The 57,671-nt window shown below is 37.9% G+C and carries 48 protein-coding genes (2 of these 48 only partly in view); 36 read left to right on the forward strand and 12 right to left on the reverse strand.

The window, feature by feature from the left end:
• The 7 genes from NYE61_RS18275 to solA form a co-directional block, all read left to right on the forward strand.
• Positions 1 to 194, forward strand: partial view of a GntR family transcriptional regulator gene (locus tag NYE61_RS18275; RefSeq protein ID WP_339316261.1) — the final stretch only. It extends 529 nt beyond the left edge of the window; only the last 194 of its 723 coding nucleotides appear in the window; its start codon lies beyond the left edge, outside the window; the stop codon is at positions 192 to 194.
• 186 nt (positions 195 to 380) lie between these two features.
• Positions 381 to 704, forward strand: a complete 324-nt coding sequence (locus NYE61_RS18280; RefSeq protein ID WP_339316263.1) for a (2Fe-2S)-binding protein — start codon at positions 381 to 383, stop codon at positions 702 to 704.
• Entirely contained in the window at positions 694 to 1,806 is a 1,113-nt protein-coding gene (locus tag NYE61_RS18285) for an FAD-dependent oxidoreductase (RefSeq protein WP_339316265.1), read from the forward strand. Before NYE61_RS18280 ends, NYE61_RS18285 begins: the two co-directional genes overlap by 11 nt.
• The gene (locus NYE61_RS18290) at positions 1,799 to 2,128 is read left to right on the forward strand and encodes a (2Fe-2S)-binding protein (protein ID WP_303448770.1); all 330 of its coding nucleotides are present in this window, start codon (positions 1,799 to 1,801) and stop codon (positions 2,126 to 2,128) included. Before NYE61_RS18285 ends, NYE61_RS18290 begins: the two co-directional genes overlap by 8 nt.
• Positions 2,121 to 3,200, forward strand: coding sequence for an FAD-binding oxidoreductase (locus NYE61_RS18295; protein ID WP_303448768.1), 1,080 nt, complete (start codon positions 2,121 to 2,123; stop codon positions 3,198 to 3,200). The genes NYE61_RS18290 and NYE61_RS18295 overlap by 8 nt, the downstream gene beginning before the upstream one ends.
• 55 nt (positions 3,201 to 3,255) lie before the next feature.
• On the forward strand, positions 3,256 to 4,674 hold the full coding sequence (locus NYE61_RS18300; RefSeq protein ID WP_251661201.1) for a sodium:solute symporter family protein: 1,419 nt from the start codon (positions 3,256 to 3,258) through the stop codon (positions 4,672 to 4,674).
• Positions 4,675 to 4,789: 115 nt separating this feature from the next.
• Positions 4,790 to 5,929 carry an N-methyl-L-tryptophan oxidase gene (solA, locus tag NYE61_RS18305; protein ID WP_339316269.1) on the forward strand — a complete coding sequence of 380 codons (1,140 nt, stop codon included), beginning with the start codon at positions 4,790 to 4,792 and terminating at the stop codon, positions 5,927 to 5,929.
• Between the two features lie 558 nt (positions 5,930 to 6,487).
• Here the strand turns inward: solA and NYE61_RS18310 are convergent.
• Positions 6,488 to 8,167: a sigma 54-interacting transcriptional regulator gene (locus tag NYE61_RS18310; protein WP_339316271.1), complete on the reverse strand. Its 1,680-nt coding sequence runs from the start codon at positions 8,165 to 8,167 to the stop codon at positions 6,488 to 6,490.
• Between the two features lie 175 nt (positions 8,168 to 8,342).
• Here NYE61_RS18310 and iadA point away from each other — a divergent pair, with 175 nt between their 5' ends.
• Together iadA and nhaC are read left to right on the forward strand one after the other, a co-directional pair.
• Positions 8,343 to 9,488, forward strand: a complete 1,146-nt coding sequence (gene iadA / locus NYE61_RS18315; protein ID WP_339316273.1) for a beta-aspartyl-peptidase — start codon at positions 8,343 to 8,345, stop codon at positions 9,486 to 9,488.
• A 20-nt stretch (positions 9,489 to 9,508) separates the two neighbouring features.
• Positions 9,509 to 10,942 (forward strand): Na+/H+ antiporter NhaC, encoded by a 1,434-nt coding sequence (gene nhaC / locus NYE61_RS18320; RefSeq protein WP_303448760.1) that lies wholly within the window; start codon positions 9,509 to 9,511, stop codon positions 10,940 to 10,942.
• A 476-nt stretch (positions 10,943 to 11,418) separates the two neighbouring features.
• Here nhaC and NYE61_RS18325 read toward each other — a convergent pair whose 3' ends face one another.
• The 8 genes from NYE61_RS18325 to NYE61_RS18360 form a co-directional block, all read right to left on the reverse strand.
• On the reverse strand, positions 11,419 to 12,522 hold the full coding sequence (locus tag NYE61_RS18325) for a Xaa-Pro peptidase family protein (RefSeq protein WP_303448758.1): 1,104 nt from the start codon (positions 12,520 to 12,522) through the stop codon (positions 11,419 to 11,421).
• Between the two features lie 181 nt (positions 12,523 to 12,703).
• A complete protein-coding gene (locus NYE61_RS18330; RefSeq protein WP_251661209.1) occupies positions 12,704 to 14,035 on the reverse strand; it encodes a cytosine permease in 1,332 nt (443 codons plus the stop codon).
• 110 nt (positions 14,036 to 14,145) lie between these two features.
• On the reverse strand, positions 14,146 to 15,888 hold the full coding sequence (locus NYE61_RS18335) for a hydantoinase B/oxoprolinase family protein (RefSeq protein WP_303448756.1): 1,743 nt from the start codon (positions 15,886 to 15,888) through the stop codon (positions 14,146 to 14,148).
• On the reverse strand, positions 15,881 to 17,920 hold the full coding sequence (locus NYE61_RS18340; RefSeq protein ID WP_303448754.1) for a hydantoinase/oxoprolinase family protein: 2,040 nt from the start codon (positions 17,918 to 17,920) through the stop codon (positions 15,881 to 15,883). Before NYE61_RS18340 ends, NYE61_RS18335 begins: the two co-directional genes overlap by 8 nt.
• Positions 17,921 to 18,153: 233 nt before the next feature.
• A complete protein-coding gene (locus tag NYE61_RS18345; RefSeq protein WP_303448752.1) occupies positions 18,154 to 19,377 on the reverse strand; it encodes an NAD(P)/FAD-dependent oxidoreductase in 1,224 nt (407 codons plus the stop codon).
• On the reverse strand, positions 19,370 to 19,708 hold the full coding sequence (locus NYE61_RS18350) for a (2Fe-2S)-binding protein (RefSeq protein ID WP_118890222.1): 339 nt from the start codon (positions 19,706 to 19,708) through the stop codon (positions 19,370 to 19,372). Before NYE61_RS18350 ends, NYE61_RS18345 begins: the two co-directional genes overlap by 8 nt.
• Positions 19,705 to 19,977 carry a (2Fe-2S)-binding protein gene (locus NYE61_RS18355; RefSeq protein WP_118890221.1) on the reverse strand — a complete coding sequence of 91 codons (273 nt, stop codon included), beginning with the start codon at positions 19,975 to 19,977 and terminating at the stop codon, positions 19,705 to 19,707. Before NYE61_RS18355 ends, NYE61_RS18350 begins: the two co-directional genes overlap by 4 nt.
• Positions 19,978 to 20,048: 71 nt before the next feature.
• Positions 20,049 to 21,761, reverse strand: coding sequence for a sigma 54-interacting transcriptional regulator (locus NYE61_RS18360; protein WP_303448748.1), 1,713 nt, complete (start codon positions 21,759 to 21,761; stop codon positions 20,049 to 20,051).
• Between the two features lie 159 nt (positions 21,762 to 21,920).
• On the opposite strand from NYE61_RS18360, the gene NYE61_RS18365 reads away from it, so the two are divergent.
• From NYE61_RS18365 to NYE61_RS18390, 6 genes are all read left to right on the forward strand, one after another.
• Positions 21,921 to 23,102, forward strand: a complete 1,182-nt coding sequence (locus NYE61_RS18365) for an FAD-dependent oxidoreductase (RefSeq protein WP_303448746.1) — start codon at positions 21,921 to 21,923, stop codon at positions 23,100 to 23,102.
• The gene (locus tag NYE61_RS18370) at positions 23,103 to 24,140 is read left to right on the forward strand and encodes a proline racemase family protein (protein ID WP_303448744.1); all 1,038 of its coding nucleotides are present in this window, start codon (positions 23,103 to 23,105) and stop codon (positions 24,138 to 24,140) included.
• The gene (locus tag NYE61_RS18375) at positions 24,137 to 25,093 is read left to right on the forward strand and encodes a proline racemase family protein (RefSeq protein WP_303448742.1); all 957 of its coding nucleotides are present in this window, start codon (positions 24,137 to 24,139) and stop codon (positions 25,091 to 25,093) included. The genes NYE61_RS18370 and NYE61_RS18375 overlap by 4 nt, the downstream gene beginning before the upstream one ends.
• Before the next feature lie 28 nt (positions 25,094 to 25,121).
• Entirely contained in the window at positions 25,122 to 26,015 is an 894-nt protein-coding gene (gene dapA, locus NYE61_RS18380) for a 4-hydroxy-tetrahydrodipicolinate synthase (protein WP_303448741.1), read from the forward strand.
• 22 nt (positions 26,016 to 26,037) lie between these two features.
• A complete protein-coding gene (locus NYE61_RS18385; protein ID WP_303448739.1) occupies positions 26,038 to 27,534 on the forward strand; it encodes an aldehyde dehydrogenase family protein in 1,497 nt (498 codons plus the stop codon).
• A 153-nt stretch (positions 27,535 to 27,687) separates the two neighbouring features.
• Positions 27,688 to 29,154 carry an alanine/glycine:cation symporter family protein gene (locus NYE61_RS18390; RefSeq protein ID WP_251661225.1) on the forward strand — a complete coding sequence of 489 codons (1,467 nt, stop codon included), beginning with the start codon at positions 27,688 to 27,690 and terminating at the stop codon, positions 29,152 to 29,154.
• 293 nt (positions 29,155 to 29,447) lie between these two features.
• Here the strand turns inward: NYE61_RS18390 and NYE61_RS18395 are convergent, their stop codons facing one another.
• Entirely contained in the window at positions 29,448 to 30,638 is a 1,191-nt protein-coding gene (locus NYE61_RS18395; RefSeq protein WP_251661227.1) for an endonuclease, read from the reverse strand.
• Between the two features lie 615 nt (positions 30,639 to 31,253).
• On the opposite strand from NYE61_RS18395, the gene NYE61_RS18400 reads away from it, so the two are divergent.
• The 5 genes from NYE61_RS18400 (at position 31,254) to NYE61_RS18420 (ending at position 37,068) form a co-directional block, all read left to right on the forward strand.
• Positions 31,254 to 31,844: a CalY family protein gene (locus tag NYE61_RS18400; RefSeq protein ID WP_303448734.1), complete on the forward strand. Its 591-nt coding sequence runs from the start codon at positions 31,254 to 31,256 to the stop codon at positions 31,842 to 31,844.
• Between the two features lie 125 nt (positions 31,845 to 31,969).
• Positions 31,970 to 35,389: a phosphodiester glycosidase family protein gene (locus tag NYE61_RS18405; protein ID WP_339316279.1), complete on the forward strand. Its 3,420-nt coding sequence runs from the start codon at positions 31,970 to 31,972 to the stop codon at positions 35,387 to 35,389.
• A 124-nt stretch (positions 35,390 to 35,513) separates the two neighbouring features.
• The gene (locus NYE61_RS18410; protein ID WP_303448729.1) at positions 35,514 to 36,080 is read left to right on the forward strand and encodes a TasA family protein; all 567 of its coding nucleotides are present in this window, start codon (positions 35,514 to 35,516) and stop codon (positions 36,078 to 36,080) included.
• Between the two features lie 98 nt (positions 36,081 to 36,178).
• Entirely contained in the window at positions 36,179 to 36,502 is a 324-nt protein-coding gene (locus NYE61_RS18415) for a hypothetical protein (protein ID WP_095313868.1), read from the forward strand.
• Complete coding sequence (locus tag NYE61_RS18420; RefSeq protein WP_339316281.1) at positions 36,502 to 37,068, forward strand: signal peptidase I; 567 nt, start codon at positions 36,502 to 36,504, stop codon at positions 37,066 to 37,068. The genes NYE61_RS18415 and NYE61_RS18420 overlap by 1 nt, the downstream gene beginning before the upstream one ends.
• Positions 37,069 to 37,201: 133 nt before the next feature.
• Here NYE61_RS18420 and NYE61_RS18425 read toward each other — a convergent pair whose 3' ends face one another.
• A complete protein-coding gene (locus tag NYE61_RS18425) occupies positions 37,202 to 37,597 on the reverse strand; it encodes a hypothetical protein (RefSeq protein ID WP_303448725.1) in 396 nt (131 codons plus the stop codon).
• Positions 37,598 to 38,096: 499 nt separating this feature from the next.
• Between NYE61_RS18425 and NYE61_RS18430 the strand changes: the two genes are divergently transcribed.
• Positions 38,097 to 38,996 carry a glycine betaine ABC transporter substrate-binding protein gene (locus tag NYE61_RS18430; RefSeq protein WP_118890208.1) on the forward strand — a complete coding sequence of 300 codons (900 nt, stop codon included), beginning with the start codon at positions 38,097 to 38,099 and terminating at the stop codon, positions 38,994 to 38,996.
• Between the two features lie 244 nt (positions 38,997 to 39,240).
• Here NYE61_RS18430 and NYE61_RS18435 read toward each other — a convergent pair whose 3' ends face one another.
• On the reverse strand, positions 39,241 to 39,408 hold the full coding sequence (locus NYE61_RS18435; protein WP_158586299.1) for a hypothetical protein: 168 nt from the start codon (positions 39,406 to 39,408) through the stop codon (positions 39,241 to 39,243).
• A gap of 296 nt (positions 39,409 to 39,704) precedes the next feature.
• On the opposite strand from NYE61_RS18435, the gene NYE61_RS18440 reads away from it, so the two are divergent.
• The 15 genes from NYE61_RS18440 to NYE61_RS18510 form a co-directional block, all read left to right on the forward strand.
• Positions 39,705 to 40,220, forward strand: coding sequence for a tripartite tricarboxylate transporter TctB family protein (locus tag NYE61_RS18440; RefSeq protein WP_303448721.1), 516 nt, complete (start codon positions 39,705 to 39,707; stop codon positions 40,218 to 40,220).
• 21 nt (positions 40,221 to 40,241) lie between these two features.
• Positions 40,242 to 41,747 (forward strand): tripartite tricarboxylate transporter permease, encoded by a 1,506-nt coding sequence (locus NYE61_RS18445; RefSeq protein WP_316246668.1) that lies wholly within the window; start codon positions 40,242 to 40,244, stop codon positions 41,745 to 41,747.
• A 54-nt stretch (positions 41,748 to 41,801) separates the two neighbouring features.
• Complete coding sequence (locus NYE61_RS18450; RefSeq protein ID WP_095313876.1) at positions 41,802 to 42,809, forward strand: tripartite tricarboxylate transporter substrate binding protein; 1,008 nt, start codon at positions 41,802 to 41,804, stop codon at positions 42,807 to 42,809.
• A 164-nt stretch (positions 42,810 to 42,973) separates the two neighbouring features.
• Entirely contained in the window at positions 42,974 to 43,990 is a 1,017-nt protein-coding gene (locus NYE61_RS18455) for a mannonate dehydratase (protein WP_339316286.1), read from the forward strand.
• Positions 43,991 to 44,039: 49 nt separating this feature from the next.
• Entirely contained in the window at positions 44,040 to 45,572 is a 1,533-nt protein-coding gene (garD, locus tag NYE61_RS18460; RefSeq protein ID WP_303448714.1) for a galactarate dehydratase, read from the forward strand.
• A gap of 104 nt (positions 45,573 to 45,676) precedes the next feature.
• On the forward strand, positions 45,677 to 46,612 hold the full coding sequence (kdgD, locus tag NYE61_RS18465) for a 5-dehydro-4-deoxyglucarate dehydratase (RefSeq protein ID WP_095313880.1): 936 nt from the start codon (positions 45,677 to 45,679) through the stop codon (positions 46,610 to 46,612).
• Between the two features lie 9 nt (positions 46,613 to 46,621).
• Entirely contained in the window at positions 46,622 to 48,085 is a 1,464-nt protein-coding gene (gene gucD / locus NYE61_RS18470) for an alpha-ketoglutaric semialdehyde dehydrogenase GucD (protein ID WP_095313881.1), read from the forward strand.
• Positions 48,086 to 48,282: 197 nt separating this feature from the next.
• On the forward strand, positions 48,283 to 49,638 hold the full coding sequence (gene gudD, locus NYE61_RS18475) for a glucarate dehydratase (protein WP_303448710.1): 1,356 nt from the start codon (positions 48,283 to 48,285) through the stop codon (positions 49,636 to 49,638).
• Between the two features lie 70 nt (positions 49,639 to 49,708).
• Positions 49,709 to 50,395: a FadR/GntR family transcriptional regulator gene (locus NYE61_RS18480; protein WP_095313884.1), complete on the forward strand. Its 687-nt coding sequence runs from the start codon at positions 49,709 to 49,711 to the stop codon at positions 50,393 to 50,395.
• Between the two features lie 248 nt (positions 50,396 to 50,643).
• On the forward strand, positions 50,644 to 51,633 hold the full coding sequence (locus NYE61_RS18485) for a hydroxyacid dehydrogenase (RefSeq protein ID WP_303448707.1): 990 nt from the start codon (positions 50,644 to 50,646) through the stop codon (positions 51,631 to 51,633).
• Between the two features lie 162 nt (positions 51,634 to 51,795).
• Positions 51,796 to 53,043 carry a lactate racemase domain-containing protein gene (locus NYE61_RS18490; RefSeq protein ID WP_095313886.1) on the forward strand — a complete coding sequence of 416 codons (1,248 nt, stop codon included), beginning with the start codon at positions 51,796 to 51,798 and terminating at the stop codon, positions 53,041 to 53,043.
• A gap of 647 nt (positions 53,044 to 53,690) precedes the next feature.
• On the forward strand, positions 53,691 to 55,013 hold the full coding sequence (locus tag NYE61_RS18495; protein WP_303448704.1) for an extracellular solute-binding protein: 1,323 nt from the start codon (positions 53,691 to 53,693) through the stop codon (positions 55,011 to 55,013).
• Positions 55,014 to 55,075: 62 nt separating this feature from the next.
• The gene (locus NYE61_RS18500) at positions 55,076 to 55,978 is read left to right on the forward strand and encodes a sugar ABC transporter permease (RefSeq protein ID WP_095313890.1); all 903 of its coding nucleotides are present in this window, start codon (positions 55,076 to 55,078) and stop codon (positions 55,976 to 55,978) included.
• 302 nt (positions 55,979 to 56,280) lie between these two features.
• A complete protein-coding gene (locus NYE61_RS18505) occupies positions 56,281 to 57,105 on the forward strand; it encodes a carbohydrate ABC transporter permease (RefSeq protein WP_303448701.1) in 825 nt (274 codons plus the stop codon).
• 62 nt (positions 57,106 to 57,167) lie between these two features.
• Positions 57,168 to 57,671 carry the 5' portion of an ROK family protein gene (locus tag NYE61_RS18510; RefSeq protein WP_339316293.1) on the forward strand. It continues 1,164 nt past the right edge of the window, so the window shows 504 of its 1,668 coding nt (coding positions 1–504); the start codon lies at positions 57,168 to 57,170; the stop codon falls past the right edge of the window.

The raw sequence follows: 57,671 nt of genomic DNA on the forward strand, positions 1-57,671 counted from the left end.
TGGATACTGCAAAAGTGTTTATCTCCACAAAAACTGCAGATAAATCTGAAGCAGCGTTACTCAATATCCCCATTGGTGAACAATTATTAGTATTGGATAGGTATACGAAAGCAGAAGATGACTATATTGTAGAATATTCCCGTTTTAAGGCGGTATTTAAAGATGCAAAATATTTTCTTGAGATTAATTTATAATTAATGCTTGCTCATTAATATAACTTGCAAAATTATAATGTTATAACATTATAATTTTATCACATACAAAATACCTGTTATGAATAGATTATTGTATAACTAACTAGATTTGTATATTAAAATTTAATTTTTTTAGTCAAAATTTATCGAAAAATAAAAAATATATAACCTGAAGGAGGCTTTCTCATGCATATTAGTGAACATCCAGTTTTGAAAGAGAAATCCAATGAAAAAGTTTTTTTCTATTTTAATAATCATCGTTTAGAAGCAAAAAAAGGACAAACGGTGGCAGCTGCTCTTATGGCAAATGGTATTCGGAAATTGGGAGTGAGTCGGAAACTCTCTCAGCCTCGAGGTCTTTATTGTTCTAATGGAAGGTGTACAAGCTGCTTTGTAACGATAAATAGTCTCGATCATGTGATAAGCTGTACTACTCTTGTGGAAAACAATATGCAGGTTTTTTCCAATAATAATGATCCAGAAATAAGAGGTGAGAAATATGGAAACTGATTTACTGATTATAGGGGGTGGACCGGCAGGACTGCATGCAGCTCTTACTGCTGATAGAGCGGGGGCAAGGGTAGTAGTAGCCGATGAAACATTTTCTCTCGGTGGACAATTGAGACAACAGACTCAATGGTTTTCTAACCTTCCGGGACAGTATGGATATGGAAAGAAGCGCGGTACATGGGTGAATGAACAACTTATTAATCAAGTAGGAGCATCTAATGTACAGGTGTTAAAGAAACATACCATGATTGGTTCCTATCTTAATGGCAACATTGGTGTTTCTGATGGGGATAAGACTTTTGAAATCCAATCCCGAAAAAATATAATAGCGCCTGGAGCCCAAGAGGAAGCAAAAGTTTTTCCAGGATGGACACTTCCTGGAGTCATGACTGCTGGAGCAGCTCAAATACTAATAAACAGGGAAAAAGTATTGCCTGGTAAGCGTGCTGTTATGGTTGGTTCTAATGATTTTTCATTGGAAGTTGCAAGCCAGCTCAATTCTTGTGGAATAACAGTAGAAGCGATTGTGGAGGAAAAGAATCAAATCATCTGCTCTGATGGAGAGTTAGTGAAGACTGTGGAAAACGTTCCTGTCTATACAAACAGCACGATTGAAATAGTTACGGGTGCCGGAGAGGTGGAACACGTCGTAATTCAAACACCAGATGGGTCAAAAGAAGTTAATGCGGATCTTGTTTGTATTGCTAATGGATTCAGTCCGATACTGGAACCTTTTGAAATTATGAACTGTCATTTTGTTTATCAAAAAGAACTTGGAGGATGGCTAGCTGCGTACAATATTCATTTACAGACAACCAAACCTTCCTGCTATATTGCTGGAAATGCGGCAGGAATTACGGAACTTGGACCAATTCTATTAACGGGAGAAATTGCTGCTTTGAGTGCTTTAGAGGCGATGGGATTCATCAGCTCAGCAGAGGGAGATGAACAAAAAAGCAGATGCTGGAGAGAATTAGCTAATTTGGAAAGTGAAAAAGTACTTAAAGCAAGGACTGAAATGATAGCCGATTATCATCAGAAACATGAATTGAATCTCCCGGATTATTTCATGAAGATAAGAGGAGGGAAGATGTATGGATAAATCAACAATCGTCTGCCGTTGTGAAGAAATAAATGTTGATGAGATTGAGACAGCTATGAAGAATGGTGCTGAAACATTTGATGATATAAAGCGGCTGACTAGATGTGGGATGGGTCCTTGCCAGTCAAAGATTTGCCTTAATCCTGTAAGAGAAATTATTGCTGAATATACTGGCAAGCCTTTGACAGATATTCGGATATCAAGGATGAGAATGCCATTAAAACTTGTAAGAATGAGTGCGCTTACAAATGGTAGTGAAGGCGGTAATGTTGCATCTGTTTTTGGAGAATCAGTGGAAGATGGTGAAACGAAAAATGAATAATGTATTTGATGTTATTGTGATTGGCAGTGGGGTTATCGGGAGCAGTATTGCCTACCATCTTTCAGAAAGTAAAAATCATGAAATTCTGCTTATCGATAAGGATTTCCCTTTATCTGGCACTTCCGGTTCTACGCAAGCATGGGTTTGGGTACATAGCAAAGTACCTTCTTGGTATGGGGAATTAAGTATGTTCAGCGCAGAACTGTACCCTTTTCTAGAAAAGAAAATCGGTGATGTGGAGTATAAAAGAACTGGTGGAATAGCCCCTTTTTTCAATGAAGCTGAACGGGAAAAAGCTTGGAGACTTGTTGAACAACAGGCGGAGGTCGGAATAGATATTGAAGTTCTAACAAGAGACGAAGTACTGGAAAAAGAGCCTTCTCTCTCTTCTAATGTAGCTGGTGCTACCTTCAGTAAACTAGATGGGAATGTGAATCCATTTCGCCTCGTTGAGTTATATGTGAAAGCTGCAAAGAGGAATGGGGTCCAGTGTTCTTTTTATAATCAAGTAATCGATATAGAGAAATCTGGTGACATCTTTCGGTTGGAAACATACAAAGGAGTCTTTCGAGCGAAGAAAGTTATATTGGCAGGCGGTCCTTGGTCAAAGGATTTAGGAAGCATGTTAGGTGCAGAGATGCCGGTGAAGCAGGTACGAGGGCAAATTCTTGTTACAGAACCGCTTCAGCCGTTTCTTAAATATACTATTGGCGGTATTCGTCAGGCAGACAATGGTGAAGTATTAATTGGCTATTCGAAAGAGGAGGTGGGCTATGATAGAAGATCGACATTGGATGTTATTCAGCAAACAGCAAAAATGGCGACTGATTTCGTTCCAGCACTGGCCAAGGCAAATGTTGTTCGGACTTTTTCTGGGATCAGAGTAATGCCCAAGGACGGATTTCCAATTATCGGTGAGATCCCCAATATGGACGGTGCCTATGTGGCTGTTATGCACAGTGGAATAACATTATCACCATTAGTCGGTACATTAATGACAGAATTGCTGACAGATGGTGAAACTTCTATTGACCTTACTAGATACAGCCTTGCAAGATTTGAAGGAGTCTAAAATGGAATGTTAAAACAATATCAAAAAAAGCCAAATATATTAAGGGAGGAAAATAATGAATGCTGCTGTAGCGATAGTAATTAGCTCTATTGTAGTTTTAGGGGTAGGTGTGGCTATTTCGTTTTGGGTAGGAAAGAAGAATAAGGGAATAGAAGATTGGAATGTAGGAGGGAGATCCCTTCCAATGTATGTTGTTGCGGGCACACAGTTTGCTACTGGCATGGGGGGAGGAGTTCTTGTTGCACATGTCGGTATAGGTTACAGTGCTGGCTGGTCAGCAATAACGTATAACTTGCTATATTCTATAGGTATTGTTCTTCTTGTATTACTAGCGGGGTGGCTAAAGAAACATAATTTTTCCACCTTACCTGACATTTTCAAGAAGTTATATGGAGAGCACAAAATTATGATGAGTTCTGTTACATTACTTGCTATTGTGGTACCATTCGGCTGGTTATGTACACAGTTGGTGGCATTCGGAAACTTATTCACTGAAATAACGGGGTTATCTTTTACTTTATTGATTATTATATTTGCAGCTATCAGTTTGTTGTTCGTTTTACCTGGAGGAATGGCTTCGGTAGCATGGACTGATTTTGTTTTTGGTTGTTTTATGCTGCTACTGTCTATAGTTAGTGGAATATACATGTTAAATTATGCTGGTGGTTGGTCGGGAATTGCTTCGAATGTTCCTGAAAACCTTGTGTCGTTTCCTCAAGGGATGGGAGCGATTGGATTGACAACAATCGTATTTTGGATTTTTGCCATTTTTCCTGGTGCCCTTACAAATCAAATGTCTTATCAAAGAATCTATTCAGCTAAGGATGCCAAAACGGCAAAACAGGGTTTTATCATAGCTGCAATTGCCGGAATTATTAGTGGAACTTGGGCTTCTTTTATGGGGATTGCTATTCTTTCGCAAAATCCTGGTATGGATAATCCCGAGTTGGCTGCAGGATGGTTTCTAACTCAAATTCCTACCTGGTTTCTGGCGATTTATTCAGCTTTTATCATCGCAACTATCATGTCAACAGTCAGCAGTGCTATGCAGTCTGTAGTAGTTAATATAACAAATGATATTTATAAATCCTATATCAATCCCGAAGTAAAGGATCAAACATTGGTCAAAGCTTCGCGAATGCTATCCGTAATAATTATTGTACTTGCAATTGTTTTATCATTGTATTATCCGCAAGCTTTGGGATGGCTGCAAGCGACATACGCTTATTCAGCTGCAGGTTTGCTAGTTCCCATATTTTTTGGTATTGCCCTGCGACGAACGAAGTTACTTTCAGCAAAAGGAGCCATGGGTGGTATATTCACTGGTGTTATTGGAGCGGCAATTGCTCAATTATTAAATACAGCCATTCCATATGCTGTATATGGGGTTGTTGGTTCCTTAGTAGGTTTCCTTTTATTCAGTATGATTTATAAAGAAAAAAGAGGGCTTGATAAGAAAGTTTCTGGTCTATAAGTACAACTTGAATTTTCTGAATTTATAAATTTGCGGGAATATAATTAATTATATGATGAACGAATTAGTAATTGAAATCCTAAGCAATAGTAAGTATATGAAGGAGGAGAAAAAAATGGACGCTGATATAGGCATCATTGGAGTTGGAACAATGGGAAGCATGGCTGCATGGCAACTTGCAAAAAAGGGCGTATCTGTTATAGGTTTTGAGCAGTTTGGAATTGGAAATGACCGAACTGCTGCGGGAGGAGAATCCCGGCTTTTTCGTACAGCATACATGGAAGGACCTGAATATGTTCCCATGCTACAGGAAGCAAAAAAATTATGGAGGGAACTGGAAACAGAAAGCGGAAATTCACTGTTAACGCTAAATGGGGGGTTAATGATTGGAGAATCTAACTCTCTGGAAATTAAAACAGTTTTAAAAAGCATCGAGGATTTTAAACTGGAGCATGAAATTTTAGAGGGAGACCAGGCAGCAATACGCTATCCACAATTTAAAATATACGATGATGACCTAGTCATATTAGATAAGGAAGCAGGCTTTATTCGACCGGAACTTTCAGTTGTATCAGCTTCTTTACTGGCTATGAAGCATGGTGCGAAATTAATGAAATATACCGCAGTAGATGAAATTATTCCTGAAACTGATGGTGTACGCATTATTGCAGAAGGGAAAACGTACAAGGTAGGAAAAGTATTGATTACCACTGGTGCATGGACAGGGAAACTATTACCAGCTTTAAAAAAGCAATTGATACCGAAAAGATTATTGCTGACCTGGTTTACACCGAAAAATCTTGCTGAAACAAAAGCAAATAAGCTACCTATATTTGCTAGAATGCGCGGAGATTTCAGGCTTACAGGAGCACCTTCACTAGATGGGTCGATGGTGAAAGCTTCCTATACAAAAGATCCTTTGCCAATAGAAGATCCATCTTCATTATACCGAGACGTATATCCGGAAGAAATTGAAAAACTGCGAGAATCCGTAAAAGCCTTGCTCCCAATGCTATATCCAGACCCAGTTCGTGCGAGTGCTTATATGGATGCCTATACACCGGATAATCATGCGTTGTTGGGAGAATTACCAGGAAAGAATAATACTATCATTGCAAGTGGTTTCTCTGGTCATGGTTTCAAACTAGCACCCATCATCGGCAGGATTTCTTCTGAACTATTGATTGAAGGGAAAACAAAAAGCAATATCAATCATCTTGATCCAGGTAGATTATTATCAAAGCATTATAAGTAGTACGGTTAAAATCGACTAAAGGTGTAATTAATAAAAGAAGACTATTCTGTGCTGGATAACGATCTAAGACCAAACTGCAACCGATGGGAAATAAGGATATTCGTGTTAAGTCCACATATATTGGAGTATATGAATGCGAGAGTGTAACATATGGCTGAGGTTTTTGTTAAAAGAGAGGGTGTAATGCCCTTTCTTTTTTGTGGAGTTGGAATCTACAGGAATGGTTGAAAGCTAATTATTGTTCAAAAATATTGTTGCTGTTGGTGAGATGGTATCGAAGCTCAAACAAATGCGAAAATTTAACATGCAAGCAATCTAGGTACAATCAAGTGCAAGCCCGAAAGGAAGGGCAGAGGTAATTCAATAAGTTGAATTACCCCACTATTTTTATTTAGTATGGAAGTTTGGTATATATAATAAAGCAAATCAGCCCTATAAGCGTATACAACTATTTGGTCGTTTTTCTTTATTATAATTTCAAATACGTGGTCTAGATCCAACGTTTTTAGACTATAACAATCTATTGAAAACGGAATACTATGAAGATCTTCCAGGTATTCACTGTACTCGCAATTCGTTCTGATACACATCTAAAAACTGCTCTCCTTTTGCTGAAATAGTTGTTCCAGCTCTCCCTTTTCGAACGTTCAATAGTCCTGTTTTATTCAGCACTTCTATTCGTAATCTTAACTGCTGATCAGTAAGACTGTATTGCTCATCTGAAAGCAACTGCTTTATTCTCCTTCTACCATAAGATTCATTTTGCTTTTTTCCTTTCTGATAGATTTGCAGAAGGCTTATGCTTTCCGAAAGAAATCCATGTTTTTCAATCGTTCTTATTATTTCGTTGATACCTAAATCCTGTTCAGTGTTTTCGGTTGCATCGAATTTTTGGTTCCCTTTGAAAAATAGCGGTAATGATTCACGTCCAATCGATGTCGTATTTAAACATACACAGTATGAAATAACGTTATATAATTCCCTCACATTCCCAGGCCAATCGTAATGATAAAAGGCCTCCATTGCATCTGTAGAGAATACCAAATCTATTCTGTTGAAGTGACCCTTAAAGGCTTCAATTAATTGTGACAAATCATTCTTTCGTTCTTTGAGTGATGGCATCTGAAGTACATAAGAAGACATATAGGAATAAAGATACGTACGAATGATCCCTTTTTGAAATAACGTTGCCAAGCTTTCTAAAGAGGAGGTGATTATCCGTATTCGATTCTTCATCGGATTTAAATCATTCGATTCAATCAAGTTAAATAACTTACCTTGTAGGGCATATGGCAGTTGGTCGATATGCTTGATATATAACGTCCCACCACTTATGGCATTGATAATACCTTCTATTTTTTCGTCTTTTGAGCCAAATAATTCCTTTTCTATAAGTTGTGGCTCTTTGTCTAAACAATTATAGACGTAGAAAGGCAATGCTGCCCCAGTAGAATCATTATGAATCATTTCTGCAAGCATTTGTTTTCCTGTTCCAGTCCCACCCTCAATATGGATTGCATCAGGTGTTTTCGCTAGTTTGCTTGCTATCCTGATTGTAGACTGCAAGGAAGGGGAACTTGTCTTCAAACTATCTAATGTACGATGCTGATTTTGATCATGAATGGAGATGGGTAAGCTTTCTGTTTTTTTATCGGTTGCATAAATCATTGCCTTGATATAAAGCTGAGTTAATAATGAAACCTTCATATCCAACTGACAGTATTGTTTTATTTGTATTAGTGTTTCTAAGGAAATAATGCGTGGTCCAATATCAATCATCCGTGGAAATCCTTTTGGGATAAGGTTCGTTTCTCCAGGAGTGATAACAAAGTCTATTTTATCAGGCATTGGCTTTTCTGAAATATAAGGATAAAAGGTATGGTTTGGCAAAAAAAGTTTCAGGGATTCCAACGTTTGTATCGTGTTATTGTAATTATCGTTTACAACCAATATATTTTTTCTTTGTTTCGAAAAAATGAGTTCTTTTAGATTTCCAATATTCTCTGTTCTTTGTGCCACAATGGAAATGGCAGCCTCGGGCAGAAATGGCTTTACTAATTCTTGTATTTCCATCGCAGATAATAAAACAAGATCACTCGATAAGAGAGTGTCGGAGTTTAACTCTTTTAAAGTTAGCCCTTCGATCTGGAGGGAAGTTCCGAATATATACTCCAATTGATTTTTTAAAAATAGTAAGTTATCTTCTTGGATTCCGATAATAATTAATCTTTTTTTCATTAGTGTCACGCTCCATAGTTCCTATCATATACCCCTATTTTACATGGTAAATCGATATAATCATAGAATCCTTTTTTTATAAATGGGTTGTAATGGGTTGTATTAATTTGGATAATGATTTATAATCCTATTATTCTAATAATTTAAACAGAAAATTTAATTAAGGAGCGAAAAGATGTTTACACTGATTAAAAATGGTGAAATTTATGCACCAAATTATATGGGGAAGCAATCTATTCTAATGATTGATGAAAAAATAGTGAAAATAGGAAGTATAAATGAAGAAAAATTGCGAGCGCTTTTTGACGTTAATGTGATAGATGCTTCTGGTTTAATTGCTACTCCAGGTATGATCGATCCACACGTACATTTAATTGGTGGAGGGGGAGAAGGAGGCTTTGCTACAAGGACTCCGGAAATCCAACTGAGTACTATTATTGCTTCAGGTGTTACTACTGTTGTTGGCTGTCTAGGGACAGATGGAACAACACGACATATGACATCTTTGTTAGCAAAGGCTAGGGGATTGGAAGAAGAGGGAATTACGGCTTATATTTATTCAGGTAACTATCATATCCCTACTCCAACGATAACTTCATCGGTAAAAGACGATATTATGTTAATTGATAAAGTGATCGGAGCGGGAGAAATTGCAATATCCGATTCCAGATCAGCTCAAGCCTCTTTACATGAGGTTGCAAAATTAGTTGCAGAAGCCAGAATAGGTGGTTTGCTAAGTAAGAAAGCAGGAGTAACTCATTTTCATGTTGGTATTGGAAAAGACCGTTTGGCATTTTTACATGCGCTTTTAGAAGATTACGAAATCCCACCTGCAAATATTTATGCAACACACATTACACGAAGCAAGGAACTTGTTGATGATGCGATCCAGTTGGCGAAAAAGGGGGCATTTGTAGACATAACTGCAGATGAAGACACAGGTAAATGGATTCAGTATTATAAACAAAGTCAAGGTGACATGCATCAGCTGAGCATTTCCTCTGATGGAAATGGCAGTCTACCTAAATTTAATACGAGAGGGGAATTAATCGGATTTGGTGTTGCAACGCAGCAAACCTTGTTTGAGCAAGTTATATCCACTGTTAAAGATTATGGTTTGCCTTTAACTGAAGTATTACCTCTTGTCACTAGTAATCCTGCAAGAGCACTTCGTTTAGATGAAAAGGGTGCTCTGAAGGAAGGGTTTGATGCTGATATCCTTATGCTGGATCAAAATTCACTAGAAATTAAACATGTTTTTGCAAAAGGGCAACACATGCTTAGGGATAGGGAGATTCTTGTCAAAGGAACATTTGAATAAAGATATTAGGGGGAAATACGATGCAAAGAAAACCAACGTTATTAGAAGCATTTTTACCGATTATAGTCATGCTATTGCTATTAGCAATTGGTTACGGTGTTTACGGATTAAGTCCGGAGCCATTATTAATACTTGCATCTATCTTCGCTGGGGTTATTGCACTTAGGGTAGGTGTGAATTGGAATGAAATGATGCTTGGTATTCGCGAAAAGCTCGATATGGCAATGCCGGCCATATTAGTTTTGATATCAATAGGAATTTTAATTGGAAGTTGGATGATTTCAGGAACGATACCGATGATGATTTATTATGGTTTGGAATTAATTAATCCACAGTTTATTGTACTTATCGCGTTTATTGTCTCTGCAATCATTTCAATTGTAACAGGAACTTCCTGGGGATCTGCAGGTACAGTTGGCGTCGCTTTGATGGGGATTGCTACTGGGCTTGGCGCTTCATTGCCTGCGACAGCTGGTGCGATTGTTTCAGGTGCGTATTTTGGGGATAAATTATCTCCATTATCCGATACAACAAACCTCGCACCCATTGCAGCAGGGAGTGAGCTTTATGAACATATAAAGCATATGCTTTATACGACCGTTCCTGCAGCTATTGTTGCAATGATCGTTTACACAATTGCAGGGTTCAATTTATCGGCTAATGCTGTTGCAACACCAGAGGTAATGAATATCATGCTTCAGACATTAGCCGATATGTTTCATTGGAATATTATACTATTACTGCCCCCAGCCATTGTGCTTTATGGATCGATAACCCAAAAGCCAACATTGCCTACAATTATTTTTTCATCTTTTGTAGCTGCTATTATCGCAAAATTCTATCAAGATTTTGCAATAACTGATATATTTGCTGCTACTGTTACAGGGTTTGATGTTTCCATGATAAACAAGCCTGATTTTAATGCAGAAACGGTAATATTTGAAGTGACCAGGTTAGTTAATCAGGGTGGAATGCAGTCCATGACAAGTGTAATTATGATTGCCTTTAGTGCATTTGCATTTGCAGGAATTATTACCAAAGCAGGAGCATTGGAAGTAATTATGGATGCATTGTTAAAGATTGTGAAAAAGACTGGTGATCTTATCCTATCGACTGTTGCCTCCTGCATAACAATGGCACTTGTTACTGGAAATTCATATTTATCAATTATTGTTCCAGGAGAATTATTTAAAGAAACATATCAAAAGAAAAACCTACACGCAAAAAACTTATCAAGAACATTAGAGGATTCAGGAACTGTAATTGTTCCACTTGTGCCATGGTCCTCTGCGGGTGTATATATGGCAGGGGTTCTTGGTGTTTCAACGATTAGTTATGCGCCTTGGGCAATAGTTTGTTACTTAGGCTTTATTGTCGCGATTATATCGGGATATACAGGGTTTGGGATTGAACGGATTAAAACAAGTGATTCGAAAAAGGTTAATGCTGGGTAAGAGGAATTTTTACTACTTAGTATATGGAGGCGTTCACCTTCTAGGCTTTTTTCAAGTGCTTACTCGTTTTTAAATGGTGCTATTGAGGTAAAGTGTGGTATTTTTCATTGAACTTGAACATTGATGAAAAATACCACGTTATGTTTAGTTATTTGAATTTTGTTCTAGTCACATTAAATCCATCACACAAACTCCATTTTTTTAGAAATGTTAGTTGTAGAATCTAATACTAACTCAGCGTATTGGTCAAACTTAGATTCATCCATCCTAATTAAAAAGGAATCGTATGGTCATACTCTTAAGATTATTGGAATTTTAAACATAATGGGCAAGTCTACTGAAAATAAGTTGGAGGCATTTTAGGAGGACCATTCTTGATTGGAATAGTCCTAGTTGTGGTGAAAGAGGATAAGTTTATACTCTCTTCTCGCATTGGAATTATCTGTTCTTTACCAACCTATCTCTATTTCCCTAAATTATAAAATCTGCAATTCCTTAGGAAACGAAGTCAATACATCTGCTTTACCTTCTTCATTGATATAAACATTATCTTCAATTCGTACTCCTCCATAATTTGGAATATAGATTCCTGGCTCGATCGTAAATAAAAGACCTGGTTCTGCTATGTCTGCATTACTTTCGTGAATTGAAGGCTCCTCGTGCACTTCGATACCAAGACCGTGACCTACACGATTATTAAAATATTCTCCATATCCTTTTTCTTTAATAACATTTCTCGCAGCAATATCAAATGTTTTAAGTGGTACCCCTGCTTTTACAGCATCTAACCCCGCATTGGTAGATTGTAAGACAATGTTATAGATTTCTTTCTGTTTTTTAGAAGCTTCTCCTATTAAAAATGTTCGTGTTATATCTGAGCAATAACCATCTTTAATAACACCAAAATCTATCAATAGAAAGTCACCATTTTCAATGGTACGACTTCCTGGTGTTCCATGCGGTAGAGCTGATTTTTCCCCTGATAGAACAATAGTGGAAAAAGAAGGACCATCGGCACCAAATTTTCTCATTAAGTATTCTAATTCAGCAGTTAAATCCATTTCACTCATTCCGGTTTGAACTTTTTTGATACCTTCTGCTAAAACCCTTTCTATAATTTGGATAGGTTTTCTCATTTGTTCTATTTCAATTGGAGACTTCTTCATTCGCTCAGAACTGATGTAAGGTTGAATGTCGATATAGGAAGCCGTTGGGAAAGTTTCTTGTAAGTGTTGATACCGAAAGATATTGACAGCTTTCTTTTCTAAACCGAAAGTTAAAATGTTCGCACTCACATTAGTTTGGAGCTTGGTAAATGGGTTTTCTTCATCTGAGATGGGTACAATGGTTTGGACGGCAGAATCATTTCGAGCGATTTCTACATCTAATGCAGGCACAAACAACGTGGTTTTTTCATTTTTGTTGTCGATGACTAGTGCCATGAAACGTTCATGTGGATTGGAGAGAAAACCAGTGTAATAAAAAACATTGGCAGGATCAGTGATCATAGCGATATCAATCTTTTCGTTTTGTAAATATACTTGAATGGATTCAAGACGTTTTATGTATTCCTTTTTCATACAAATACCTCCTTGTAGTATGTTTTTATTTTAGATTAAGATTTAAACAATAGGAAATAAAATGATAACATTAGTAACTTGGCATGAATATTTCATGTACTAAGTGATTACATCATGTGTGCGTGGTTGAAATATAAGAGAAAGTCTCACCAAACGGATAAACCTTCTCTATTGCTATCAATTATATTGAAATATTTCCTTCTGCATATTTATCGTCAGAATCAATGTTTGTGTTTGTGAATTGGTCTGGTTGCACCTTCGATTTTACTCTCATTAGAATAATATATACAACTCCAGAAAATATTAATGACTGAAGAGCAGGGATGCCGATTGGAATAATATATTCTGTTAAGTAGCCAATAAATGAACCCAATAACATAGCGATAGTAGCCATCCAGTTCCAACCTTTATTATCAATCCATTGTTGTTTGCGAATAAAGAAGAAATCAGCAAACATAATAGCAGCTATAGAAGGATAAGTTACACCTAAAAGTATTAAAAATTCCTGGAAATATGTTAATATACCACCTAATGCTAATAAGACACCTAATAAAGAGCCAATTATGGTTAATATTGCTCTACCTTTATTTGAGTTAATATTAAACATATTTGCTGCAGCTAAACCGATAGAGTAACTTGCTACGATTTGACTTGTCCAAAGAGCAACATATAAAATAAGAAAACCCCAAATAGGAAAACCTAGATCCTGCATGACAACAACTATATCTGGGTTACCAACGCCTACCGACATGATGGCGCCAGTTAAGAAGAAGAGCAAACCGATAATTACAATGCCTAGAGGAATTAAAGCCTGATCTTTTATTTTTGGTTTAGAGTATCTTGTATAGTCAGAAGCAATCAACCATTGAGCAACATTTGCGCCAAGTACTAAACTAATCGCTCCATAAAAAGTGATCGACTGTTCTGGATTCCAAGAAAATATCGAATCCCACCCTGTCCCTCTTAACGCTAAGTAAACTCCACCAGAAATTAATAATATACCGGCAGGAACAGCGATATAATCTGTCCATTTCATTGAGTCATATCCTAGAACAGCTGGAAGAGAAAAAACCAAACCAGATATTAAAGTGATTAGCGCCCATAGCATCCAGCTTTCAGTGTAATCAATTCCTAATGTAACGGATAGGGCATTTCCAGCTACAGCTGTATTCAGGCCAAACCATCCAACGTTTAATATAACTAAAGCAAGGCCTACTAAAAACCGAGCCTGTAATGAACCGAAACTAGTTCTTGCAATAACAGATGCGGGACGCCCTGTCTTTGCACCAAGATAACCTTGTAATCCATTTCCTATCCACTGTATAATTACTAAACCAATTAATAATATACCAATAATTTCCAACAGACTAAAACTACCTGCTAATGTAGATCCCACCATAATGACTGGCACGGCAAACTCAAGACCTCCAAATATAGTGGCTGGAACGATCCAATGCTGCCTTTTCGATAAAGGTACAGCAGATAGAGCATTGTCTTTCTTTTTGCTTTCCATAAGCTACCTCCTTGTTTTTCAATAATTAGAAGTATCTGATAATTAATGCGCTATTATGGTCCAAGAAGGCGATAGAAACCCCCTCTTGAACCAGTATTGTATTCAATTAGTTATTTATTTCTATATTCTTTCGTTTTTTGTTGATTTACTTCTTGTAAATTGGCATCTATTACGACACCATACTCCGCCAAAGCTGTATCGATATCAATATATCCATCTAAGTAGTCTTCTAATACTAATTCTGGTAATCGTGTAAACGGATGACCAAATCCACCACCACCACCAGTTTCAACTCTCACAAAATCTCCTCTTTGAACTGGTTTTGAGTTAACTTTCAAAATCTGTTCTTGTCCTTGACTACTTTCAATAGTTACTTTTGGTGGATATCCTGCATTTCCTTCGAATAAACCCCAAGCGGGATCTAGAGAACGTTCAAACCACAAAGATAGATTGGCAGATTCTGATCTAATTTCGTATTCTCTAGTAACACCAAGACCTCCACGAGTTTTACCAGCACCACCGGAGTTTTTTCGGAGTCCATAAGAATTAACTTTAAGTGGATATTTTCCTTCTAACACTTCAATAGGTAGATTTTTAAAATCTCCATTAGAATTGTTGATTAAACCTGACTGGCCGTCATTTTCGGAAAATGCTCCCCAACCGCCAGCAGTTGGTTCAACGTATAAGAAAGAAGATTTAGTTTTGTCGTCTTGACCAGCAACGGTAATAACCATAGAGTCCCCATAGTGTGCTGCTGCACTTTGTTCTTTTAAAACTGGAGATAATGCCTTAATTATTAGGTCGATTAATAAACCGAGAGATGTGAAATACCAACCACAAGCAGCAGGTTCTTCGGCACTAAAAATCGTTCTTTTTGGAACAACAATGTCCATTGTTTTAAAGTTTCCACCAGTAACTGGTGAATTAGGTCCAATTAAATGTTTGAAAGCTACTCTGCATGCAGACACAGTCTGGGCATGGCCACAGTTGGTCATCCCTTGGCGTTGTTCGCTAGATCCAGTTAAATCAATTTTTAAGTGCTCCCCTTTAATTGTTACTGTTACTTTAACAAGTACTGGCTCATCAGTAACCCCATCATTATCAAGATACCCTACTTCCTCATAAATACCGTCAGGAATACTAGAAATTTGTTCTTTATCTAAAAGCTCTGATTGCATAAAAATGTCTTTGATAGATCTACGGAAAGTTTTAAGACCATGTTTATTGATGATATCATTTAATCGTTTTTCTCCAGTTCTGCAAGCAGCTATTTGTGCGTTTAAGTCGCCCAATGCATCTTTTGTCATTCGGCTATTAATAGTGATTAGATTGATAATATCTTTTCTAGGTTCTCCACCATCGTATATTTTAGTCGGGGGGATTCTTACACCTTCTTGATAAATTTCGGTTGCATCCATTGGATAACCAGGATCTTTGGCACCTATATCCAACCAGTGTGCTCGTGTTGCAGAGAAACCAACTAGTTCTTTTTCAAAAAAGATTGGAGAGATAACCGTAATATCATTTAGATGTGAGCCAGCCAAATATGAATCATTCATAATATATATGTCACCAGGTTTGTACTGTTTGTTCCCGCCAATGAATCTCGTTGTTTCTATAATACAGACATCTAGATTGCCTAGAAACATCGGAAGTCCAGATGATTGGCCAAGCAGTTCAGCATTTTCATTATAGATTCCGACACTACAATCCTTCATTTCATAAATGATAGGGGAGAAGGAGCTACGTGCAAGACTTTCATTCATTTCCTCTGCCGCTGAAATTAACGCATTTCGTATGATTTCGGTCGTGATTGGATTTTCTAAAAAAGTAGCTGACTTTGTATTAATCATTTTTATTCCTCCTGATAACTTCAAGATTTCCCATAGTTTCTACATGAACATGATAATTTTCTGGTACAACAATGGTAGAAGTATTTGATTCAATAATGGTTGGACCATTAATAGTTTGACCATAGGCTAAATCTTTTGTGGCGAAGACTGGTGTTTCAATCTCTATATTATTCCAAACGATATTTTTTCTTCTGATTGGTTCTGGAATTTCTACTGATTTGGTTTCAGAAAATACTTTTTCTTGTGTCTTTAAAATTCCAAAGCTGACAATTCTTAGGTTTACAACTTCCACATCGCCCTCTGGGTTATTGTGACCATATATTCTTAAGTGCGTATTATGAAATTGGTCTTTTAATTCTATTAAAGAATGAGTATTTAAACTTGATTGTAAAGGAACAGTGACAGTATACTCTTGGCCAACATAACGTAAGTCAGCTAATTTATTAAACTCAATATCTTCTCTTTTTATTTTCTGCTGTTTTAAAATTTCCTCTGCCTCTTGTTCCATAGTTTGATAGATTTCATGCATTTTTGTTTGATCCGTATTTTCTAAAAGAGAAACAAAGGTTCGAACATCATCATGACGAATATCAGTTTGTAACATTCCCCAGGCTGAAAAGGTACCAGCGAGAGTTGGAATAATAATTCGTTTAATACCCAGATTTTCAGCAATTAGCATGGAGTGCATCGGGCCGGCTCCACCAAAAGCTACAAGGGAAAAATCACGTGGGTCGATTCCCTTAGAAATAGTTAAAGTTCGTATTGCATCAGCCATTTTAGAATTAGCAATTTCACAGATTCCTTCTGCAGTTTCGATAACACTTAAACCTAGTCGGTTTGCTAGTCTTTCAATAGCATTGTATGCTGCTTGCCAATCTAGTTTCATCTTGCCACCTAAAAAACCTTCAGCATCGATTCGGCCTAAAATTAAATTAGCGTCTGTTACAGTTGCATCCGTTCCACCATTTCCATAACAAGCAGGCCCGGGAGTGGCACCAGCACTTTGTGGTCCTACACGTAATCCGCCTCCTTCAATCCAGGCAATGGATCCGCCGCCAGCGCCAATCGTATGCATATTAACCATTGCGGATAAAATAGGGAATTTTTCGACATTTGACTCGGAGGTGATGTCGGGTTCTCCGTTGATAACCATACTTACATCAAAGCTGGTTCCTCCCATATCTATACAAATTAGATTTTCTTTTTTGATGCTTTGTCCTAATTTTAGACTTCCCATGGTACCACCAACAGGACCTGATAGTAAGGTTTGAATAGGTTTTACCTTGGCGATTTCTGATGTCATAACCCCACCATTAGACTGCATAATGTAAAGATCTTTATTTAACCCTCTATGGTCAATTTCTTCTTCAAATTTTGCTAAGTACTTTTCAACGATAGGGGCAATATAACCATTAATTATTGTTGTGCTAGTTCGCTCATATTCCCGCCATTCACGAACCATTTCATGCGATAGTGATACGGAGATACTTGGCAATTTTTCCTGAATAATTTTTTTCACTTGCTTTTCATGATCTGGATTCTTATAAGAGTGCAAAAGACAAACTGATACGGAGTCATAGCCATTATTTGAGATTTCATTTATAACCTCATTTAAATTGTCGATGTTTAAAGGGTTCTCTATATCTCCGTCCACCAAAACTCGTTCATCCACTTCGAAAATATGACGACGCTTGATTAAAGGAGTAGGTTGGCGATATTGAATATTATAAATTTCGGATCGATTGGCACGTCCTATTTCGTATAAATCCCTAAATCCTTTTGTTACAAGTAAAGCCATTTTTGCACCTTTTCTCTCTAAAAATGCATTTAAGCCAGCAGTCGTCCCATGGACGAAAAAGTCAACTTCTTTAAAATCATCTACCATTCTTGTAATTCCGTTTAATACACCTTCTGATAAATTCTGTTGTGTTGTTGGTACCTTTTCTGTTCTATAGACTCCAGTATTATTATCAAATAACACTACGTCTGTGAAGGTTCCGCCGATATCTGCGGCTAATCGATATCTGGTCATTTAATTATGCCTCCCATGTTATTAATATTTTCATATAAATTAAACGCTTTCATAGATTGTACATGCAACAACTGTGCCAACTATAATTTTGTTGTAAAGTCTATAGGTTTTTATATAAAGGGATTCCATTAGTAGCATTCTTTTTATAAATATTTTTACAAAATTGTGTATACGTTTTAAAGAATTTTTACACAATGCTTGCTGATGGTTATTATTCTGTAAGTGTATAAAAATTAAAAAAACTGTACAGTATTATTTACCAAGTATTCCTCCCACTCCTCCTGAATCCTCCTTCTCCCACTATCCACCTCTGGATGAAATTGAATATAAGCATTCTTTCTCGTATCTGCTCCTTGTTGGACAGCATCTTTTAAATCTTCGTCTAACTGATGTTTCCCACTGCGTTTAGCGATTGATAACCCAGCAATTTTTCCTTGGGCAGCGGCAACTTTTGCTCCTTCTATACCTGTAATATTTCCTGCGACAAATAAACCTTCTACTGGTGTCATCATTTGTTCATTATGTAATGGTACATATCCGCCGAGTTCCTCAATATAATGAAAAGGACATCCAGTTAGTGCTGCTAGTTCTGCTAAAGGATAAAGACCGCCAGCAATACAGACAAAGTCAACAGCAATGTTTTCTTCACTTCCTTCTATAACCTCGCCTTTACTGCTAATCGAAGCGATGGTTACTCCTTCTACTTCCTGCTCTCCGTAAATTTCAATAACAGCCTTTTTTAGTTGAATGGGAATGTCCCACATCTTCACACCTTTTCTAGGATAAAATGTAACGCCTAATTCTTTCATGAAATTATTTTTCATTAATTTGCTTCCTAATTTTACAAAAGTGGAAGGGGCCATATGAGCAACGTGAAGTAATGAATCTAATACCTTCTTGGGATGTGCAGATTCATGCGTAATTTGATTGTTTTTCGGTAAGGCAAGACAAGCAATATCTACCCCTGCGAGTTTTAATTCCATGGCGATAGCGGACGATAGAACATTAATACCTATAATAAGCCCGTGGTTCCCGGGTTTTACACGATGTACATTCGTCATTACCTGAGCTGCTCCAATAGACATAACTCCAGGCAATGTCCAGCCGGGGATTGGTACTGGAGCCTCAGCAGCTCCTGTTGCTAGTAATAGATTAGTTGTTTGAAAGGTTTCTTTGTCTGTATAGACCATCCATAAACAATCTTTCTTTTCAATATTAAAGACAGATGTTTCTAAATAGAATTGAACACCAAGATTTACTGCTTGTTGGAACAACTTTTTAGATTCATTAATTCCATTCCACCAAGAACCATCTGGCTGTTCATAAAGTTGACCTAGCAAACGACCGCCTGGTTTCATGTACTCATCGATAACACTTACTTCTAATCCCTTTTGAGCACATGTAATAGCTGCTGTTAATCCAGCAGGACCGGACCCAATAATAATGACATTATTCATCAGAAGACCTCCAATCCCTTACTGGTGTTGGCAGTTTGCCATGGCTTTCCACGATCATATTCCCTTTTAATGGGGTAAGGCATGCACGAACTCCTTGCTTGCCGTTTATACTTACTCTGCATTCAAAACAATGACCGATGTTACAATAGATTCCTCGTGATGAACCACTTTCTTCGTGATGGCGAAGGGTGCGAATTTCATTTGCTAACAGTGCAGCAGCTAAAGATTCGTCTTCATAGCCTGTATATTGTTTATCATTAAAGGTAAAGGTAACTGCTTTTTTCTTTTCTAGCTTTCCGAGTATTGGGTGGTCGGTGACGCGCAATGTCATTTTCCTTCTCCTCCTAAATCCACGAAATTAACAGGTCTAATTGGTGCTTGATATTTTAATGATATATTTTTCTTGCTTTGCTCACTTCCGACTTGCTTTGCAACTTGATCTACGATGCTTCGGCAGGTTCTCCCGCCACAGTAGCCCATTCCTGCGCGTGTTCTGAGCTTTAATTCTCTTGCCGAGCAGCTATAGGTTATTGCTGTATCTAATAATTCTTGATATGTTACTTCTTCACATCTGCAAATTATCATTTCACTTTCTCTCAATTGAATCACCTCATCTTTTTCTCAACGTTATTCATGCAATAATCGTGCCAACTTTTAAAAGAGACGGGCTTTCAATTTTTTATTCCAAGTTTATTTAAACGGTTATATAGGGTAGCTCTAGTGATTTGTAACTTTCTAGCAACGGCATTCTTGTTACCACTTTCATTATCGAGTTCATGTAAAAGTATTTTCCGTTCAACCTCTTGAAGTCGGTCAGCTAATGGACGAGAATCATTTTTGTAAATAGAGGTCATCGAATTGGTTTTAATTGCTAATCCATCAATTTCAAAAGGTAAATGCTCTAATTTAACCTGACCATCTTCCGAGAAAACAATTAAGCGCTCGATAACATTTTTTAGCTCCCTGATATTACCTTGCCATTCATGGTTTAACAGGGCCTGCATTACTTCCTGGGAAATTCCATAAATTGGCCGGTTATATTTAATGGATATCTCATATAAAAAGTAATGTGTTAATTCAATGATGTCTTCTGGTCGCTTGCGTAACGGTGGAATTTCAAGACTTACCACATTTAATCGATAATAAAGGTCTTCGCGAAATTTACCTTCCTCAACTAAATCCTTTAAGATACGATTCGTTGCAGCAATCACTCTAAAATCAACTGTTTTCTCTTTCGTTCCACCAACCGCATAGAATTTCTTTTCTTGGAGTAGCCGTAAGAGTTTTACTTGCATTTCTAAAGGCATTTCTCCAATTTCATCTAGAAATAAGGTTCCCCCTTGTGCTAGTTCGACCTTTCCTTTTTTTCCTTTATTGTCCGCTCCAGAGAAAGCCCCTTTTTCATAGCCAAACATTTCACTTTCAAATAGAGAGGAAGGAATGGCGCCACAGTTGATGGCAATAAAAGGAGCTTTATTGCCTTCGCGAATTGTATGAATTGCTTTGGCAAAAAGTTCCTTTCCTACTCCGCTTTCTCCATGAATTAATATGTTTGTAGACGTACTTGCTGCCTTCTCAGCCATGGAAGTTGTTTTCTTAAGGGTTTTACTGTTACCGCGAATAAGTTTAAATGGATCTGAGGGTATGAATCGATTTGTTTCTCTTTCAAGTTCAAATAGTTTTTCTGATGCATTGTTTAATTCATTATTTAATCGTATTTGGCTTGTTATATCTATCTCAGAGACAACCGCGCCAATTATTTGGTCTTCTAAATAAACAGGAGTGGAGTTGATTAACACGACAAGGTCTTCTCTTGCTTTATGCTGTTTGTGCTGAAGGGAATCGCCGTTTTTTAAGGTGTTTAGCAGCTCGAGCCGTTCAGGTCTGAAGAAGTCTGTAATTGGCTTTCCAATGATATCTTTTTGTTTTACAGAAAACAGCTTCTCTGCCCCTTTTGTCCATACGAGTACATTCTGATTAGCATCAATAACAGTACATGACCCATCTATTGTTTCTAAAATAGCTTGATAATAAGCATTTAATTGTTTGTACTCTTTTCTAAGCAACTTAAATAAATCGAATGTACTGAGATATCCTATGTAGTTTTTCTTCTCTTTTAAGACAATGAATCGATGTTTTTCTAACAATATCATTGCTTCGTTTACATGTATATCTGCTGAAACCTCTTTGCATGGATAATAGTTTAAGTGGTCTGTATCGGGAATCAATTCAATTAAGTAGACATTTTCTTGGTTTTTAAAAAGGAGCTTTTTTGGTTTATTGGTTTGAAGTAAACTTCTAAGCTCTTTCTCATCATCTTTTCTATCTGTAATGGTAAAAAAATCTTGTTTCATAGCTAATTTAAATTCTTTTTCAAAATTCATTTGGTTAACCTCCTTGTGTATAAAAAGTTTTACAGGTTTATAAATAATTTTACATCAACATATTCAGAAAACAATGTATGTTATGAAAATAGAGTGAATATTGTTGGCATGCATTTTGCATATTAACTCGTAACAGCGTCTTGAAAGGAGGTATTAAAAATGGGAAATGCAAAGCATCGTGACATTGTAGTTATTGGTGGGGGAATTATCGGGGCAGCTATAGCCTATTATGGAGCAAAAGCAGGATTGGAGATAACGGTGTTAGAAAAGAATGAACTAGCTAGTGGAACATCTTCAAGGTGTGATGGAAACATTTTGGCTATAGACAAAGATCCAGGCTTTGATAGTCAAATGTCTTTAAAAAGTCAGCAACTGGTACATGAATTGAGTAAGGAGCTAGAGCAACCATTTGAGTATCGTAACCCAGGGAGTATTTTGGTTTGTGAGAATGATGAAGAAATGGAAGCAGCACATAAGTGGGTGCAGCAACAAAAGGGTGCTGGATTGGATTTTCGAATGCTTGATCGGTCTGATTTAAAAAATGAATCAAAGTATTTTGCGGATGATTTATATGGTGGTTTGGAATGTAAGACTGATTCGACAGTAAATCCATATATGTTTACCTTTTCTATGTTTCATCGTGCTCAAGAACTTGGAGCAATGGTACATATAAGGACAGAAGTAACAAATGTAGCCAAAAAGCCATCTGGCCAATTTGCTATTGAAACAACGAATGGCAAATTTACAGCGAACAAAGTGGTGAATGCATGTGGGGTATGGGCACCTTTTATTGGAGAAATGTTAGAAGTGACTATTCCCATTAAACCAAGAAAAGGACAGCTTATTGTAGCATCGAGACAGCAACCAATAGGATTGCGAAAGGTTATGGAATTTGGTTATCTTATCTCGAAATTTGGTGGAATAAGACAAGTGGATACCATAACGGAAAAGTATGGGGTTGCCCTAGTTTTTGAACCAACGGAAAGTCAAAATTTTCTCATTGGAAGTAGCCGGGAATTTTCAGGATTTAATACGAAGGTAAATCATGAAGTAACGAAGTATATTGCGAGAAGGGCTGTTCGCTTTTATCCGAAGATAGCGGATATGACAGTTATTCGGACCTACGCTGGTTTACGACCGTGGACAGAGGATCACCTGCCTATCGTTTCTCATGTAGAAGAAGTTCCTGGTTTTTATATTGCAGCAGGGCATGAAGGAGATGGAATTAGCTTGGCGGCTGTGACAGGAAAACTTATCGAAGAAATGTTATCAGAGAAACAAACCTGCATACCAGTTCAACCGCTTCGCCATGATCGATTTAAAGAAAGGGTGGTTCAATAGATGAAGTTTCAGCGTCTATTTTCAACAATTGATACACATACTGGTGGAAATCCAACACGGACCGTTATTAGTGGACTTCCACCGATTAAGGGAAATACGATGTCAGAAAAAATGCTTTATATGGATGAACATTACGATTGGATTCGGAAATTTTTAATGAATGAGCCTAGAGGACATGAGGTGATGTCAGGTGCTCTACTTGTAGAACCGTGCCACCCTGAGGCGGATTTCGGGGTCATTTACATCGAAACGGGCGGATATCTTCCAATGTGTGGTCATGATACTATTGGCTGCTGTACTGCGTTAATTGAGGCAGGGCTAGTTAAAGTTTCTGAACCATATACCTATCTTAAATTAGATACTCCAGCTGGCTTAATTAAAGTCACCATTAAAGTGACTAACGGCAAAGCGGAAGAAGTAACCTTTTCCAATGTTCCTTCCTTTCTATTAAAAACCATCAAAATAGATGTAGAAGGAATTGGAGAAGTAGAATGTGATATTGCTTATGGGGGCAATTTTTATGGCATTATTGATGCTAGAAAACTAGGGATTGAATTGATAAAAGCAAATGCATCCACGATTATAGAAAAAGCTACTACCATTCGCAATACAATTAATGCTGCAGAGGAGATTGTGCATCCAGAATTTCCATTTATTCAAGGATTAACACATATTGAATTTTACACAGATCCAGTTCATCCAGAAGCAGATTTGAAGAACACTGTAGTCGTCCCGCCGGGAGGGATTGATCGCTCTCCATGTGGAACGGGTACTTCTGCAAAACTAGCAGTTATGTATAGTAAAAATGAAATAAAAGAAAATGAATTGTTTGTGCATGAGAGTATTGTTGGTTCTTTATTTAAAGCGAGAATTTTAAACACAACTACTGTCAAGAATGTAGGAGCTGTTATTCCAGAGGTAACGGGGGCAGCCTGGTTAATGGGTATGCATCGGTTCTTTTATAATGAAGAAGATCCACTGCAAGAAGGGTTTTTACTCATTCCTCCAATGGAACATGAAATGGAGGATATAACATGAAGATTAAAACGACTTACACAACAACCGATGTGCATGTAGCAGGCGAAGCTTACCGAATTATGAAGGAGGCACCATTGGGTTATTATCAAAGTTTGCAGGAGGTGAATGAGCAGTTTCCAATTATCTATGAGCAAGAAATGAAACTACTTTTAAATGAGCCACGAGGATTCGCTGGGCTGAATGGCTGTTTGGTCGTTCCACCTTTTAAAAGTGGTGTGGATGCAGCTGTTGTCTTTTTCAATCATACTGGAACTGTTCCAATGCAATATGGCGGAATTGTTGCTGTCATAACTGCATTGCTGGAGTCCGGTCAGTTAAAAGCAAAACCTTCAGCTGAATATAACATTGAGACCGTAAGCGGTGTTGTTACGGTTTGGGCTACTATAAAAGACGATGAAGTGAAAGTTGTTTCATTAAAGAGCGGGCCATGTAAGGTTGTAAAAAACCATGTTCCAATCTCTTATTTAGATTTACAGACAGAGGTTACTTTTGTTCAAGCCGACCATCTCTATGCGATTTTTGATAAAGTGGGGCTGCCTTTTGATATGGAGATAGAGAACCTTCCTGAAATTAACCAATGGGGGAAAAAGGTAATCGAAGCCTTAGGAGAGGAAAGCCATGATTTTAGCCGAATCATTTTACTGGATCATTCACAATTAAGTAGTGGAAGAATCAAAACAGTAACATTCCGTCCGGATCGTTATATTGTACGCTCTCCAGGATTTGGTACTCTAGCTGCGTGTGGTAGTTACTTATTAGAAAATGGCGATATATACTCAGGTAGGCAAATTGAAAATGAAGGTATATTTAATGCGAGACTGGCAGGAGAACTTTTAAAAAAAAATGAATGCGATTACAGTTTTAGTTTTTCAGCCCGCGGATTTATTACGGGTATACAGACATATGTTTTAGATCCGACAGATCCATTATCTGAAGGGTTTTTATTAAAATAAGAAATTAATTAAACAGGAGGAAAATAGAATGACTACAATCAGAGGGGCTTATCCAGTATTAATTACGCCAATGACACAGGAACAGAAAATCGATTGGGATGGTGTAAAGAATAATGTTCATTACTTCGTGGATCAAGGTGTAGCAGGTATCGTCATCAACGGAAGTACGGGTGAATTTGTCAGTCTATCAAAAGAAGAGAAATTCCAAATGGTAGCAACTGTTATGGAGGAAGTAGGTGGCCGTATTCCTGTTATTGTTGGTACTGCTGCTGAAACAACAAAAGAAACAATTGAACATACAAAGCAGGCTGAAGCTCATGAAGCTGCTGGTGCGCTAATCATTCCACCTTACTATATGAAACCAAAGGAAAATGAAATGTACCATCATTTTAAAGAAGTATCTCGTGTTACAAATCTACCAATTATGCTTTATAACAACCCATTTACTTCTGGTGTGAATATGAGTACAGATTTAATGCTACAGATTGGTAAGGAGTGTGAAAATGTCCGTCTTATTAAGGAATCAAGCGGTGAAATTGACAAGGTAAGAGATCTTGCACGAAAAGGCAAGGGGGATTTTGAAGTATTCTGCGGCGCTGAAGAACTTGTGATGGAGTCTTACTTCGTTGGAGCAACTGGATGGATTTCTGTTGCAGGTAATATCGTGCCAAAGCTTGTTACAGACATGTATAACCATTTCCAAAAAGGTGAGTTGGAAGAAGCATGGGCAATCAATGATCGAATTTTACCGCTTTGTACGTTCCTTGAAGGATCAGGAAAGTATGTGCAAATCGTGAAGAGAGCGATGGAATTAACCGGTAATGCTGGCGGTCCTGCAAGATTCCCTCGTTTAGGTCTATCTCCAGAGGAAGATGAGAAGCTAAAGGGATTACTGGCAAATTTAGAAACCGTAAATAACTAAAAATTAGTGAAGGAGCGAGAACATGCAAGCGACAAACTATAATTTGAAACCGAAAGTACAAGAATTTTTGAAAGGAATCAAAGGATTATATATCAATGGGGAGTATGTACCAGCGATTAGTGGTAAAACGTTTTCTGTTGTTAATCCTGCTAATGAAGAGGTCATCACAGAAGTAAGTGAAGCGCAGGAGGAAGATATTAACGTGGCCGTAGCTGCAGCAAGAAAAGCATTTGATGAAGGCGAATGGACAAAAATGGAGGCAGCTGAACGCTCCCATCTAATCTATAAGTTTGCGGATCTTTTAGAAGAAAATAGAGAAGAACTTGCACAGCTGGAATCATTGGATAACGGAAAGCCCTACATGATTGCTTTGGAAGATGATATTGATGGAACGATTCAGCATTTTAGATATTATGCTGGATGGGCAACGAAGATATTTGGCAAAACCACTCAAATTTCCAAGGATTATGTAACCTATACGGTACACGAACCCGTTGGAGTGGTAGGTCAAATTATTCCTTGGAATTTCCCGCTTGCCATGGCAGGTTGGAAGCTCGGGTCTGCACTTGCTGTTGGCTGTACGGTTGTTATTAAGCCAGCAACTGAAACACCGTTATCTCTTCTCTATGTAGCACAGCTGTTTAAAAAAGCTGGATTTCCAGATGGAGTTGTGAATATTGTTCCTGGAACAGGAAGTATAGCGGGGGAAGCAATCATTATGCATAAAGACGTGGACAAGGTAGCATTCACTGGTTCAACAGCTGTCGGAAAAGAAGTCATGAAAAAAGCTGCAGACCAAATTAAAGGTATTACGCTCGAACTTGGAGGAAAATCGCCAGCGATTATTTTAGATGATGCCAATCTTGAGGAAGCAATTGAAGGGGCATTTAACGGAACGATGTACAATCATGGGCAAAACTGCAGTGCTTGTACGCGTGTATTTGTACAGCGAAATATTTATGACCGTGTTGTGGAAGCATTTGCAGAGCGGGCAAAAGCACTGAAGCTAGGTGATGGAATGAACCCTGGAACGGAAATGGGTCCACTTGTTTCAGCTAAACAGCATCAAACGGTTCTTAACTATATTGAAGAAGGTAAGAATGAAGGGGCACTTCTTGTCGCAGGCGGTGAGAAGGCATTTGAAAAAGGATACTTTGTACAGCCAACTATTTTCGCTGATGTAGAAGATGATATGGTAATTGCCCGTGAAGAGATCTTTGGCCCGGTCATGTCCATTTTCGTATTTGATTCGATTGAAGAAGTTATTAAGCGAGCTAATGATAGTGACTACGGCTTAGCAGCAAGTGTTTGGACAGAAAACATTAAAAAGGCTCATTATATTTCTGGGAAGCTTCAATCAGGTACTGTTTGGATTAATGATTTTGGTCTTGAATGGGAAACAATGCCTTTTGGCGGCTACAAACAATCAGGAATTGGCAGAGAAATGGGTGGAGAGTATGGGTTACAAAACTATACGGAAGTTAAAAGTGTATTTGTTAACATCAAGCAGAATAACTAGAATTCTAGAATAATAACCGGATACAGATCGTATGGAGGCGGTGGAGTGGGGCTGTTTCATAGTTTCATACCACCTCCTCTCTTTTTATATGAAAATGATTAATATTTTGCAGGATATAAAGAGAGAAACTATTTAATTGTGAGGAGGGATAAGATGGAGGAGTTGGTGAGTAAAGCATCGGGTATGGTTTGGAGTCTTGGTTTGGTGGCGTTTGCACTTGGTGCAGGATTGTTTTTTTCCATTTTGACGCGTTTTGTACAAGTTAGATATTTCAAGGAAATGATTAAGCTTCTTTTTGAAAAAGGTAACCCCGAATCGGGTGTGACCTCTTTTCAGGCGTTTTCTATGGCGTTAGCCGGCCGGGTCGGTATTGGAAATATTGCCGGGGTCGCCACTGCGATAGCATTTGGTGGTCCGGGAGCAGTTTTTTGGATGTGGGTCATGGCTTTATTAGGAGGCGCAAGTGCTGTTATCGAATCCACTCTTGCTCAGGTTTATAAAGTAAAAGATGGTAATCAATACCGAGGAGGAACCCCTTATTTTATTGAAAAAGGATTAAATATGAAGTGGTTCGGGGTGCTTGTTGCCATTGTTGTTACCCTGTGTTACGGAATTTTAGTTCCTGGTATTCAGGCCAACACAATTGCTGTTGGATTCGAAAACACAATTGGTCTTAATAAAAGCATCACTGGCATTGTTCTTGTTGCATTACTTGCCATCATTATTTTTGGCGGTGTTAAGCGAATTGCTACTGTTTCGGAAAAAGTTGTTCCTTTCATGGCTTTAGGGTATGTAATTATCACTTTCATTCTTTTATTTGCAAATGCGACAGAAATTCCAGCGATGCTTTGGTTGATTATTTCAAGTGCATTTGGAGCGAATGAAATGTTTGGCGGAATTATCGGTGCAGCTATTGCATGGGGCGTTAAAAGAGCAGTATTCTCTAACGTTGCTGGTGTAGGGGAAGGAACCTATAGTTCAGCCGCAGCAAATGTATCCCATCCAGCTAAACAAGGTCTTGTTCAAGGATTTTCCGTCTATATTGATACCATCATAGTTTGTACAGCTACTGCACTTATGATTCTAATCACTGGTATGTACAGCGTTACACCAGAAGGGCAGCAGCCAATTGTAGAGAATATCTCAGGTGTTGAAGCCGGACCAATGTGGACACAGGCGGCTGTTGAAAGTGTTATCCCTGGATTTGGCGGTTTGTTTATTGCGATTGCTATCTTCTTCTTTGCCTTTACAACACTGATGGCTTACTACTATATTTCTGAAACAACTCTCATTTACCTTGGTAGAAAGAGAAATCTAAAAGGGTTAAAGTTAGGCCTAATGATTATTTTCTTAGGAATGATTTACTTTGGAAGTGTTAAAAATGCATCCCTGTTATGGGCACTTGGCGACTTAGGCTTCGGTAGCATGGCCTGGCTTAACTTAGTGGCTATTTTATTTCTAACTAAGACGGCTTTAAAAGTATTTAAAGATTATGAAATACAGAAGAAGGCAGGAATTGACCCAGTCTTTGATCCAATTAAACTTGGTATTAAAGGTGCTGATTTCTGGGAAAAGAAAGTGAAAGAGAGCAATTCAAAAGGTAAGAAGGAAGTTGGGTAAGTAGTTGGAAACAGAGGAGACGATACATTTTTAAGGACAAAACTTAAAGGCTCTAGGAGAAACCCCAGAATAAATTATAATAGTAAGCGTAGTATCATTCATTAGTTTTTGGTGAAGATACCACGCTTTTTTTATTAAATATCAATGTGGACATAAAGTTATGATATTGATTTATTTAAAACACGACATTCTTTTAGCTCTATTTTAGTTGTATCTTTCCATCTACCTAGTATAAGGACACCTAACTTAGCTGAAAAGTCAACGCAATGCAGCGGTTTATCTTCCAATTATTTCTATTCCCAAATTTCCGCTACCCATTCCGGGTGATCAATAAATGGATTACGATTATGTTGATAATCGGTGTAGATAATCTCGTTTCTTCTTCTTTCCAAATCATCAACCGGGTCTTCCTCATGCCACTCCAGCAATACGGATAGCTTGCCGTGGTATGGTGCAGATCCATTATTGACCTGATTATTTAATTCCAAATCTGGTTCACCGCTATCACCTTCATAACGTACATCCATATAAAAAATCATTCGTGCTACATCACCTTTTACACTATCCCTTGGTTCCCAGGAATCGGAGTCATAATAGTTTCCAGCTGCCTCTGTATGCTCACTGCCGCCTTCATCAAAGTCAAGGTTGCTTCTGGAGCTGTTTACGGAAGCATCTGTTGGTCTTAAATGATGAAGGTCAGTGCCAGGACCCATCGATGTACCGAAATCTCCATGAGATTTTGCCCAAACATGTTCGCGATTCCAGTCATCCGCATTTCCGCCATTTTCATTTTTCCCTTGTGAACGTCCAGTATAAAGAAGGATTACATTATTCGAGTTACTTGGATCTTCATCTGTTTCACGCAGTGCTTCCCAAACATTGGAATAGGAGATTTCTGTATGATCATCAATGATGTCGTGCAGAGCAGATTTTAATTGTTCTCCTGATTTACCATTCGCAGCATCATAATAGCCGTCCGGGCTTGGAGTTTCAGGCTCTGGATATGGGTTTGATTCTGGTGGCTGTGTACCGTCCTCGTGCTGTTCAAAAGCAGTTCCGTTCTTTATTCCAGCATGAGAAAAGTAGTTTGCTAGTGTACCAGTTACTTTGATTTTTTCTCCTAATAAGGAAGGATTGGATTGCAGTCCAAATGAAGTTCGGAATGAAGATGGTATTTGAACATAAATCATTTCTTCTATGTTCGTTGCAGAAGGACTATCAGCTAATGCAAAAGCATAATTATTAGGGAAATTAAGCTTGATGACTGAAGTTGTGGAGACTGGTTGACCAACAATGTATCCCTCAACCGTTTTAGTCGAGTTATCTTGATTGGCCATAGCCTGTGTGACTGTATATGGGGACGAGACTGATCCGTCACCTGTGTTTGCATTCACGAAAGTATTGGTTACCGGTTTGATAAAGAGTAGTACAGATGCAAGCAATAAGACAGCAGCTATCAATATTCTCTTTTGATTACGTTGCAATTGATTCTCCTCCTTTTGGTTGGTTCAACTGTATTATATAACACAGTTATAAAGTTAGCTTTACTGAAGTATAAAGTTGTTGTAACAAAAAACATGAGATAGGTCGTAGTCAAAAATATGGGTTTAGTAGTTTCATCGCTACAAACAACTGTATAAAACCTAGTAAATAACATGCTGTTCCTTGCTCTTTTTTTATCATTTAATTAATGGAATGAACCAAATACGAAGAAGTAAAATTGGCGCACAGGATTACTTCTAGTTTTTATCAAATGAAAAATGATTGATATCTGAAACTTACTATTTATTTGATTCTCTTTATTGTTGGGCATATAGAATCACTACTAAAATCGTGATTTATCTTACAATTCTTTATCTTTTGATTAACGTTTAGTTAATAGTAAATGTCTAAAATTACAGAGGAATACGAAAATAGTTCTGTGCAAAAAGTCTGGTACAAAGCGAAAGCGATTACTTCAATTTGAATTGAAAGTTAGTTTATTCTCGAAGGATGTGATGCTTATAGGAATTACAGGTTGAAATTTCATTAGCTTAGTCAATGGAAGTGAGTAGTCTTTGGAAAGCCCTAATCTATTACACTATCAGGAGGAAAAGAAGATGGGAGTAAAAAAAAAATTGATAACAGGAATTTCTGCATTTGCTTTAGGTGTCGGATTAATCACTGGTGGTACTTTCGCTTATTTTAGCGATACAGATGAAACTAGCAATACTTTTGCTGCAGGTACCCTGGATTTAAGCGTTAATCCAACAACCATAATTAATGTTGAAAATATTAAGCCAGGTGATTCGTTTTATCGTAATTTTGAACTTACAAATGATGGGAGTTTAGACATAGAAAAGGTTTTACTTGAAACGTCTTATTCTGTAACGGATGCAGCGAATGACAACGGAGAAGAAGATTTTGGCGAACATATAGAAGTCGAATTTTTATACAATAACAACAACTCGGATGAGATTATTTACAAGACGACTGTTTCTGAGTTGGTTGAAATGACTCCAGAGGCTATTGATCAGCATATTATGTATCCTTGGTATGGCGAAAAAGGAATGCCTGTTGGTTCCGTACATGACTTCGGTGTCAAATTTAATTTTGTTGACAATGGTGAGGATCAGAATGTTTTTCAAGGGGATTCACTCGACTTGACATGGACATTTGAATCTTTTCAAACAGCTGGTGAAGATAGATAAGCTATCAATATGTTTTCAAAAAGCTCGGTAAAAGGATGCGAAACAAAAGTTAATAATTTTGAAATGCAGCTACCGAAGAATCGAACAAGTGGGGAATCATAATTTCAATATGAAGGGTGAAAATCATGCATTCTGTAAAAAAATTATTGGCTTTGTCGTTTGTATTTCTACTAACCTTTCAAACTATAGGAATAGTAGGATATGCTGCAAATACGGAGTCAAATAGTTCAGGAAACATAATGATAGAAAGCAAGGAAACACCGCAATCATCAAAAGAAAATGAAGCCCAGATACTGACAGAAATTGAACAAAGTGAACGAATTGAAACAAAATCTGAATCGGAGCAGATTGGTAAAGGAGTTACATTTACTACATTTGAAATGCTTGATGCTCGAGGGTGGATTAATGGTGAAATGTTAGAGATTGATCTCAAAAATGAAGCTGTTTCTCTTGATCTTTTAACAGCAGACGGAGTAGTGGCAGCATCAGAACCAATTTCTGAAGTAACCAAACGCGAAGGAGCTATTGCGAGTGTAAATGGTGACTTTTTTGATATTAATTCTACTCAAGCTCCGTTAGGGATTGAAATTAAGGATCATGAAATAATCAAAGGTCCTAATAATGGAAGAGAAATGGCTGCAGGGGTTACAACAGAAGGGATTGGAGAGATAGCTGCTATTTTTCTCGAAGGTACTTTTACATTTAATGAGCAAGAACACGAACTAGCTTCCTACAACCAGAATACAATACCAGAGAATGGCATCGGTTTATATAATGCTTTATGGGGACAAGCATCAAGGGAAGGAGCAGTTCATGGGGATCCAAATGTTTATGAAGTGATTATTGAAGAAGGGGAAGTTGTGAAAACTGGCAGTGAAATCTCAGATGATGAAATCGTAAAAAATAGGAATATATTAATTGGTAGGGGAAATGGGACAGATACTTTAAAAGAAATGCGGGTTGGAGATTCCGTAACAGTTGAATATGCACCGAAAACAAATGGGGATGGGGAGTATGCATTTGCCATTGGCGGTAATCCAACACTTGTAAAAGAGGGTGCTGTGCAAGATGTTGATGACGAAACACTTGCGCCTAGAACGGCTGTAGGATTTTCCGAAGATGGTGGGACGATGTATCTCGTATTGGTTGATGGGCGTCAAAGTTCAAGCAGAGGGATGACTTTATATGAGATGGCAGAATTCATGAAAGAAATCGGATCGTATCAAGCATTAAATCTTGATGGTGGTGGTTCCTCAACACTTACTTCAAGGATGCCCGGAGAGAATGAAGCAGAAGTGAAAAACAATCCATCTGATGGTGTGGAACGTTCGGTGCCAAATGGTATTGGTATTTTTACTGCAAAAGAAAATGGACAATTAACAGGTTTAAATGTTGATACAGTTATGCAGCATGAAAATGCTTATCGTGTTTTCCCTGAATTAACAAGGAGCTTCACAGTGAAGGGATTTGATGATGCTTATGACGCTGTGTCTGCTGAGAATATTCAATGGGAAGCTTATCCAAGTGAGTCTGGCACATTTAACGAAGAGGGAGTATTTACCGCAAGTAAGACTGGTCTTGCTGTAGCTAAAGCGAAAGAAGGTAATATTGAATCAGAAAGCAGAATTCAGGTTTTAGGAGATTTAAAGAGAATTGAAGCAACTGAATCCAGAATAAGTACAGTTCTAGAAGAACCCGATACTTTTTCAGTAATTGGTATTGATGAAAATGGTTATGCTGCACCTATTGAACCAGAGGATATTCAATTAGATTATGATGAATCTGTAATTGAGGTTACAAACAATGAAGATGCAAGCTTCACAGTAAATCCAAAACAAGATGGGGCTTCGACAACGATTACAGTAGCAGTTTTAGATAAAAAATTCTATCTGCCTGTTACCATTGGATTTCAAGAGGAAGTTGTGTCGGGTTTTGAAGATTCTTCTGATTGGAGTGTTCAAAAACACCCATCCAGTGTTGGGGCTTCTATAGAGGAAGTGGAGGGCAGAGAAGGTAATGCAATTCAATTAAACTATGATTTTAGTACGACTACTGCAACCCGCGCAGCATACTTGCAAGCAACTCCTGATCTGGAGCTTCCGGCGAACACGCAAAAAATTGGTTTATGGATTCACGGAGATGGAAACGGTGCTTGGCTTCGTGCGGTTCTCAGAGATACCAGCAACACTCAATATGTAATAAACCTAGCTGATGAAGTAGATTGGACAGGATGGAAATATGTTGAAGCTTCGTTACCAGCGGGCGTGCAACATCCAGTCAAATTGTGGAGAATATACCCTGTCGAAACGGTTCAAAGTCAGCAATATGCAGGTAGTTTGATCTTTGATGAGTTGACTGTACAGGTACCACCAGAAGTAGACATACCCGAACAAGAAAAAATAACAACAGACCCACTTGTGATTCAAAATGATGAATTTGGTGAAGATCGCTGGAAGTTTGCTGTTATTTCGGACACGCAATTCGTTGCAGCAAATCCAAACAGTGATGTATTGCAAAGAACTCGTGAAACGTTACAGCAAATAGTAGCAGCGGACCCTGAATTTTTAGTAATCAACGGTGATTTTGTAGATACAGGATACCCTGAGGATTTTCAATTGGCGAAACAAGTTTTAGAAGAAGAAGTTGGTGATCGTTTTCCGATTTATTACGTTCCAGGAAACCATGAAATGATGGGTACGGGGAATTTAACCAATTTTGAAGAAGTATTTGGAGAAACGCGTCAATCATTCGTTCATAATGGAGTGCAATTTGTGATGTTGAATTCCTCGGCAGGGAGCTATAGAGCTTCTGACTTTCAACAATTAGTTGAATTACAGGCCACGTTAAATAAGGCTGCACGTAATCCAGAAGTTCGTAACACAGTAGTTTTTTCCCACCATCCAACTAATGATCCGATGCCAACAGATGCTAGTCAATTAAGTGACAGAAAAGAAGTTGCGCTTGTAGAAAAATGGCTATCTGAATTCAGAATGACATCTGGAGGAAAAGGAGCAATTTTTATTTCTTCACATGCCTCAACTTTTAATGTGAATCGGGTCAATGGCGTACCATATTTTGTGACTGGAACAGCGGGGAAAGACCCTTATGGTACTCCTGATAATGGAGGAATCCTTGGTTGGACTATGTTTGGTGTCGAAAATGAATCCTCATTATTAAGGGGTATTCAAAGTCCTGAAGAGACAGATTGGATTAGAACAGAAGTAAATCCATTACTTGAAGAAATAACGGTTGATGCACCTGAAGAATTAGCCGTAGGTGAAACGATTGAAGTAAAAGCTACCGGACATCAACCTGGAGGGATTAACTTCCCGCTTCGATACCCAGCAAGTGTAAACTGGTCAGGAAGTGACAATGTTTTTGTAGGTAACAGTGAAGAATCTAACGAAGCGATTCGATCTGGAGAATATACTTCCGTATTTGATTATACAACAGGTAATCTTCGTGCATTACAACAAGGTGAGGTTACATTAAAAGTTCAATCCAATCAGATGGAATCTGAAGTTAAAATTCAGATTAACGAGTAAGAACATAAATGGTCAATTGCATTAGGGAAAGCTGCTTTCTAACGCGTCCGTAAGCTAGACTCCCACCTATAAATTTGAAAAGAGGTGGGAGTCTCACGGACTACCATTTTAAGGAGGGGCTGAAGTGAGTATAAAAGGCAAGCTTATCATGAGCAGCTTCTTAGCTATACTTGGTATAAGTTTAATAGCCGGAGGCACGAGTGCTTATTTTACTTCTGTTGTATCCACTAATAATACGATTACAAATGGTTCATTGGTTCTTGGGTTAAATAAACAAGAGATTTTTCATATTGAGAATCTAGTTCCAGGAGATATACAGGAAACTCAATTTAAACTTACCAATGAAGGAAGTGTGGACATGGGAGATATTACGTTACATACTTCTTATGAAATCATGGACAATGGTGAACCAAATAATGGTGATGACCTCGGAAATCACCTCATTGTTGAGCTGTTATCCAATCAGGGCAGAGAAGAGACACAAATCTTTGAAAAAACGCTCGCGGAATTAAGCCTTAGCCCACAGCAAATCACAAAGGAATTTTCGGCTGGAAGCACGGCAAAAGAATTCACAATCCGAATTACCTTTGTGGATAATGGAGAAAATCAAAATCATTTTCAGACAGATCAATTAAAATTCAATTGGGAATTTGAGGCAGTCCAGATAAGTGGTAATACAGATGCTGAATAAAGCATTGATGGAATAAGGGAATTATTTTTTAATCCAGCTTTTCCCCGTCAAGTATATTTTGTTGCCATGTAAGGCGACATGAGGAAGAGGGGATTAATATGGGATGGCTTTTTAAATATCGTGGCAAATCAAGGAACAAAGCTTCGCTAATTGTTTTAAAGGCTTTTATAAGCTTGTATGTCTTTTTCTTGTCTACAAGCTATCTAACTAGCAATACCAATTCATTCTTTCATTACTACCATAGCGTAGATGGAGAGGTAACCATAGGTGCTTGGGATAGTAGAAAAACTAATGAACATAGTGTAAAAGAAAAAATGAGCGGCATTGTGAAGACGAACTGTTCGGAGGAATCTTCTGAGGAACTACCGGTAAATGGAAATACAGAAGAGAAAAAATTATTGCAAGAAGGTGAAAAATGCTGATGCTATTAAAATGGACCAACAGGATAGTGACAGGTGTTTTATTTATTTTATTAATAGGTGTAACCATATTGGTTATTCCTGCTAAAATAACTGGAGAGCAGCCGGAAATATTCGGCTATCAATTGAAATCTGTTTTGTCGGGATCTATGGAGCCTAGTATTCAAACGGGATCCCTCATCGCAATAAAGTCAGTCAAGGGAGAAAAGATACCTCATATACAGGAAGGTGATGTAATTACATTTATTGGAGAAGAAAATAATTTAATTACCCACCGTATTTCTGATATTGCATTAACAGACAGCAGTACGGTTTATACTACAAAAGGGGATAATAATAATGCGACAGATTCGGCACCGGTATTAGCTGAGAATGTTGTTGGGCTGTATTCTGGATTAACGATTCCGTATGCCGGCTATGTCATTAATTTTGTCCAATCCCCCAACGGATATATATTATTTATGGTCATACCTGGCTTGCTTATGGTTGGATACGCTGTGTACACTATTTGGAGAATTCTAAGGCAACTGGATGATAGAACAAAATATTTTGTGGATAATGCGGAATGAACGTGTTAGTCATGTTTTAAACGGCAATTAAATTTCTATATAACTGAGCAATCCGATTCAAAGTACTCGCTGGCGAAGCCCCTACCTTTTCGAGCGTCTGCAAAGAATCGGATTGTTCTTTCGAAGTCTGCGATTAGTCTCGTTTGGCTAGAATATCTTGGATAATCTCCGTGTGCACCCCCGCCCATGCCTTTTCTTTAAAATGCAGAATCAGGCTAATCGTGAGTAATATTAAGTAAATAATGGAGAAGATCATCCAATTTGAACTTCCATCGTGAAAGAGAAAGTTTTCCAATGGATTCGCAAAGAGAAAGAGTAGCCATGGTATAGCTGTAGCAAAAATTGGAATGATTCCAATCCCACTCTTTTCCTTTACGATTTGGTAATAAATTAATTTTAGGGTTTCACTGTCGAGCAACTGATAAAATTCTTTTATAGATGCCGGTTCCTTCAAATATCGGCTCTCTTTTATGTCTTCAATTGGCATCTCTTTTAGTCGAAGATAGAGTTTATGTGCATCCCCTCGCATAGAAAATTTCAGGGAAACTCCTCCTCTCATATGGTTTTACACTATTACCCTTTGTAAAATAGCTAAAATAATACATTGAATTCGTTTGGCCCTTTTATGCACTATTTAACACAACTCCCAATCGTGGCTAACTATTCCAGTTGTTAGAAGATAGTATTGGTAATCATGCTGGAAGTATTGAGAAATCTTCAATTAATTGATCACTTAGCAGTACCAGTATTATTAGTTATTTCCGATTAGAAAGTACATATTATTAATATGTTGGTCTCAAGTTCCTATTTTTAGTAGTGAATATTTTTTGTAATATTCAAACACACTAATAATTTTAACCATTCCCGACCATAATCCCTGTGGGTGAACCTGAGTCCTGAAAATGGCTGATAATCACGATTTAAGAGCTTTGCTATAAAATTTGTTCTATTTTATTATTACTTAATGTTGGTCGAAAAAGTTTGTCTTATTTAAATTTACTGAATAGAGAAGGGGTTCTGCTATAATAATGAAACAGATAGTAAAGAAAGGCATTGCTTTCATAAGCATAAGTATATTAATGATATTAGCAGCATGTCAGGGAGAGGCTGGCGATAATAACTCAGAAGAAGATAATGCAGCAGCTGACATTTCAGAAATTGTCGGGATTGAACCAGGATCCGGCACAATGACCATCGCAGAGGAAACAGTTGAAGCATACGACTTGGATCTGGATTTGTTACCAAGTACTGAACCTGCGATGATTACCGAATTGCAAACTGCGCTTGAAAATGAAGAACCGATTGTTGTCACACTATGGCAGCCACATTGGATGTTCAGCGAATATGATTTGAAATTCTTGAAGGATCCACAAGGAACACTGGGTGAATCAGAAAATATTCATACGATGGTAAGACAAGGTCTTGAGGAAGAGCATCCATCAGCATACAAGCTTTTGGACAACTTTTATTGGGAAGTGCCCGATATGAATGAAGTGATGGCAAAGTTTGGGCAAAATGAGGACGTTGAACCACGAGAAGCAGCCGAGGAATGGATTGCAGATAACCGTGACAAAGTTGATGCTTGGACAGAAGGCATTGACACAGTTGAAAATGAGACAATCGAGTTGGCCTATGTTAACTGGGATACGGAACTTTCATCAACAAATGTGGTTGCACTTGTGCTTGAAGAATTGGGCTATACGGTGGAATTAACCCCGCTTGACATGGGAATCGCATTTGAAAGTCTTTCAGTAGGGGAAGTAGATGGGATGTTAATCGCTTGGCTTCCAGTAGGTGCAGCATCTTATGCGGAGCAATATAAAGATGAAATTGTTGATTTAGGACCGAGCTTAGAAGGTGCCCAGCAAGGGTTTGTGGTTCCTGAATATATGGATATTGACAGTATTGAAGACTTGCCAACAAAATAAAGCATGAAGGCTAGGTAGTGATACCTGGCCTTTTTTGTTGTTAGGAAAGTAATGTGGATTATTAAATTGCTAGACAGGCACAGCTCAGAGTGAGCAGGAAACCCCTCACTGTATGAATCACCCCGATGACGAGAACATTATATTGTAGGAGCCGAGTCCTTACTGAGAGCGGTTTTTTAAGTATCAAGTAACATCATTTAAAATATAAACCTGCCCGGATTCATTGCAATATCAATAATAAAGACTACATGTCTTCATTATCTTTATCATTATTTTTACTATCATTGAGAACTAAAGCAATATTATTATTGTTTATTAATGGATCCAAATCTGGCTCTTTTTGCTCTTCTCCATAAAATGCTTTATTCAGCTCAATATTTGCTTCTTCTGTTTTAGTTGGTTTTTTCTTCATAAATGGAGGCCTCCTTGTACGAATATTATTTCCAGGGAGATTGAAGTTATGTATAGCTATCTTCATTAATAGAAAATTGCATGGAGTCTCGATATTCCATGAACCTATTACTGCTATAGTTTATACAAGTGAATCGATTTCATAATTGTTTTTTGAAAGTAAGCAAAATATTTTTAATCTTAGTAAACTTGCATAAAAGTTAGATTTTATTATTGACAATCCATATAATTTGTCTTACAATATGAATTATAAAAATTGGGTGAAAATTACATATTATTAAACGAAAGGTGTGTGAGATGATGGCAGTGAAATATCAAGATGTTTTTTCTGGTTTTTTTCTCCTGATTGTAAGCGTTACCATGTTTTTGGCGACGTTCAGTTTTGAAGCGCTTACTGAAAGCCAAGTAGGTCCAGACTTTATGCCGAAGATTATTGCATCTATGATGATGATTTTGAGTATTATCATCATCGTAAATGGTTTAAAAAGGGCAAAAATCGAAAAAGAAAGTACAGGTGCATACCAGACAGACGAAGAAGAGGGTACGAAATCGGCATCCCAAGACGAGAAAAAGAACCTTCTTCCAGTAATGATTACATTGGGTTTAATGATTGGTTACTTTGTATTAATACCAATCTTAGGTTTCTTGATAATGACAGCGCTTTACTTATTTCTTCAAATGCTTCTTTTGTCACATAAGTCAAATCGAAAAATCTGGCTTTTTGCTATTCTATCAATCGCAACATCCACCTTGATTTATTACGTTTTTCGTTCCGTATTTTATGTCATGCTTCCTACAGGAATTATTGGCTAAGGAGGTTATCATGTGTTAGATATGCTTTTAGCAGGGTTTGAATCCGTATTAACGATTTACATTATTTTACTTATTATAGTAGGGGTATTTTTAGGGCTAATATTTGGATCTATACCTGGGTTAACAGCAACAATGGCAGTTGCTATTTGTTTGCCAATCACTTATGGAATGGAACCAGTTGCAGGAATGTCCTTATTAATGGGGCTATACATTGGGGGCGTATCGGGTGGATTGATACCCGCAATCCTCTTAAAGTTGCCAGGTACACCATCGTCCATTGCGACAACTTTCGATGGATATCCAATGGCTCAGAAGGGAGAGGCAGGGAAAGCTTTTAGTTTTGCTATTGTTTCCTCGTTTCTAGGGGGATTATTGAGTATTGTTGTTCTAATCATGATAGCCCCACCACTAGGCAAAATAGCTCTTCAATTTGGTCCGTATGAATTTTTTGCCATTGTCATTTTTTCTTTAACGTTGATTGCAAGTCTTTCTGGCAATTCATTATCAAAAGGGATAATGGCGGGTTTACTCGGTATCGCTTTTGCGATGGTAGGTTCAGCACCTATTGATGCATTTCCTAGATTTACATTTGGCTTCCATAGTTTGGATGCCGGTTTTAATATATTACCAGTACTAATTGGGCTGTTCGCTTTATCTGAGATCTTTATTTCAGCGGAAAAGAAAATGAAGGGTTCAGTTAAGGCGAATTTAAAAAAGGTAAATTACAAGGTAAGTATAAAAGAATACTTGGGACAAGGATGGAACTTTCTAAGGTCAAGTGTCATTGGCATTGCGATTGGAATCCTCCCGGGGATTGGCGGTGGAACTTCTAATATCATTTCATATGTTGCCGCAAAAAATTCATCCAAAAAGCCTGAGAAATTTGGCACTGGGATTCCTGACGGGGTCGTTGCTTCCGAATCTTCGAATAATGCTGCTGTAGGGGGAGCGCTTGTGCCACTCGTTTCTCTTGGAATACCAGGTGATACTGTAACTGCAATGCTTTTGGGCGGACTCGTATTACATGGTTTACAGCCAGGTCCTTTGTTAATACAAAATAGTGGGGATATAGTCTATGGTATATTTGCTGCTTTACTGATTGCGAATGTTTTTATGGCTCTATTCTTGTTCTTAGGTATGAAGGGATTTGTACGGCTATTAAGTATTCCAGGCTATATACTATTGCCGATTATCCTCGTTCTTTGTGTAGTTGGTGCTTACGGAGTTAATAATCGATTGTTTGATGTAGGAGCGTTGATTTTCTTTGGTGTAATAGGTTATTTGATGATTAAATTTGGGTTTCCATTGACTCCTTTAGTTTTAGGGTTCATTCTTGGTCCGCTTTTAGAAACAAATTTACGAAGGGGATTGATGCTATCGCAAGGTGACTTTATGCCATTTCTAACTTCACCAATTGCAGCAACCTTTCTATCAATCACGATAGTTTCATTGATTTTTGCGATATATAAAAACAAGAAAAATAAAAAGCAAGAGTCCACCGATAACTTAGAAAAAACCGGTACTTAAATCCACTTTTTATGGGTAAATCCCATTGAAATAAAAAATAAGGGGAGAAAATTTATGAGAAACTTTTTAAGAAAAACGCTTTTGGGTTCTGTTTTTATTGCATTACTAGTGCTTCTAGGAGCTTGTGCTGAAAACGCAGCTAATGGATCTTCAGATGCTAAAGATGATCCGGCAAGTGACTATCCTTCAGGTCCAATTACGGTTGTTGTACCAGCAGGGGCAGGTGGAGATACAGACTTGAATACAAGAATTATGGCCAAATATTTAGAAAAGGAACTTGACACTAACATTGTTATATCAAACGTAACTGGTGCGGGAGGAGCAACGGGTACGCAAAATGTTTTGGATGCTAAAGCAGATGGACATACAGTACTAGCCTTTCATAACTCTATGCTTCTGAATAATATCTTTGGGCTTACAGACTACACCTATACCGATTTTAAAATGGCGGGTGTTGGGGTATTAGACCAATCTAATACGTTTGTTACTTCAGCAGATTCGAAGTTTAATGATCTACCTTCATTGATAGAATATGCAAAGGAAAACCCTGGAGAGGTAACGATGGCAACTGAAATAGGTTCCATGACTTATATTCAAACACTACAATTTCAGGAACTTACCGGTGTAGAATTTAACATCGTTGATATTGGGGGAGCATCCGATAAGATCTCTGCACTTCTTGGAGGACGTGTGGATATTGTTCCAACATCACTCGGATTAATTAGCGGCTATATTGAGTCTGGTGATATGATTCCTCTTGGAATAATGGGTGAGGAAAGACTTGAAGGAGCTCCAGACGTTCCGACGTTTAAAGAGCAGGGAGTAGATATTGTTATCGATAAAGCATTTTATTGGGGTTTCCATAAAGATACTCCAGAAGAAATAGTAACTAAATTTTCGAATGCAATGGACCGGGTAGTTGCGAATGAAGATTACCAAGAGGAGATTGAAAATTCTTGGCTTAGTCCAACCTTTTTAAACTCCGAAGAGACGAATAAAAAGCTAGAAGAAATCAATGCAAGTTATCAAGAAGCTTATAAGAAATCAGAGGAAGATAACTAATATCCAAAAATAGAGTGGGGAAATATCAAGATGCTGATAAATTAGGAATTTATTCCAATATATTCAAGAATATTATGATCTGTCAAAATATTATTTTTACTCTAACGAGGAATCAATATAAAACCGAGTGAATCTATCTAACTAATAAATAGGGGTGACGCAAAATGATGAAGGTTTCAGTAACTGTGAATACCACAGATTTATCTGAGTTGGACTTAAAGCAAATGTCCCAGCTGGGTGTAGACTGCATCGATTTTGGTGCAGGTAACTCATTTGCAGGAGTAAAAGAGCAAGGCTATCCTGACTTGGATAAATTACTAGAACTACAAAGGAAAATACGGTCATATGGCATGGATATTAATAGGGTTACACTACCAAACTTAAGTGATAACTTTATGCGAAATCGTCCAGGTAGTGAACGCGAACTCGAAAACTCCATTAATGCAGTTAAGACTTTTGGGGAAGCCAATATTGATATTGTTAGACAGCGGTTTGAAGGCGATGTGTTTTACGGTTTATCTAAAAGCTATCAAGCAATACAGCGAGGTGGGGCCATTTCACGTGGGGAAAGTCTTGGGATCATGAAAGAAAAGGCGGAAACACCTACATTCGAAGAATTAGAGAAATGGTGGGCTGCTTTTCAAGGTGCATATGGAAAGCTTGTCCCGGCAGCCCAAAATAGTAATGTCAACATTGCAATGCATCCTTCTGATACGCCACATCCAGATTCACCATTTGGAGGATTGGGACTGCACCGTATTATCGATGATTTTCCTAATAAGAATGTTGGGTTCGTATATTGTATTGGAACACGTGCAGAAGCAGGGGGATCCTCTCTCGTTCTTGATGAAATCAACCATTTTGGACGCAAAGGTAGAATATTCTTGGTTCATTTCCGAAATGTAAGGGGGAGTTTACCTACTGCTGGAGCTTTTGAGGAGGCGCTACTAGATGATGGGGATATGAACATGTTTAAATTGTTGCTAGAACTGAGGAAGGTTGGTTACAACGGCTGCATAAATCCAGATCACGTACCAACAATGGCAGGGGACACACCCGATCTGGATGATAGATGGGGACACTCCAATATTGGCTGGAAAGCTTCGAGTTTAGGATTTTCCTATTCTATAGGCTATATAAAAGCACTATTAGCAGCGTTGACTGAATTCGAGGGGAAATAAAGTAGTTTTGATAATGTAATTTATATTTTAGGAGGAGGGAATGAAGTAAATGGGCAATAAATTAGATACTGATACTCCTATATATATTAAAGTGAGTACCAAGGATAATACAGCAATTATCGTAAATTCGGGGGGACTAACGAAAGGCGCCAAATTTTCATGTGGTTTGGCACTTAACGAAAGAATCCCCGAGGGGCATAAAGTAGCATTATGTAATATAGCGGCAGAAGAAGAAATTATCCGTTACGGTGAAGTGATAGGATATGCAAAAGATCATATAAAAAAAGGGAGCTGGATAAGGGAATCTTTAGTCGATATGCCTTCTCCCCCAGGATTAGACAATCTTCCTTTTTCTACTAATCTAGTAGATGTTTCTCCATTGGAAGAAGGATTCACTTTCCTTGGCTATCGCAATTCCGATGGAAGTGTAGGAACAAAAAATATTTTAGGTATAACAACTAGTGTTCAATGTGTAGTGGGTGTTTTGGAATACGCAGTGAAAAGAATTAAAGAAGATTTGTTACCTCGTTTTCCTAATGTAGATGATGTAGTTGCTTTAAATCATAACTATGGTTGCGGTGTTGCCATCAATGCTCCTGATGCCAAAATACCAATTCGTACCATACAAAATTTAGCCAAACATCCAAACTTTGGTGGAGAAGTAATGATTATTGGATTGGGCTGTGAAAAACTAATACCACAGCGTCTAAATGATGGAGAAGATAATGATAATATTTTGACCTTACAGAACGAAAGTGGATTTGTAAATATGGTCCAGTCCATTATTAATATGGCAGAGGAAAGATTGGATAAATTAGACAAACGTAAGAGGGAAGTCTGTTCCGTTTCAGATTTGGTAATCGGGGTACAGTGCGGTGGTAGTGATGCATTTTCCGGGGTCACTGCAAACCCGGCGTTAGGGTTTGCGACAGATCTTCTCGTCAGAGCAGGAGCAACCGTTTTATTCTCGGAAGTAACAGAAGTAAGAGACGCGGTTCATTTGTTAACTCCTCGTGCTGCTACAAAAGAGGTGGGGGATAGCTTAATCCGCGAAATGAAGTGGTATGACAATTACTTGAACAAAGGGCAGGCGGATCGAAGTGCAAATCCATCTCCAGGAAATAAGCGGGGTGGCTTATCAAATGTCGTTGAAAAATCATTAGGTTCAATTGTTAAATCGGGAACCTTGCCAATAACGGATGTACTTGCGCCTGGAGAAAAGGTAAAGAAGAAAGGATTAACTTTCGCTGCTACTCCTGCAAGTGATTTTGTTTGCGGAACACTTCAACTCGCATCAGGTATTCATTTACAAGTATTTACTACAGGGCGGGGAACACCTTATAATCTGCCGATTGCCCCAGTGCTGAAGGTTTCAACAAGAAATACTTTGCAAGAACAATGGCATGATCTCATCGATATAAATGCAGGGAAAATAGCCAATGGGGAAGCAACGATAGAAGAAATAGGATGGGAGATTTTTAAGGATATTCTTGAGGTTGCCAGTGGAACGAAAAAGACATGGGCGGATAAATGGGGGATTCACAATGATCTTGCACTATTTAATCCATCTCCTGTTACATGATAAATATAAATAATCGGTCAATGCGATTGACATCTATTATTATTTGTCTTACAATATAATTAACATAATATTCATAATTATAATGAAGAAGGGTCGGAATTTATATGGTTACGAAGAAAAGACAAGCCCCATCGGGGATCTTAGGTTTTCCGGTTGCACCAATGAACGAACAAGGGAAATTAGACTTAAACGGATTAGAAGCCAATATTGACTTTTTGCTAAAGGAAGGACTATCTTCCATATTTGTAGCATGTGGGGCCGGGGAATTTCATGCTCTCAGTAATGAAGAATACCGGTTAATAGTAGAAGTAGCTGTTGAAAGAGTAAAGGGGAGCGTTCCACTTTATACAGGTGTAGGCGGCAATATCACATCTGCTCTAGAACAGACAAAGATTTCCGAAGAACTCGGGGTAGATGGTTACTTGATCATGCCACCATACTTAATCAATCCGTCACAGGACGGTTTATACAATTATTTGAGTGAGATTATAGGAAACACTGATCTCAATGCTATTGTATATAACCGCGATAACTGTATTTTGAATGCGGATACATTAAGGAGATTATGTGAGTTTCCGCAGTTGATAGGCTTTAAAGACGGTGTTGGTAATATGGAACAAATCGCAGAGTTTACACATTTGTTTGGTGATCGTCTTGCATGGATAAACGGAATGCCCTTAGCAGAAGTTACGATGGAGGCCTATATAAACCTTGGATTCAGATCCTATTCATCGGCAATATCCAACTATATCCCTCATATTTCAGCGATGTATTATGAAGCACTTTTAAGTGGGGATAAAGAGATGGCTCACAATTTGTATGAAGAAATTATTTTACCGATTCATCGAATTAGAAGTCAAAAGAAAGGATATGCGGTTTCACTTATTAAGGCTGGGATGAAAGCCATTGGTCTTCCGGTAAGTTTACATGTAAGAGCACCAGTCGCCAAGGTGGAGGATCAACATTATGAGCAGCTAAAAGAAATTATTAATAAAGCTTCACAAAAATACCCTGCAAAAGCAGCAACAACATTAAAATAGGAGGTTCTTATGACTACTGAAACGAAAACCAAGACATATTTAAACTATATTAATGGTGAATGGATTGCATCTGATTCAGGTAAAACAGCAGAAAGTTTAAATCCTTCCCGAAATGCCGAAGTTTTAGGTTCTTATCAACTATCATCTGCTAATGATTTAGACGAAGCAGTTGTTGCAGCTAGTCAATCCCAAAAAGGTTGGAGGAAGCTATCAGGAAGTACAAGAGGCGATTATCTGTTTAAAGTTGCTGCTGTTATGGAAGAACGCCTGGAAAGTATAGCTGAAACAATGACGAAGGAAATGGGCAAGACATTCGCTGAAGCAAAAGGTGAAACAGCACGAGGTGTTGCGATTTTACGTTATTATGCGGGGGAGGGAATGCGATCTGTAGGCGATGTTATACCGTCATCGGACAGTGAAGCACTTATGTTTACTACAAGGGCGCCACTTGGGGTAGTAGGGGTAATAACTCCCTGGAATTTCCCTGTTGCGATTCCTATATGGAAAATCTCCCCGGCACTTATTTATGGAAATACAGTAGTAATTAAACCAGCCAGTGATACAGCGGTAACTTGTGCAAAAGTTATTGAATGCTTTCATGATGCTGGGCTTCCAAAAGGTGTCATTAACATGGTGACAGGATCGGGGTCTGTCATTGGGCAAGGGTTGGCTGAACATCACAAGGTTGATGGCATTACTTTTACTGGGTCAAATAATGTTGGTAAAAAAATTGGTAGTGCGGCTTTGAATCGCGGAATTAAATACCAACTCGAAATGGGAGGGAAAAATCCTGTAATTGTTACGGATGATGCAGATCTGGATCTTGCTGTTGATGCAACTATCAGTGGAGGACTTAAATCGACTGGACAAAAATGTACGGCAACCAGTCGAGTGATCGTTCAAAGCGGGGTTTATGATGAATTCAGAGAAAAGCTTCTTAAAAAAGTTGCTGAGATAACTGTCGGAAGTGGAATGGAAGAAAGTAACTGGATGGGACCTGTTGTTAGTGAAGGTCAACTTGAGAATGTACTTTCCTATATAGAGAAGGGCAAGAAGGAAGGTGCTAAACTAATATTTGGTGGTAAGCGTGTTTCTACCCCCGATACAACAAATGGTTATTTTGTGGAACCAACTGTTTTTGAGGAGGTTTCAACGAACATGATCATTGCCAAAGAGGAGATTTTTGGACCAGTATTGGCCCTTATGAAGGTAGATACAGTCGAAGAGGCATTAGAAATGGCAAATGATTCGGAATATGGTCTAAGTGCCTCTATTTTTACAACGAAAGTTCGAAATATGTTGGAGTTCATAAATGAAATGGATGCTGGACTGGTTAGAATCAATGCAGAAAGCGCTGGGGTAGAGCTGCAAGCCCCATTTGGAGGCATGAAACAATCAAGTTCCCATTCCCGTGAACAAGGGCGGGCTGCGATAGAATTTTATACTTCAATAAAAACGGTATTTGTAAAATAATAATGGAAAGGGGAGTTATGCACGCTATGCTTACTCCCCATTTTTTAAAGTTTCAAAGCATATATAGTGGCATCCTTTTATTTACACTTACATTTGATCAAAAGGCAATACATATTTTAGAATTCGATAAACGATTAGCGTTTAAAATTTAATAATTTCTATTAAAACTAATTTTAACAATATAGGAGGAATGCTGTATGGTAAGTACAGAATATCCAAAAAGAATTAATACATTGCGAATTGAGAAAATGATCGTTATTCCAGTAGCTGGTCATGACAGTATGCTATTGAATTTAAGTGGAGCACACGGTCCTTTTTTTACGCGCAACATTGTAATTTTAGAAGATAATCATGGGAATAAAGGAGTAGGTGAAGTTCCAGGTGGAGAATCGATCCGTCAAACGCTTGAAGAATCAATACCTTATGTAATAGGTAAACCAATTGGTGCTTATAATAATATTTTAAATACTGTTCGAACAATGTTCTCTTTTAGGGATGAGGGTGGAAGAGGTTCTCAAACATTTGACCTTAGGACAACAATACATGCAGTAACCGCTCTGGAGGCAGCCTTGCTTGATCTATTGGGTAAATTTCTTGGAGTTCCAGTTTCGGAACTGCTTGGTGATGGACAACAAAGAACACATGTGGAGATGCTAGGGTATCTTTTTTACATCGGTGATCAACGGAAAACAGATCTTCCCTACGTAAGTAATCCCAATTCAAAAGATAAATGGATGAGGATACGCCATGAAGAGGCTTTAACCCCTGATGCAATCGTTTCTCTTGCTGAAGCTGCACATGAACGATATGGCTTTAATGATTTTAAATTAAAAGGTGGGGTCTTAAAGGGAGAAGAAGAAATATTAGCTGTAAAGGCACTGTCCAAACGTTTCCCCAATGCAAGAATCACATTGGATCCGAACGGAGCTTGGTCATTGAATGAAGCAATTCATCTATGTAAAAATCAGCAAGATGTTCTTTCATATGCTGAAGATCCTTGTGGTGCCGAGGGTGGCTATTCGTCACGTGAGGTAATGTCAGAATTTCGTCGTGCGACAGGTATCCCTACCGCCACGAACATGATTGCAACGGATTGGAGAGAAATGGCACATGCCATACAGCTGAATGCGGTTGATATACCACTTGCTGATCCCCACTTTTGGACAATGCAAGGATCAGTTAGGGTGGCGCAATTGTGCAATGAATGGGGATTAACCTGGGGGTCCCATTCAAATAATCATTTTGATATATCACTCGCGATGTTTACACATGTGGCTGCTTCAGCCCCGGGGCATATTACAGCGATAGATACCCATTGGATATGGCAAGATGGACAACGATTAACAAAACAACCTTTTCAAATTATCGATGGAAAAATAGAGGTGCCACAAGTACCAGGTCTTGGTATAGAAGTAGATATGGAAAAAATCAAAGAGGCAAATCAATTATATAATGAACAAAATCTTGGGGGACGTGACGATGCTATCGCCATGCAATATTTAATTCCTGGATGGGAATTTAATAATAAAAAACCTTGCTTAGTTAGAGAATGATAATAAAATGTTAAAATAAAGAGGGTTCGTTAGTTGGAAAACATATATAGATAGCAGTGTTTGAGGAGGAATGACTAATTTGGAAAATTATTTTGTCGATACAGTACAAAGGAGTACACTTTCACAGCAAGTGTTAGAGAAAATTGTCGCTCTTTTGGTAAGTGGGCAATTAAAATCAGGTGATAAGCTACCACCTGAAATGCAATTAATGAAGCAATTAGATGTTAGTAGACCAGTGTTGCGGGAAGCATTAAGTTCGCTTGAAACATTGGAAATAATTACTCGCAAACCCCGTGGAGGAACGTTTGTAAATGACAAGGTAGGAAGTAATCCATTTACAGCGATGATCTCACTCTCCATTAATAATTTACCTGCTCTGTTTGAAGCCCGTATGTCATTAGAATTAGGACTTGTGACGATAGCGGCTGAAAAAATTACGGATGAACAATTGGATCGTTTATATAATTCAATCAATGATATTAAAATAAACGCGCATACAAACTATGGTAAATACGATAAAGAATTTCATAGAATTATCGCGCTTAGTGCAAATAATCCAGTTTTAGAAGGTATGATCACATCACTTCTTATTACACATGAAAAAACGGATAGTTTAATTGAATATCGCGAACCCGAGATTACGATGGAACATCACCTTGCAATATATGAATCCTTAAAAAAGCGGGATCCCCATGAAGCTTTTAAACAAATGTACAAACATTTGAGTTTTGTTCGAAACAAGATATTGAATACCTAATCTGAATAATTGCTTCTTAGAAGAACTATACAGGATGTAAACAGGAACAGTTTATTATCCTGTTTTCATTTTGTATAAAAAGTTGTTTAGGTGTATGAAATTATGAAATAAGAGGAGATATGTATATTTCTTAGATTATTGTTTCCCTAAAATCAGGAAGCTACGTTTATTCATCCGAAGTGTAAATTATCCAATAAGTAATTTGTGTGTATTCATACTATTTACGAAATGCAATTAGGAGGAGAAAAATGAAATTTAGCGTATTAGTTCCAAGGAAAATAGCGCAGGCAGGTATTGATTATCTGGAAAACAATGGTTGTACAGTTGATGTGCAACAGGAGATGACTACAGATGAACTTAAGGGTTCCATACAACATTACGATGCGGTAGTGCTTAGAACAAACATAATAAACAGTGAAATAATTGCCAACGCAACTAAGTTGAAAATTATAGCACGGTACGGTGTTGGTTTAGATAACATTGATATAGAAGCAGCCACGAATCGTGAAATCTATGTAACCAATACACCAACTGCTAATATTAATTCCGTAGCAGAACATGTAGTTGGATTGATACTCTCCATTTCTCGTCAAATAAATAAGGTTGATCGTGCAGTTAGAGAGGGAGATTTTAGTATACGAAATAGTTTACCTGGAACAGAGTTAAAAGGTAAAATCCTTGGGATCTTAGGTTTAGGTAATATAGGGAAGTTGGTAGCTGAAAAATGCGCTCTAGGATTCGGGATGAGGGTGATTGCATACGACCCATATATAGATCAACCAATGATTGATTATATCTCTATTGAAAATGATTTGGAAAGATTGATTAAACAAGCCGATTTTATATCCTTGCATTTACCTTACAATACATCCAACCATCATCTATTTAATAAAGAAAAAATCGGATGGATAAAACGGTCAGCATTTTTAATTAATGCTGCAAGGGGAGGGTTGGTTGACGAAGAAGTATTAGCAACCTCTTTAAAAGAAAAGTCTATCGCTGGGGCAGCATTAGATGTTTTTGAACAAGAACCACCTTGCTTGAATCATTCTTTGTGGGAACTTGATAATATTATCGTCACACCACATATAGCCGCATTAACCAACGAAGCAATGAACGAAATGTCATTAGATTGCGCAAAGGAAATTATCCGAATTAAAAACAAAGAGAAACCGCATTTTTGGGTGAATAAACAGGAAATGACTGAAAAGAGTTCTAGACGTAAGGCATTCAAATAGTCAACTAAAATTCGTCTAAAGAATTCTCATGTAAGTACAAACAGGGTTGATAAGAAGAGGTCGTTCACTATGCTTGTAGATGTCGCGGACTATAGAAGGAATAAAACATTCGAATAGGAATGGTGTTATGAGAAGTAATCAAATGATAATGAGGTGGCAGGCATGCGTGTTATTGAAACCTTAATAAAAGACATACCTTTACCTAGAATGGTTAAAGTGCAGCAAGATTTTTACGCTCCCGAGATTTTAGAGGTAGACAAAGCTGTACATGATGCGATTAAGGAAGCAGGGGTGCTATCGAGAATTACAGAAGGTGATCGCGTTGCAATTGCCGTAGGAAGCCGAGGTGTAGCGGATATTCCTATTTTAACAAGGGAAGTAGTTAATGCTGTTAAATCAGTTGGTGGGCTACCATTTATTGTACCAGCTATGGGTAGTCACGGAGGGGCAACAGCAGAAGGTCAACGGGATGTATTAGAGAAACTGGGAGTTATAGAGGAATTCATTGGAGCTCCGATTATATCTACTATGGATGTCGTTGAATTAGGTAGATTACCAAAGGGGTTACCAATATATATCGATAAAAATGCTTACGAGGCGGATAAAATTATCTTTATAGCAAGGATTAAACCGCATACTGCCTTTCGTGGTACCCATGAGAGTGGTCTTGCAAAAATGATTACGATTGGTCTTGGCAAACAAAAAGGGGCGGATGCTGCACATTCTTACAGTTTCAAATATATGGCCGAACATGTACCGGCAATGGCTAGAATAACTTTAGCTAACGCTCCTATAATCTTTGGGCTTGGTACAATTGAAAATGCGTATGACAGACCGGCCAAAATTATAGCTGTTCCTGCCGAAAAAATAGTTGAAGTTGAACCTGAATTGTTACTTGAAGCCAAATCACTTATGCCGAGATTAATGTTTAATCCTATTGATGTTCTCGTGGTGGACGAGCTCGGAAAAGATATTTCAGGAAGCGGGATGGATCCTCATATCACCGGGCGATATCCGACTCCGTACGCAACAGGAGATCAAAAAACCTCAAAAATCATAGTTTTGGATCTCACTGAACAAACACATCATAATGCAAACGGAATAGGTCTAGCGGATATAACCACTCGAAAAGTATTTGAAAAAACAGCCTGGGATAAAGGATTTGCCAATGCCCTTACAAGTCTTGTAACCGATGTGGTAAAGTTTCCAATGTTCATGGATACTCCAGAATCAGCAGTTAAAGCAGGAATAAAAACATCTGCTTTATTTGATCCATCAAAAGTGCGGCTAGTTCGAATAAAAAATACACTCCATATAAAGGAAATTTATATTTCAGAGAGCCTATTGGCTGAAGCAAAACAAAATGAAAATATTAAAATACTTGGCGAGCCTCATATTATTAATTGGTAAAATTGGATGGAAGCTGAATTTTTTGTCTTTACCATGGTTTTGTCAGAAAGGATTTTTAATAAATGACGAGGATTTAGGGTTGGAACGACTGAAGCAGGTTACGATAAGGGATTCGTAGTGTTTAAGATCTTGTGAGCTTTCCATTGTTAAACCCAGTAGAACTTATTATCCAGGTCCAGCGCTTGAAAACGAAAGATGCAGAAACGGTCGAACAGTACACGCAGCTTGCATGCAACTGGAAATTGATTAACAGGTGCCAATGGAGACAGCGATTATATCTCTTCTGCTGTTTACAATAATGGTTAAATTAGTTTTAATTCCAGCTGTATATCGGATATCCATCAGGTATGGTTGTGAAGGATTAAGAGTTATTCATAATATTATTCTAATCAGGTGCATGAGTTCTACATGCATCTGATTTTATTGTTGCTTTTTAAGAATGTATGTAAGAGAGAGTTGTATATCGTATATATCTGAATGAAGGCAAACAGTAATTAATAGAAATAATTTTCAAATTAGGATAAAAAGTAGAAATTTTTTCTGAAAAGTCTTGCTATATAATTATCAAACAATTAAAATAAAGGTTAAGGAAACGCTTTCATAAAGAGGTAATTTCCGTTTTCACAATTAAAAGGGAGGAAAAAAGAATGAAAAAGAGACTTTCATTTGCATTAGTTACTGCTTTACTTTTAGTTGGCTTAATGGCTTGTAGTAGTGAGGATGAAGGAAATGCTACTTCAGACGCTGGATCATCAGGTGAACTTTCAGGGGAAGTGACCATGTGGACTGCTTCATTGGCTGGTGAACCATTTGATAGTTATTTTGCTGATTTAGAAGCAGCATTTGAAGAAATGCATCCAGAAGTTGATGTCATCATAGAAGATATTCCACAAAATGAAATTGAACAAAAAGTACTTACTTCACTAACTGGTGATGATGTTCCAGACGTTGTGAATCTAGCACCGCGTTATATGATTAATATTGCTGCACAAGGTGGGCTTTTAGAGTTAAATGACTTAGTAAGTGAAGAAGTCCAAAATTCCTATTTAGATGGCCCTTTTGAAGCAGGGTATTTTGAAGAAGACTTATATGCCTTACCTTGGTATTTAACAACTACGGTAAGCTGGTACAATAATGACCATTTTGAACAAGCTGGAATTACGGAAACTCCTCAAACCACACAGGAAATCTATGATACAGCCAAGACTATTACAGATGCAACAGGTAAACCTTCTTACTACCAAATCATCAACCAAGGTGACACGGTAATCGAAAAGATGATTTCCATAGCGAATGGTGAGCCGATTGTGGAAGAAGGAAAAGCGTTATTAACTGAAAATGAAGAGATTCTTGAGTTCTTTACGCTAACACAAAAAATGTATGAAGAAGGGATTATGCCACAGGAAAATGCGGAAGGATCTTTCTCTACTGCACAAGAACTATTTATGGCTAATAATGTATCCCTCCTTGAAAGTGGGGTAACCTTCTTGGGACCGATTGAATCTGGTGCACCAGATGTATATAATGCAGCAAAAGCTGGTCAACCATTAAATGCCTTAGATGCGCCAATGAACGTAGCTGTTATGAATTTTTCTATTCCATCAAAAACAGATAACCCAGATGCGGCAGTTGCATTAGCGGAATTTGTTACGAATGCAGAAAATCAATTAGAGTTTGCAAAAGTTGCTGGAACGGTACTTCCTTCCACAACGGAATCATTGGAGGATGAATATTTTACGAATCCAGGGGACTCACCTAAAGCGTTGGGGATGTTAGAAGCATCAACTTCTCTTGAACGTTCGAAGGTGCTTATTCCACCGGTAGAAAATTCTTCTGAGCTTTATGAAATAGTTAAAATGGCATTTGTAAAAAATATCCAAGGAGATATAACTCCTGAAGAAGCCTTGCAGGAAATCACAGAAAAATGGGATGCATCCTTTGAAAAGGCTGGTTTAACACCAACATTCTAATACATTACAAAACTGAAGAGACTAGCAGCCCTTGCTAGTCTCTAAATTCAGGAGGGATATGAATGAGTAGACATCCTTTCTCCAAAAAGAGTCTAACAGAAGCTATTACACCTTGGTTATTCTTACTTCCATCTATTGTGATATTAGTAACGTTTTTAGCAATACCAATTATAGAAGCGTTTCAATGGAGTTTTCTAGATTATAAGATTATTGCAGATACAAGTGAATTTGTAGGTTTTGCTAATTTTAAAGAGATATTCTCGGACGAAATGTTTTGGATGGCATTTGTGAACACAATCTTATATGTTGCCATTGTTCTTCCTTTAAACATATTTCTTCCGATGATTTTAGCCGTTTTAGTTAATCAAAAAATACGTGCTGTTGGGGCTTTTCGGGTGCTTTATTATTTACCAGTTGTAACGCCGATTGTCGTAGCCGCATTAATGTGGAAAATGCTTTATTCCCAGGATGGTACGGTATCCAACTTCTTCGTAAAACTAGGCATAATTGATTCTCCAATGAATTTTTTAACGAATACAACAACAGCACTTATCGCGGTCGCATTTATTACCGTTTGGAAAGGGCTAGGTTACTATATGATTATGTATCTAGCAAACCTGCAATCTATTCCAAAACAAGTGTATGAATCAGCAAGTATTGACGGTGCGAATGGCATACAACAATTCTTTAAGATTACGGTACCGATGATGGTTCCTTCCATGACATTGGTTTCGGTTCTAACTATTATTAACGGATTGAAAGTCTTTGAAGAAATAGCTCTGACAACCAATGGTGGTCCAGCTGGGGCTACTACTACACTTGTTATGTATATTTACGATAAGTTCATGAATTTGGATGTGTCCATTGCTTCTGCTGCTGGACTAGTCTTATTACTGTTAGCCATTATTGGATCACTCATTCAAATGAAGCTAACAAGTGGTCGGGAAGATGATTTGAAGGCTTGAAAAGTGTGTGTTCAAAGGGAGGATAAAAAGGACCAAGAAGTTCAAGGCGGCGAAGCTTTGAGTACCGGGCTTTCACAGGATGTGGTGACTTCTGTATTGTCCACAGGACGTGGACGGTTTTAACAGAAGTTCATTGAATCCCTTAATACGTGAGGAACGGGCTTGCACAGGATGTGCTGACTTCTACGTTGCCCACAGGACGTGGGCGCTCTTAGTAGAAGTTCCTATTTCGCCAACGAGGAAATTCGAAGTGTCATTTTTACCGGACTTTTTGAACAACCTCTAAAAGGAGCTGAAAGAAAGTGAAAGCAAAGACACAAACAAAGAAAATTATCCTCTATATTGTCATGCTCGCAATTTGTGTTGTAACGGTTGGTCCGTTTTTATATACGTTATTTATTGCATTAAAGCCTGCAACACAAGGAATCTATGATGGAATATTACCTGCTAATCCAACGTTTGCAAATTTTGTTGATGCATTTTATAAGACTGATTTCTTACGCTACCTTTTAAACACTGTCATCGTAACTGGCATTGCAGTACCGTTTAACTTACTATTCAGCAGTATGGCTGGGTATGCACTTGCCCGAATGAATTTTAAAGGAAGAAGTATTGTTCTTACGCTTATCATCTCTACGATGACCGTTCCTTTCCAATTATATATGGCACCTCTATTTCAAATCGCAGGTGAGCTTGGGTTGCGAAACAGTTATGTAGGTTTAGCTGTGCTGCAGGTTTCGACTGCATTTGGTATTTATTTTATGCGCCAAGCATTCTTGACTGTACCTAAAGAATTGGAGGAATCTGCGTATCTGGATGGTGCGAATCGTTTTCAAGTATGGTGGAAGGTTGCTATGCCGCTTGTGAAACCGACGTTAATATCGCTAGCAATCTATACGTTTACCTTTACATGGGGAGATTACTTATGGCCTCTCATCAACACGACAGAAAGCAGCATGTATACATTATCAATTGCATTAGCGCAAATGTCACAAAACTTTGATGGGGGTAATTTAAAACTAATAAGTGCTGCTTCCATCTTAACGACGATACCTAGTCTACTCATCTTTATTTGGTTACAAAAATACTTTATTTCCGGACAAACGGATGGAGCAGTTAAGGGATAAGTGCACAATTAAAATTTGGCCAGATCACTATAACGTGATCCGAGTTTGTAAGGAGAGGTACAATGAGAGAATTTATCGCATTTGACATAGGTGGCACGTTAATCAAATACAGTGTTCTCAAAGAGAATGGCAGTATTATTTATAAAAATGAAGTCCCTACCGAGGCAGATTTAGGGGGATTAGAAGTGATCAATAAAGTAAAAAAGATTGGGGATGAACTGCTTCAATCCTATCTTATTGCTGGAATCTGCATTAGCACGGCTGGCCAGGTCGATTCTAAAAAAGGGGAAATACTATATGCCTCTTCCCTCATTCCAAATTATACCGGAATGCAAATCAAAAAAGAATTGGAAACTTATTTTCAATTACAGGTGGAAGTGGAGAACGATGTAAATTGTGTGGGATTAGCAGAATCTTGGATTGGAAAAGGAAAAGATGTTAAAAGCATGTTCTGCCTCACAGTTGGTACAGGAATTGGCGGGAGTTATGTTATCGACAATAAGCTGCACAGCGGTCATAGCTATAGTGGTGGAGAGATTGGTTATATTCCAATTGAAGGAAGTCAA

The sequence above is a fragment of the Oceanobacillus sp. FSL W7-1304 genome, from assembly GCF_037969805.1.
Lineage (GTDB): Bacteria > Bacillota > Bacilli > Bacillales > Amphibacillaceae > Oceanobacillus > Oceanobacillus profundus.

Bases quoted from the DNA above. Each gene is read 5' to 3' on its own strand.
- iadA (WP_339316273.1), top strand. From the start codon at position 8,343: ATGTTTACACTGATTAAAAATGGTGAAATTTATGCACCAAATTATATG.
- gucD (WP_095313881.1), top strand. From the start codon at position 46,622: ATGACTACTGAAACGAAAACCAAGACATATTTAAACTATATTAATGGT.
- NYE61_RS18495 (WP_303448704.1), top strand. From the start codon at position 53,691: ATGAAAAAGAGACTTTCATTTGCATTAGTTACTGCTTTACTTTTAGTT.
- NYE61_RS18455 (WP_339316286.1), top strand. From the start codon at position 42,974: ATGATGAAGGTTTCAGTAACTGTGAATACCACAGATTTATCTGAGTTG.
- dapA (WP_303448741.1), top strand. From the start codon at position 25,122: ATGACTACAATCAGAGGGGCTTATCCAGTATTAATTACGCCAATGACA.
- nhaC (WP_303448760.1), top strand. From the start codon at position 9,509: ATGCAAAGAAAACCAACGTTATTAGAAGCATTTTTACCGATTATAGTC.
- NYE61_RS18285 (WP_339316265.1), top strand. From the start codon at position 694: ATGGAAACTGATTTACTGATTATAGGGGGTGGACCGGCAGGACTGCAT.
- NYE61_RS18440 (WP_303448721.1), top strand. From the start codon at position 39,705: ATGATGGCAGTGAAATATCAAGATGTTTTTTCTGGTTTTTTTCTCCTG.
- NYE61_RS18385 (WP_303448739.1), top strand. From the start codon at position 26,038: ATGCAAGCGACAAACTATAATTTGAAACCGAAAGTACAAGAATTTTTG.
- NYE61_RS18485 (WP_303448707.1), top strand. From the start codon at position 50,644: ATGAAATTTAGCGTATTAGTTCCAAGGAAAATAGCGCAGGCAGGTATT.
- NYE61_RS18480 (WP_095313884.1), top strand. From the start codon at position 49,709: ATGACTAATTTGGAAAATTATTTTGTCGATACAGTACAAAGGAGTACA.
- NYE61_RS18370 (WP_303448744.1), top strand. From the start codon at position 23,103: ATGAAGTTTCAGCGTCTATTTTCAACAATTGATACACATACTGGTGGA.
- NYE61_RS18310 (WP_339316271.1), bottom strand. From the start codon at position 8,167: ATGAAAAAAAGATTAATTATTATCGGAATCCAAGAAGATAACTTACTA.
- NYE61_RS18425 (WP_303448725.1), bottom strand. From the start codon at position 37,597: ATGCGAGGGGATGCACATAAACTCTATCTTCGACTAAAAGAGATGCCA.
- NYE61_RS18450 (WP_095313876.1), top strand. From the start codon at position 41,802: ATGAGAAACTTTTTAAGAAAAACGCTTTTGGGTTCTGTTTTTATTGCA.
- NYE61_RS18300 (WP_251661201.1), top strand. From the start codon at position 3,256: ATGAATGCTGCTGTAGCGATAGTAATTAGCTCTATTGTAGTTTTAGGG.
- NYE61_RS18335 (WP_303448756.1), bottom strand. From the start codon at position 15,888: ATGATTAATACAAAGTCAGCTACTTTTTTAGAAAATCCAATCACGACC.
- NYE61_RS18295 (WP_303448768.1), top strand. From the start codon at position 2,121: ATGAATAATGTATTTGATGTTATTGTGATTGGCAGTGGGGTTATCGGG.
- solA (WP_339316269.1), top strand. From the start codon at position 4,790: ATGGACGCTGATATAGGCATCATTGGAGTTGGAACAATGGGAAGCATG.
- NYE61_RS18290 (WP_303448770.1), top strand. From the start codon at position 1,799: ATGGATAAATCAACAATCGTCTGCCGTTGTGAAGAAATAAATGTTGAT.
- NYE61_RS18340 (WP_303448754.1), bottom strand. From the start codon at position 17,920: ATGACCAGATATCGATTAGCCGCAGATATCGGCGGAACCTTCACAGAC.
- NYE61_RS18350 (WP_118890222.1), bottom strand. From the start codon at position 19,708: ATGACATTGCGCGTCACCGACCACCCAATACTCGGAAAGCTAGAAAAG.
- NYE61_RS18430 (WP_118890208.1), top strand. From the start codon at position 38,097: ATGAAACAGATAGTAAAGAAAGGCATTGCTTTCATAAGCATAAGTATA.
- NYE61_RS18415 (WP_095313868.1), top strand. From the start codon at position 36,179: ATGGGATGGCTTTTTAAATATCGTGGCAAATCAAGGAACAAAGCTTCG.
- NYE61_RS18405 (WP_339316279.1), top strand. From the start codon at position 31,970: ATGCATTCTGTAAAAAAATTATTGGCTTTGTCGTTTGTATTTCTACTA.
- NYE61_RS18420 (WP_339316281.1), top strand. From the start codon at position 36,502: ATGCTATTAAAATGGACCAACAGGATAGTGACAGGTGTTTTATTTATT.
- NYE61_RS18400 (WP_303448734.1), top strand. From the start codon at position 31,254: ATGGGAGTAAAAAAAAAATTGATAACAGGAATTTCTGCATTTGCTTTA.
- gudD (WP_303448710.1), top strand. From the start codon at position 48,283: ATGGTAAGTACAGAATATCCAAAAAGAATTAATACATTGCGAATTGAG.
- NYE61_RS18330 (WP_251661209.1), bottom strand. From the start codon at position 14,035: ATGGAAAGCAAAAAGAAAGACAATGCTCTATCTGCTGTACCTTTATCG.
- NYE61_RS18375 (WP_303448742.1), top strand. From the start codon at position 24,137: ATGAAGATTAAAACGACTTACACAACAACCGATGTGCATGTAGCAGGC.
- NYE61_RS18325 (WP_303448758.1), bottom strand. From the start codon at position 12,522: ATGAAAAAGGAATACATAAAACGTCTTGAATCCATTCAAGTATATTTA.
- kdgD (WP_095313880.1), top strand. From the start codon at position 45,677: ATGGTTACGAAGAAAAGACAAGCCCCATCGGGGATCTTAGGTTTTCCG.
- NYE61_RS18490 (WP_095313886.1), top strand. From the start codon at position 51,796: ATGCGTGTTATTGAAACCTTAATAAAAGACATACCTTTACCTAGAATG.
- NYE61_RS18435 (WP_158586299.1), bottom strand. From the start codon at position 39,408: ATGAAGAAAAAACCAACTAAAACAGAAGAAGCAAATATTGAGCTGAAT.
- NYE61_RS18280 (WP_339316263.1), top strand. From the start codon at position 381: ATGCATATTAGTGAACATCCAGTTTTGAAAGAGAAATCCAATGAAAAA.
- NYE61_RS18390 (WP_251661225.1), top strand. From the start codon at position 27,688: ATGGAGGAGTTGGTGAGTAAAGCATCGGGTATGGTTTGGAGTCTTGGT.
- garD (WP_303448714.1), top strand. From the start codon at position 44,040: ATGGGCAATAAATTAGATACTGATACTCCTATATATATTAAAGTGAGT.
- NYE61_RS18445 (WP_316246668.1), top strand. From the start codon at position 40,242: ATGCTTTTAGCAGGGTTTGAATCCGTATTAACGATTTACATTATTTTA.
- NYE61_RS18500 (WP_095313890.1), top strand. From the start codon at position 55,076: ATGAGTAGACATCCTTTCTCCAAAAAGAGTCTAACAGAAGCTATTACA.
- NYE61_RS18365 (WP_303448746.1), top strand. From the start codon at position 21,921: ATGGGAAATGCAAAGCATCGTGACATTGTAGTTATTGGTGGGGGAATT.
- NYE61_RS18345 (WP_303448752.1), bottom strand. From the start codon at position 19,377: ATGAATAATGTCATTATTATTGGGTCCGGTCCTGCTGGATTAACAGCA.
- NYE61_RS18360 (WP_303448748.1), bottom strand. From the start codon at position 21,761: ATGAATTTTGAAAAAGAATTTAAATTAGCTATGAAACAAGATTTTTTT.